Source organism: Sphingomonas sp. 179-I 2A4 NHS, assembly GCF_045369135.1.
In the GTDB taxonomy this organism is placed as follows: Bacteria; Pseudomonadota; Alphaproteobacteria; order Sphingomonadales; family Sphingomonadaceae; genus Sphingomonas.
Genome location: NZ_JBIQFL010000007.1, coordinates 56,398 through 112,339 on the forward strand (window position 1 = coordinate 56,398; position 55,942 = coordinate 112,339).

The 55,942-nt window shown below is 65.1% G+C and carries 55 protein-coding genes and 3 pseudogenes (2 of these 58 running past the window's edge); 29 read left to right on the forward strand and 29 right to left on the reverse strand.

The genetic code is table 11. The annotated features are described in order from the left end of the window. The 12 genes from ACH0CP_RS13205 to ACH0CP_RS13260 form a co-directional block, all read right to left on the reverse strand. Window positions 1-14: the 5' portion of a transposase gene (locus ACH0CP_RS13205; RefSeq protein WP_406889440.1), read on the reverse strand. 310 nt of this gene lie to the left of the window's left edge; the window shows 14 of its 324 coding nt (coding positions 1-14); it begins with the start codon at window positions 12-14; the stop codon falls past the left edge of the window. Further along, window positions 11-1,162: a phosphoadenosine phosphosulfate reductase family protein gene (locus ACH0CP_RS13210; protein WP_406889442.1), complete on the reverse strand. Its 1,152-nt coding sequence runs from the start codon at window positions 1,160-1,162 to the stop codon at window positions 11-13. The genes ACH0CP_RS13205 and ACH0CP_RS13210 overlap by 4 nt, the downstream gene beginning before the upstream one ends. 38 nt (window positions 1,163-1,200) lie before the next feature. Beyond that, window positions 1,201-1,845, reverse strand: a complete 645-nt coding sequence (locus ACH0CP_RS13215) for a hypothetical protein (protein WP_406889443.1) — start codon at window positions 1,843-1,845, stop codon at window positions 1,201-1,203. Window positions 1,846-1,940: 95 nt separating this feature from the next. Next, complete coding sequence (locus ACH0CP_RS13220; protein WP_406889444.1) at window positions 1,941-2,699, reverse strand: PRTRC system ThiF family protein; 759 nt, start codon at window positions 2,697-2,699, stop codon at window positions 1,941-1,943. After that, window positions 2,689-3,348 (reverse strand): PRTRC system protein A, encoded by a 660-nt coding sequence (locus ACH0CP_RS13225; RefSeq protein ID WP_406889446.1) that lies wholly within the window; start codon window positions 3,346-3,348, stop codon window positions 2,689-2,691. Before ACH0CP_RS13225 ends, ACH0CP_RS13220 begins: the two co-directional genes overlap by 11 nt. Next, window positions 3,345-4,133, reverse strand: coding sequence for a PRTRC system protein B (locus ACH0CP_RS13230; RefSeq protein ID WP_406889448.1), 789 nt, complete (start codon window positions 4,131-4,133; stop codon window positions 3,345-3,347). Before ACH0CP_RS13230 ends, ACH0CP_RS13225 begins: the two co-directional genes overlap by 4 nt. A 49-nt stretch (window positions 4,134-4,182) precedes the next feature. Continuing rightward, entirely contained in the window at window positions 4,183-5,025 is an 843-nt protein-coding gene (locus ACH0CP_RS13235) for a hypothetical protein (RefSeq protein ID WP_406889610.1), read from the reverse strand. Between the two features lie 97 nt (window positions 5,026-5,122). Next, window positions 5,123-5,347: a hypothetical protein gene (locus ACH0CP_RS13240; RefSeq protein ID WP_406889450.1), complete on the reverse strand. Its 225-nt coding sequence runs from the start codon at window positions 5,345-5,347 to the stop codon at window positions 5,123-5,125. 2 nt (window positions 5,348-5,349) lie between these two features. Further along, complete coding sequence (locus tag ACH0CP_RS13245; protein ID WP_406889452.1) at window positions 5,350-5,556, reverse strand: PRTRC system protein C; 207 nt, start codon at window positions 5,554-5,556, stop codon at window positions 5,350-5,352. A gap of 44 nt (window positions 5,557-5,600) precedes the next feature. Next, window positions 5,601-6,029: a PRTRC system protein E gene (locus ACH0CP_RS13250; protein WP_406889454.1), complete on the reverse strand. Its 429-nt coding sequence runs from the start codon at window positions 6,027-6,029 to the stop codon at window positions 5,601-5,603. A 35-nt stretch (window positions 6,030-6,064) separates the two neighbouring features. Further along, a complete protein-coding gene (locus ACH0CP_RS13255; protein WP_406889456.1) occupies window positions 6,065-7,660 on the reverse strand; it encodes a PRTRC system ParB family protein in 1,596 nt (531 codons plus the stop codon). A gap of 131 nt (window positions 7,661-7,791) precedes the next feature. Further along, entirely contained in the window at window positions 7,792-8,802 is a 1,011-nt protein-coding gene (locus ACH0CP_RS13260; RefSeq protein WP_406889457.1) for a hypothetical protein, read from the reverse strand. Window positions 8,803-8,875: 73 nt separating this feature from the next. Between ACH0CP_RS13260 and ACH0CP_RS13265 the strand changes: the two genes are divergently transcribed. Continuing rightward, window positions 8,876-9,364 (forward strand): hypothetical protein, encoded by a 489-nt coding sequence (locus ACH0CP_RS13265; RefSeq protein ID WP_406889459.1) that lies wholly within the window; start codon window positions 8,876-8,878, stop codon window positions 9,362-9,364. Between the two features lie 6 nt (window positions 9,365-9,370). Here ACH0CP_RS13265 and ACH0CP_RS13270 read toward each other — a convergent pair whose 3' ends face one another. From ACH0CP_RS13270 to ACH0CP_RS13305, 8 genes and pseudogenes are all read right to left on the reverse strand, one after another. Beyond that, window positions 9,371-9,877: a thermonuclease family protein gene (locus ACH0CP_RS13270; protein ID WP_406889461.1), complete on the reverse strand. Its 507-nt coding sequence runs from the start codon at window positions 9,875-9,877 to the stop codon at window positions 9,371-9,373. Window positions 9,878-10,116: 239 nt separating this feature from the next. Then, window positions 10,117-10,458 (reverse strand): annotated as a pseudogene (locus ACH0CP_RS13275) (DUF6927 domain-containing protein); the annotation flags it as partial. A 20-nt stretch (window positions 10,459-10,478) separates the two neighbouring features. Next, window positions 10,479-12,401 (reverse strand): reverse transcriptase domain-containing protein, encoded by a 1,923-nt coding sequence (locus ACH0CP_RS13280; RefSeq protein WP_024018999.1) that lies wholly within the window; start codon window positions 12,399-12,401, stop codon window positions 10,479-10,481. 612 nt (window positions 12,402-13,013) lie between these two features. Then, a pseudogene (locus tag ACH0CP_RS13285) lies at window positions 13,014-13,280 on the reverse strand (hypothetical protein); the annotation flags it as partial. A 32-nt stretch (window positions 13,281-13,312) separates the two neighbouring features. Continuing rightward, on the reverse strand, window positions 13,313-14,260 hold the full coding sequence (locus ACH0CP_RS13290; RefSeq protein WP_406889611.1) for an ArdC family protein: 948 nt from the start codon (window positions 14,258-14,260) through the stop codon (window positions 13,313-13,315). A gap of 98 nt (window positions 14,261-14,358) precedes the next feature. Beyond that, window positions 14,359-16,473, reverse strand: a complete 2,115-nt coding sequence (locus tag ACH0CP_RS13295) for a ParB/RepB/Spo0J family partition protein (protein WP_406889462.1) — start codon at window positions 16,471-16,473, stop codon at window positions 14,359-14,361. A 209-nt stretch (window positions 16,474-16,682) separates the two neighbouring features. Further along, window positions 16,683-20,831, reverse strand: a pseudogene (locus tag ACH0CP_RS13300) (strawberry notch-like NTP hydrolase domain-containing protein); the annotation flags it as partial. Window positions 20,832-20,907: 76 nt separating this feature from the next. After that, entirely contained in the window at window positions 20,908-21,762 is an 855-nt protein-coding gene (locus ACH0CP_RS13305) for a toprim domain-containing protein (protein WP_406889464.1), read from the reverse strand. A gap of 537 nt (window positions 21,763-22,299) precedes the next feature. Here ACH0CP_RS13305 and ACH0CP_RS13310 point away from each other — a divergent pair. The 3 genes from ACH0CP_RS13310 (at window position 22,300) to ACH0CP_RS13320 (ending at window position 25,961) form a co-directional block, all read left to right on the forward strand. Then, window positions 22,300-23,523, forward strand: coding sequence for a replication initiation protein (locus ACH0CP_RS13310; protein WP_406889613.1), 1,224 nt, complete (start codon window positions 22,300-22,302; stop codon window positions 23,521-23,523). Window positions 23,524-23,689: 166 nt separating this feature from the next. Then, window positions 23,690-24,889, forward strand: coding sequence for an AAA family ATPase (locus ACH0CP_RS13315; RefSeq protein WP_406889466.1), 1,200 nt, complete (start codon window positions 23,690-23,692; stop codon window positions 24,887-24,889). A gap of 49 nt (window positions 24,890-24,938) precedes the next feature. Beyond that, entirely contained in the window at window positions 24,939-25,961 is a 1,023-nt protein-coding gene (locus ACH0CP_RS13320) for a ParB/RepB/Spo0J family partition protein (protein WP_406889467.1), read from the forward strand. 16 nt (window positions 25,962-25,977) lie between these two features. On the opposite strand, the gene ACH0CP_RS13325 is transcribed toward ACH0CP_RS13320, so the two are convergent. Further along, the gene (locus ACH0CP_RS13325) at window positions 25,978-27,006 is read right to left on the reverse strand and encodes a hypothetical protein (protein WP_406889469.1); all 1,029 of its coding nucleotides are present in this window, start codon (window positions 27,004-27,006) and stop codon (window positions 25,978-25,980) included. Between the two features lie 176 nt (window positions 27,007-27,182). On the opposite strand from ACH0CP_RS13325, the gene ACH0CP_RS13330 reads away from it, so the two are divergent. The 4 genes from ACH0CP_RS13330 to ACH0CP_RS13345 are packed head-to-tail and all read left to right on the forward strand — an operon-like array spanning window position 27,183 to window position 31,175. Beyond that, entirely contained in the window at window positions 27,183-27,710 is a 528-nt protein-coding gene (locus ACH0CP_RS13330) for a hypothetical protein (RefSeq protein ID WP_272695478.1), read from the forward strand. Beyond that, window positions 27,698-28,939, forward strand: coding sequence for a TIR domain-containing protein (locus ACH0CP_RS13335; RefSeq protein WP_406889472.1), 1,242 nt, complete (start codon window positions 27,698-27,700; stop codon window positions 28,937-28,939). Before ACH0CP_RS13330 ends, ACH0CP_RS13335 begins: the two co-directional genes overlap by 13 nt. Further along, window positions 28,932-30,062 (forward strand): tyrosine-type recombinase/integrase, encoded by a 1,131-nt coding sequence (locus ACH0CP_RS13340; RefSeq protein WP_406889474.1) that lies wholly within the window; start codon window positions 28,932-28,934, stop codon window positions 30,060-30,062. Before ACH0CP_RS13335 ends, ACH0CP_RS13340 begins: the two co-directional genes overlap by 8 nt. Before the next feature lie 3 nt (window positions 30,063-30,065). Continuing rightward, window positions 30,066-31,175 (forward strand): helix-turn-helix domain-containing protein, encoded by a 1,110-nt coding sequence (locus ACH0CP_RS13345; protein WP_406889477.1) that lies wholly within the window; start codon window positions 30,066-30,068, stop codon window positions 31,173-31,175. Between the two features lie 72 nt (window positions 31,176-31,247). Here the strand turns inward: ACH0CP_RS13345 and ACH0CP_RS13350 are convergent, their stop codons facing one another. Together ACH0CP_RS13350 and ACH0CP_RS13355 are read right to left on the reverse strand one after the other, a co-directional pair. Continuing rightward, window positions 31,248-31,901 carry a siderophore-interacting protein gene (locus ACH0CP_RS13350; protein ID WP_406889479.1) on the reverse strand — a complete coding sequence of 218 codons (654 nt, stop codon included), beginning with the start codon at window positions 31,899-31,901 and terminating at the stop codon, window positions 31,248-31,250. Window positions 31,902-31,990: 89 nt separating this feature from the next. Next, complete coding sequence (locus ACH0CP_RS13355; protein ID WP_406889481.1) at window positions 31,991-32,686, reverse strand: O-methyltransferase; 696 nt, start codon at window positions 32,684-32,686, stop codon at window positions 31,991-31,993. 135 nt (window positions 32,687-32,821) lie between these two features. Between ACH0CP_RS13355 and ACH0CP_RS13360 the strand changes: the two genes are divergently transcribed. Both ACH0CP_RS13360 and ACH0CP_RS13365 read left to right on the forward strand, forming a co-directional pair. Then, window positions 32,822-33,634: an AraC family transcriptional regulator gene (locus tag ACH0CP_RS13360; RefSeq protein WP_406889483.1), complete on the forward strand. Its 813-nt coding sequence runs from the start codon at window positions 32,822-32,824 to the stop codon at window positions 33,632-33,634. Between the two features lie 203 nt (window positions 33,635-33,837). After that, window positions 33,838-34,224: a hypothetical protein gene (locus ACH0CP_RS13365; RefSeq protein ID WP_406889486.1), complete on the forward strand. Its 387-nt coding sequence runs from the start codon at window positions 33,838-33,840 to the stop codon at window positions 34,222-34,224. A gap of 40 nt (window positions 34,225-34,264) precedes the next feature. On the opposite strand, the gene ACH0CP_RS13370 is transcribed toward ACH0CP_RS13365, so the two are convergent. Continuing rightward, entirely contained in the window at window positions 34,265-35,461 is a 1,197-nt protein-coding gene (locus ACH0CP_RS13370; protein ID WP_406889488.1) for a TCR/Tet family MFS transporter, read from the reverse strand. Next, complete coding sequence (locus ACH0CP_RS13375; protein WP_406889615.1) at window positions 35,458-36,219, reverse strand: SDR family NAD(P)-dependent oxidoreductase; 762 nt, start codon at window positions 36,217-36,219, stop codon at window positions 35,458-35,460. The genes ACH0CP_RS13370 and ACH0CP_RS13375 overlap by 4 nt, the downstream gene beginning before the upstream one ends. Here ACH0CP_RS13375 and ACH0CP_RS13380 point away from each other — a divergent pair. From ACH0CP_RS13380 to ACH0CP_RS13420, 9 genes are all read left to right on the forward strand, one after another. Continuing rightward, entirely contained in the window at window positions 36,218-36,478 is a 261-nt protein-coding gene (locus tag ACH0CP_RS13380) for a hypothetical protein (protein ID WP_406889622.1), read from the forward strand. The two genes, ACH0CP_RS13375 and ACH0CP_RS13380, sit on opposite strands and share 2 nt — an antisense overlap. Before the next feature lie 95 nt (window positions 36,479-36,573). Beyond that, window positions 36,574-37,230 carry an HdeD family acid-resistance protein gene (locus ACH0CP_RS13385; RefSeq protein WP_406889490.1) on the forward strand — a complete coding sequence of 219 codons (657 nt, stop codon included), beginning with the start codon at window positions 36,574-36,576 and terminating at the stop codon, window positions 37,228-37,230. Between the two features lie 94 nt (window positions 37,231-37,324). Beyond that, on the forward strand, window positions 37,325-37,831 hold the full coding sequence (locus tag ACH0CP_RS13390; RefSeq protein WP_406889492.1) for an Hsp20 family protein: 507 nt from the start codon (window positions 37,325-37,327) through the stop codon (window positions 37,829-37,831). Between the two features lie 68 nt (window positions 37,832-37,899). Beyond that, a complete protein-coding gene (locus tag ACH0CP_RS13395) occupies window positions 37,900-38,409 on the forward strand; it encodes an Hsp20/alpha crystallin family protein (RefSeq protein WP_406889494.1) in 510 nt (169 codons plus the stop codon). A 134-nt stretch (window positions 38,410-38,543) separates the two neighbouring features. Further along, entirely contained in the window at window positions 38,544-39,344 is an 801-nt protein-coding gene (locus tag ACH0CP_RS13400) for a trypsin-like peptidase domain-containing protein (RefSeq protein WP_406889495.1), read from the forward strand. Between the two features lie 173 nt (window positions 39,345-39,517). Beyond that, window positions 39,518-40,297 (forward strand): Hachiman antiphage defense system protein HamA, encoded by a 780-nt coding sequence (locus tag ACH0CP_RS13405; RefSeq protein ID WP_272695468.1) that lies wholly within the window; start codon window positions 39,518-39,520, stop codon window positions 40,295-40,297. Further along, window positions 40,281-43,805 (forward strand): DEAD/DEAH box helicase, encoded by a 3,525-nt coding sequence (locus ACH0CP_RS13410; protein ID WP_406889497.1) that lies wholly within the window; start codon window positions 40,281-40,283, stop codon window positions 43,803-43,805. The genes ACH0CP_RS13405 and ACH0CP_RS13410 overlap by 17 nt, the downstream gene beginning before the upstream one ends. 132 nt (window positions 43,806-43,937) lie before the next feature. Beyond that, on the forward strand, window positions 43,938-44,438 hold the full coding sequence (locus tag ACH0CP_RS13415) for a hypothetical protein (RefSeq protein ID WP_406889499.1): 501 nt from the start codon (window positions 43,938-43,940) through the stop codon (window positions 44,436-44,438). A 111-nt stretch (window positions 44,439-44,549) separates the two neighbouring features. After that, entirely contained in the window at window positions 44,550-45,182 is a 633-nt protein-coding gene (locus ACH0CP_RS13420) for a Fic family protein (protein ID WP_406889616.1), read from the forward strand. 78 nt (window positions 45,183-45,260) lie between these two features. On the opposite strand, the gene ACH0CP_RS13425 is transcribed toward ACH0CP_RS13420, so the two are convergent. Next, window positions 45,261-45,665, reverse strand: coding sequence for a hypothetical protein (locus tag ACH0CP_RS13425; RefSeq protein WP_406889501.1), 405 nt, complete (start codon window positions 45,663-45,665; stop codon window positions 45,261-45,263). Between the two features lie 799 nt (window positions 45,666-46,464). Here ACH0CP_RS13425 and ACH0CP_RS13430 point away from each other — a divergent pair. After that, window positions 46,465-46,734, forward strand: coding sequence for a hypothetical protein (locus ACH0CP_RS13430; RefSeq protein WP_406889502.1), 270 nt, complete (start codon window positions 46,465-46,467; stop codon window positions 46,732-46,734). Between the two features lie 17 nt (window positions 46,735-46,751). Here ACH0CP_RS13430 and ACH0CP_RS13435 read toward each other — a convergent pair whose 3' ends face one another. Continuing rightward, a complete protein-coding gene (locus tag ACH0CP_RS13435; protein WP_406889503.1) occupies window positions 46,752-48,041 on the reverse strand; it encodes a hypothetical protein in 1,290 nt (429 codons plus the stop codon). Window positions 48,042-48,151: 110 nt separating this feature from the next. Here ACH0CP_RS13435 and ACH0CP_RS13440 point away from each other — a divergent pair, with 110 nt between their 5' ends. Next, window positions 48,152-49,120, forward strand: a complete 969-nt coding sequence (locus tag ACH0CP_RS13440; RefSeq protein WP_406889505.1) for a lytic transglycosylase domain-containing protein — start codon at window positions 48,152-48,154, stop codon at window positions 49,118-49,120. Window positions 49,121-49,175: 55 nt separating this feature from the next. Here ACH0CP_RS13440 and ACH0CP_RS13445 read toward each other — a convergent pair whose 3' ends face one another. Further along, window positions 49,176-49,703, reverse strand: a complete 528-nt coding sequence (locus ACH0CP_RS13445; RefSeq protein WP_406889508.1) for an XRE family transcriptional regulator — start codon at window positions 49,701-49,703, stop codon at window positions 49,176-49,178. A gap of 101 nt (window positions 49,704-49,804) precedes the next feature. Next, window positions 49,805-50,260 (reverse strand): hypothetical protein, encoded by a 456-nt coding sequence (locus ACH0CP_RS13450; protein ID WP_406889511.1) that lies wholly within the window; start codon window positions 50,258-50,260, stop codon window positions 49,805-49,807. A 380-nt stretch (window positions 50,261-50,640) separates the two neighbouring features. On the opposite strand from ACH0CP_RS13450, the gene ACH0CP_RS13455 reads away from it, so the two are divergent. The 8 genes from ACH0CP_RS13455 to traC form a co-directional block, all read left to right on the forward strand. Further along, on the forward strand, window positions 50,641-50,961 hold the full coding sequence (locus ACH0CP_RS13455) for a hypothetical protein (RefSeq protein WP_210359033.1): 321 nt from the start codon (window positions 50,641-50,643) through the stop codon (window positions 50,959-50,961). A gap of 61 nt (window positions 50,962-51,022) precedes the next feature. After that, a complete protein-coding gene (traL, locus tag ACH0CP_RS13460) occupies window positions 51,023-51,313 on the forward strand; it encodes a type IV conjugative transfer system protein TraL (RefSeq protein WP_007406717.1) in 291 nt (96 codons plus the stop codon). A gap of 1 nt (window position 51,314) precedes the next feature. Further along, window positions 51,315-51,881 carry a type IV conjugative transfer system protein TraE gene (locus ACH0CP_RS13465; protein WP_272695458.1) on the forward strand — a complete coding sequence of 189 codons (567 nt, stop codon included), beginning with the start codon at window positions 51,315-51,317 and terminating at the stop codon, window positions 51,879-51,881. Next, window positions 51,878-52,681: a type-F conjugative transfer system secretin TraK gene (locus ACH0CP_RS13470; RefSeq protein WP_406889513.1), complete on the forward strand. Its 804-nt coding sequence runs from the start codon at window positions 51,878-51,880 to the stop codon at window positions 52,679-52,681. The genes ACH0CP_RS13465 and ACH0CP_RS13470 overlap by 4 nt, the downstream gene beginning before the upstream one ends. 3 nt (window positions 52,682-52,684) lie before the next feature. After that, window positions 52,685-54,013, forward strand: coding sequence for a TrbI/VirB10 family protein (locus ACH0CP_RS13475; protein ID WP_406889515.1), 1,329 nt, complete (start codon window positions 52,685-52,687; stop codon window positions 54,011-54,013). After that, window positions 54,000-54,878: a DsbC family protein gene (locus tag ACH0CP_RS13480; protein WP_406889517.1), complete on the forward strand. Its 879-nt coding sequence runs from the start codon at window positions 54,000-54,002 to the stop codon at window positions 54,876-54,878. Before ACH0CP_RS13475 ends, ACH0CP_RS13480 begins: the two co-directional genes overlap by 14 nt. Then, window positions 54,875-55,915 (forward strand): TraV family lipoprotein, encoded by a 1,041-nt coding sequence (locus ACH0CP_RS13485; protein ID WP_406889519.1) that lies wholly within the window; start codon window positions 54,875-54,877, stop codon window positions 55,913-55,915. The genes ACH0CP_RS13480 and ACH0CP_RS13485 overlap by 4 nt, the downstream gene beginning before the upstream one ends. A gap of 1 nt (window position 55,916) precedes the next feature. Continuing rightward, on the forward strand, window positions 55,917-55,942 hold the 5' end (the start) of the coding sequence (gene traC, locus ACH0CP_RS13490) for a type IV secretion system protein TraC (RefSeq protein ID WP_406889521.1). 2,566 nt of this gene lie beyond the right edge of the window; 26 of the gene's 2,592 nt are visible here — the first part of the coding sequence; it begins with the start codon at window positions 55,917-55,919; its stop codon lies off the right edge, out of view.

Sequence of the window (55,942 nt, forward strand, 5' to 3'; positions counted from 1 at the left end):
TCGATCGCCGTCATCGCGCGGCCTTCCGCGCGGCGATCGCGAGAAGCTCGGCAAACCGTTCGATGACGGAGGACGCCGTGGGAAAGCGTTCGGCAAGAGAATGACGGGCGAGGATCACACGCCGGGCCGCAGCGATGTCCTCGGCCTCGGACTGACTGGGCAGCCGAAGCGGCCAGCCTTTGACGTATCGAAGCCCTGGCGGCATCGACGCCTCCAGGCGGCGTCGCTCATCCCGGTCGGCCTTGGCCCGCGCGACATCCGACCTAAGCCCAGCGCTCAGCAGCCGGGGCGAGACATCGGCGAGCCACCGGGTCGGCTGGAAGGGAAAGGTCGAGCGGGCTTCGATCCCGACCAGCTCGCGATAGACCTCGGCGTTCGCCGGCGCGGAGGCGGATGCCTCGAGGTCCTGCAGCGAGGCGAAGATGCAATAGCGGCAGGAAAGGCGGCTTGAGCCCCAGGTCGTGTAAGCTTCATGCAGCAGGATGCCGAGCAGGCGGTGGGCACGGAAGACATCGTCGCTGGTCCAGTCGGCGAGCGGATTCCAGATCATCATCCGGGTCCCGTGCCGGTTCCCGGCCTTGGCATAACGCTCGTCGACCCTGGCGATCGGGATCGAAGCGCGGTTGTGGCTTTCGTCGCGGCGCAGCCCGAGGATCGATATGACCTGGGCGCCCTGGTGCATCCGGGCGACGGCCGGGCCGATCACGGCCGCCTTCATTTCCGATTGGCAGAAGCGAAGCGACGCCGACGACCATGGCCCGATCAGATTATAGGTCTCGAGCGCCTCGTAGCGCCGCTTGCCGCTTTCGAATCGCTGGACCCAGCGATCGACCAGATCGCCGGCGGGCCTCCGGACGACAGTGAGCGGAATGCCCGCCTCCGCGGCAACGCGCTCGACCGTCTCGGGCGTCGATGCCCATTCGGCGCGGCCGAGATCGGCATGGATCGCCATGCGCCGCGCGCGTGGATGCCCGAGCAGATCGAGGAAGAGATTGACCGCGGCCATCGCCGCGCTCGAGTCCTTGCCCCCCGACAGATTGAAGACGATCCACGCGCCGTCGCGAATGGCGCGGATGATCTCTGGCGTAAGGGCGAGGCCAGGAAGCTCCGGGACAATGGTGGGCGATGTCGCCGAAGCGGCGAGCCGAGCGTGATGGGTCATGAGCTGCTCCAGCGGCGACGAGCCGCAGGTGAGATCGGTCAGGCGAACAGCCGCTCCGGCTGCGCGATCGGGGGCGAGAGCTGGAGGTCGCGCCGGAGCTGCTGTGCGAAGCGGTCGGGCGCGAGCAGCGCCGTGACCGGCGCGAAGTGGTTGCGCTGGCCGCAGTAATCGGCGCGGCCGTTGACGCGCCGGTAGAGCACTTCGCGATCCCGGCCCAGCCCGCCCAGCGAGAGCTGGACATAGACCTCGTCGCCATGAAGCGTGATTTCGCCTGAGACGGCGGGACCGCCTTTGTTGGAGCGCACCGAGTAGCTTTCGGCCTCGAGTCCCATCGCGTCGGCGAGCCGGCGCATCGCTGTTCGGCCTTCGGCGTGGAAGGCGCGCTTTGCGGCCTCGTCATAGGCAACGCCGCGGTAGGCGAGCGTGCGAAGCACGGGGTGCCGGCGGATCTCGGCGATCTGGTCCATGCAGGCGCGGCGCAGCACGATGCTGTCAGGGCAACGCTCGGTCACCGACGCGAGATGCCTGACGAGCAGGATGACGGCGGCGTCGGTTTCGACATCCTTGCCGGCGTTGCGGCAGTCGGTGATCGCGGCGCCGATCGCGTGCAATGCTGCGGCGATGGTGGTCAGCGCGCTGGGATCGAGCGCCTGCTGGTGGCGCATCGCGACATCGTAGTTCATCGGCGGGGTACTCCGGTCTCAAGCGCAAATCCGCTCGACCAGCCCCTCCCCTCTCTCCTCTATCGGCAGCGTGGGCGCCCTCGGCCCCGAGGTGATCAGGCGGCCACCGGCAGAGGGATCGGGGCGCAGTGCCCGCTCCCGAGATTAATGAAGGCCCCCGCGTGGCCGATCGACCCGCGGCCGAGCAGGTCGAAGAGCAGAGCGAGGGCGTGGCTCGCCACGATGCGGTTTACGAAGAGGGACTGGCGCTCCAGGGCCTCGGCGACCGAGCAGGATGGCGCATCGTCATCGGGCAGATTCTCGTCCGCGAGTTCCGGGAAATATTCGAGCACGGTCGGAAGGCGGTGCTTGCTCCGGCGATTGGGCGAGTCCGGACAGCCGATGATAAATTGACCGTCCGCGGCACGGTTGCCGAGATCCATCCAGTAGGTGGGCGCCTTGGATCCCTTGCCGAGTTCAGCGCCAAGTTCCCGGCGAGCGGAGGCCGTATCGACGCAGGTGATGAGGATGTCGGCACCCGTAACGTCGATCGCCCCCGGCGCACGGCCATGAACAGCCCGCCAGGCGAGGCCATGGGCAATATTGATCCGCTCCGTCAGCGTGTGCGCTTTGGAGTTCCCGATATCGCAACGGTAGAAGGGCTGCCGAGCAAGGTTGGCCTCGGCGACGACATCATCGTCGATGACGGTCACGTGGAGCGACCGTGAGGAAATGGCGCGCAGCGCCGTGTCGAGCGACGCGAGGCCCATCAGCATCTGGGCGCCGCTGCCGCCGCACCCGACCAGCGCGACGCTCAGCGCGCGATGTTCGAGGCCTGGCGCAAGGAAGTGGCGATGGGGCGTGTCAGGGGTCATTGCCATCTCCTTCGAAGGGGCTGCGCGGCAGCGGCAGGAACATTCCGCCGGCGCAGAGCCGCGAGGCAAGGTCGGGACCCTCGGAGTGTCCGAGGCGGCCGACGACGAGCGCGATCTTGGTCGCGTGGCCATCGTCGGTATCGTCCGTTGCGCTGAAGAAGGCCCGCCCGTAGCCGTGGCTGTGGATGTCGCAGATGACGTGTCGGTTCGGCGGAAGGACCGGCGTGCGATAGATGAGACGGGACGGGGTCGCCTCGTCGATGTGCGGGAAGTCCAGAGAGAACTGGCGGTCCTCCTCATCCCAAACGACGAAGCCGGCCGCTTCGTTGGGCAGAGCAGCGCGGAAATGGTCGATGGCCTGGTTCAGGAGTTCCCGCGGTATGAGTCCGCAACGAAGGTCGGCTCTCGGTGCGCCGACGCTGCCGTAAGGGAGGTAGGCAGCGATCGGAGGGGTGACGGGTGCGTCGAGCTCGAGCCAGGGGCGCCGCACGATGAGGAACACGCCGTCCCGCCCGATCGCGAGGCAATGGCCGGCGCGCGACGCGCGTACGGCCTCGAGGCCAGGCGAGCTGCCGCTCGGCGGCGCCGGGAAGCATGGTACCGCCGCCAGCAGCGCGGCGGCGGTCGGATCATCGGCGAGGATGTTCATCGTGTCGTGCTCTCGATGAGTCGCCCGAGCGTCAGCGGAGCGACCGCTTTTCGGGAGGATGGTGCCACTGGCGGACGCCGCTTCGCGCCAAACGCCTTGAGGCGCCTCACTGGAAAGCGAGTGGCGCGGCGCGCGGCGAGGTCGTCCCAGAGGGCGACGAGGCCACCCTTGCCCGAGACGGTCTGGTCCTGGCCGTGATTGGGGTGGGTCGACCAAGACTCGAACAATGCCCGCTCGAACTGCGGGATCGCGGAGACAGCCAGGCTTCCGGGCCTCGGGATAGTGCCCCAGCAGAGCGTACCGTCGGCATAGACATTCAGGATGGGCGAGTGGAACAGGGCTGTGTCGGCTGTCGGACGCTCGTCGTCGCGAAGCGCGAAAACGCGGAGAGCCCGCCTGGTGGCGACGAGCAAGTGGGCCGGATAAGGGACCGGCACAACCGTTCGCACGAAAAGAGCCTTCAGATGTGCGGGTCGTGTGCTCAGATCGAAATAGGCCGGGCGAACCTGAGCGGGAACCCACCAGGCCAGGAGGTCCTGATGCGCGACGAGCACGTTGGGCGGAAGAAGCTCGGGCGGCGCCGCGCGATCCAGGGCTTCGGACCATTGGCGCAGGTGCGCCCGCGTCAGCGGTGTGCCGGCCGCGATCCTCGGCCCGGCCTCATCATCATGTTCGACCTGATGAAGGCTCGCGAACGCCCGCCCGTCCTGTCGGGTAGCGCCATAGGCGGTGCCGCCTCTCTGAGCCTCGGTTCGATAGAGCAGAATAGCATTGGTCAGCACCATCCCGCCGACGGTGGCTTCGAATTGGGTGGAATGCTTTGACATGGCTGCCTCACATGCTGTCGGGATCGAGCAGGATGAGATTCTGGGCGGCGAGCAGGAAGCGGACGCCCGCCTCGAACGAGGCGAACCAGTCGGTGACACGATTGGAATTCGGCAGCGGGCAGAGCCCGGCGATGTCCATGAAGCCGTATTCCATGCCGTGACGCGCGACGTCGTCGACCTCGCGCGCGAACTCCTCGACGGGCACGAGCGTCAGCGGCGGCAATGTCGAGCAGTCTTCCAGGTCCGGCAGATATTCGTGGATGGTCGGGCCATCGAAGTGCCAGGCGTTGTGCTTGTCCAGGGAACGGCGGAGCAGCTTGTGCGTGCTGCGCAGATCGCGGAGCGCCTTTTGCAGGCGGGGCGGTAGCGACCGGAGCGGCCCTGCGTTTTGCGCGACCATCCACTCGGGCCGGCGGCCGTTCATGTCCGACGGAAGGATGGTGTCTTCGAGATCCTCCGGGTCAGCGCCATGGTAGGCGACGAGCGAGTTCCGCGCGCCTTCATCGTCGGTCTCGCCATCCCAATAGTACATCGAGATCTCTTCGAAGAGATCCTCGTATGAGAAGACCGGAAGCGCGGCGCTCAAGGTCTGTGCGAGCGCGGCATAGGCGGCTGCACGCCATTCGATTGGAGCGTCGCTCGTCTCGATCCATCCGAGATCCAGCTGACCCATGCTATCGCAGACGATGGCGATCGCCGGCGCGTCCATGTCCTCGCTGTTGAGGACGACCACCCGCAACTCGGCGAGCTCAATCGGTCGTAGAACGTTCAGGACTGCCGCTTCGAAGGCGCGCTCGATGCGGCGTCTGGCCTCGGCGCGCGTGTACCGCCGAGCGGTCTGCTCGCGCATGGCCACCCACTGACCAATCAGCTTGTGGTGGCGCGCCAGCGGCTGATCGAAGCTGGTCGGGATCGCGGGCGAAAGGCAGACCGCACGGCCGGCTAGGTCAGCCGAGCGGGGGCAATCGCAAGCCGGCTGGAGGTTGGAGGGGTTCGACCGGCTCTCCTTGCTGCGAGCCCGGTTCGAGGAGGATCTTGATGTGAAGGGCCTGGGCCTGCGCGTCGCAGGCCGGTCCGGGAGAGCGGGAAGTGTCGCCATCGTCGAACTCGATCCATTCGAGGAGTGTCTTGCGGGGTGCGGCGGGCACGACCGCTTCGGCTTTGCGCGACACGGCTAACCCTTGGTGCCGACGGCACGGCGATATTCGGTGACGTGGACTCCGGCCGTAACGCCGGCATCGACCAGCTCGGCGTTCAGGATCGCCGGGTACAGGGTGGCGTGGTAGGCACGCAGACCCTGCAGGTCGTCGGCGAGATGCGGCGGGACCGGAAGGTCGATCCCGTCATATCGATAAACGCGCTCGAGATGATTGATCTGCATGGAGCTTCTCCTGGGAGATGGAACGGGAGCTAGAGCGGCTGGGGTCACCACAGGCTCGCCGGCTCGTTCGACTTGGCCTCGGCTGGGAGCGCGGCCGGAGACGGCGCTGGCAGCGCCGAGGGGGCCACCGTCCTCGCCGGCGCCGATGTCGCCTTTGCCTTGGCGGCCTCGGCGGACGCGGCCTTGGCGGCCTCTGCGGCTTCGCGTTGGTCCGCAATCTGGTCAGCAAGCGTCTTGCGCGTGGCGATCAACTCGCCGAGCGCACCGTCGGGACCACGCGCGAGCTCCGCGTCGATCTCGGCCGCGCTCGCCGTGATCGAGATCGGGCGTGTTTCGCCGGCTTCGAGGGTGTTGGCCTTGCCCTCGATCTTCCTGGGAATGACGGTGAGGGTCACGGTGTCATCCGGACCCGCGACAAGGTCGAACCCCAGAGAGTAACGGTGCAGGAGCGGAAGCAGGTTTGCGATCAGCATGATCGTTCGTCCTTGTTGGGATGGAAAGAGATGGATCAGGCGGCGAGCGCTTCTTCGCGGGGGGCGGCGGCCCTTTCGGCCGCCGGCGGCGCGCCATAATTCCCGTCGAGCGTCATCGCGCTGGGGAGGCGGCCCGCCCAATCGAAGCCGCCGACGTTGAGCATGCCGGTGACGAGATCGGCCTTTTTCGAGCCGAGAAGCTTGGCGAACGCCTTTTCGCCCATGTGCGGGATCAGTCCGCATTCCCGGGCGATGAATTTGAGCTCGTCCTTGGTGTAGCGCTCGAGAAAGGCGCGATCGACCTGCCAGACCGGGCGGATGTCGACTTCGAACGCCCGGGCGAGATCAGCGACCTGGCCGAAGGTCTGCACGTCACGCGCGTAAGCGGCGCCGATCGCCGATAGGGCCGTCGCCGCCTGGGAGTCGGACAGCTCACGGATCTCTTCGATCTTGCCCTTGAAGGTCAGGTCCGGGAACGATGGGTTCACTAGAAGCGCAGCCCGCGCCGTCAGCGTGCTGGACTTGATCTGGGAAAGCGTGCCGCTGAGCGCTGCCACAAGGATGGCGACCCGAGCGTGGTCGGCATTGTCCGCCAGCCCGCGCGCAAGCGCGGTCCGCCAGGTTGCTTCGCGCAGGTCGCTGGTCCGACTGGCAATCGACTTGGCGGAGACGCTGGGGCCGACCGCGCTGCCCCCGGACTTTCCAGGCGCGCGAGCCGGCGGAGCGCCGGGCGCCAGTGCGGCACGCCGTGCAATGGCCTCGACCCCGCCGACCGGCTCTTCCGCGTGAGGATCGGTGTCGCCTGTCTCGTCCGCAGGATCATGCCGGTCCTCGATGTCCTCGTCCGCATCATCGTCAGCGGCTGCCGCGCGCTCCTGCTCCTGCAGGCGCGCGCTTTCGACCGCTTCGGTCTTGAGCTGAAAGCATTCAGCGTTGGTGCAATGGCCGTCCTCGACGTGCGTCTCGAAGAGGGCGCGCTGGGTCCCCGAGTTGAACGGACAGGTCGTGCATTCGGACTTGTCGAAGCAGGCCTCGGCGAGGGTCTGGGTGACCCGCATGAGGAGATCACGCGTCTTCGCGATGTCGAGCCCGGCGCCAAGGATCGTCTCAAGCGCCTTGTCCTGCTTGTCAGCGGGCACGGCGGCGAGCAGCTCGGCATGCCCCACCTTGATGCGGCGTTCGTCGAGGGCGAGCTTCACCGCCTCCGAAAGGTTGGCGAGCGCGAGGCGACGATCGAGCTTTCCGCGGGACCATCCAAGGCGCCGGCCGGCCTCGGCGCGGTCGTTTTGGCAGGCGGCGAGGACACGAACCGCGGCATCGGCCTGCTCGGTCTCGGAGGCATCGGCGCGAATGTCGTTTTCATCGATCGCCGCCTCGAGCGCCTCCTGGTCAGTCATCTCGCGGATGATGACCGGAACTTCACCGTCGGCTCCAAAAGCCTCGACCGCGGCTCGATAGCGGCGCCCGCCCGCGACGATGGTATAATGATCGTCGCCATCGGCCGCCGGTCGCACCAGAATGGGCTGAAGCATGCCGCGTAGCCGAAGCGATGCGACAAGTTCCTCGTGCTTCTGCCTATCGAAGTAGCGGCGCGGATTGTAGCCAATGGCTATCCGGGCGAGTGGGACCATGCTGGTCCCCGTGGATCGGGGTGTGGTCAAGGCCTGTCTCCTTGCAGGAATGGCGGGGCAGCTCCGTCGCGGACGCGTGCCTCCCTCTGGCGAGCCTCATGCTCACCCCTTCCTGCCCCCCTCCTCTCTCCTCAGCCGGCGAGCCGCTCCCGGTAGATGTCGGCTGCCCATGTCTCGACCCACGGTGCCGTGACCTCGTCATGATCCAGATCGCCGCTTTCGATGAGGTCGCGGATTTCGGCGCGAGCCTGCGTGATCGCAGCCTCCCAGGGGTCGTCGGGAGTCGGATCGGGTTCTATCGGCTTATGGTGCGGCAGCCGCAGAGGCGGGCTGGCGAGACGTCCATGCTGGGCGACCACCCACCGCGCCAGATGGCTGGCTACGAACCGGTCGCTCTTGGCGACGCCGAGGCGGCGCGCGTCTTGCCGGGCACTGACGCCGTAGGCCTGGCTGTCGATCGACGCGATGCGGTGCCCGAAGGGAAGCAGGAAGGGCAGCGCCGTCCCCTTCACGCCAAACGCGTGCAGCCGCACGCCCAAGGGCAGGATCTGATCCAGATGGTCGATGACGGCGATCAGCCCCTCCGGCCCGTGGATATCTCTTCGGCACATGCTACCGACACCGATCAGCGATCCGGGCGTCAGGGAGTCCCAAAGCGCATCGATGCAGCGCTCGTAGTCGGTCGGTCTGCGACCCTGGATGACGGGCATGAGCGTGTCGGCGATGCCGTGATCCTGGGCGAGGCGCCGACATTCGCGATTGGCGCGTATGGTACGTGCGAGACGGTCGATGACCTCCTCGCGGTCTTGGGCGACCTCGGCCTCCACGCAGTAATCGGCGCTCGCCCACCATCGGAAGGGATATGCCGCCGCCAGCGCGACATAGTCGGCCAAGGACCAGGGAAAGCCGCCGTATCGGGCGGCCGCCACGAAGCCTGCGGAGTCGAGGCAGAGAGCCGATAAGCCCGTGGCATTGCGGAGCTGGGAAAACCGCCACCCTACCCACTCGCGCCAGCCACGCCGATCCGACCAGCGCGATAGCGCGTTTGCGGAGATGAGGGCGGGCAGCTGCAGTGCGCGAGCCTGGCCCAGGATCGGGCCTTCGCTGAGATGCGGCAGGCCGACGATGATCTCGATCGACATGTCTGACTCCCCCTCGGGTTGATGTTGACGGGGAGATTTGTTCACGATACGTTCTGGCGGCAGGAGATTTGCCGTGACGACTTCGCCATTTCGCGACCGCTTCGACTTCGACATCACGCTGCGCGATGCAGCACTGGACGCGGAGAACCGCCCTACCCGCCGCATCATCGCCAACGCTTCGATCGGCTTGCACGTCGAAGACGCCTATTATTCGGTGCGCGAGCTTCGGGAGGCCGTGAGTTGGGTCCACGAGGGCATTCCTGCCGGCAAGGGGAAGCTATCCGAGATCCTCGCCAACGACGGCGCCGACGATTTTCAGCGATGCATCTATTTCTGCCTCGCCGGTCGCGGCGTCGTGGCGATGCTCGATGATCTAGAGTGGCTTGAGGATCTTCTCGAGCGGCGCGGCCGGGTAGCGGGGGAGCAGAAGCGGCTGAAGGCGACGGCTATGCCGCTCACGAACCCTTATGTCGCCGATGCCCCGGACGGTCCGATGGTCAAGCTGGACGCCGCCTTCGAGCAGGGCCCGTCATGGTGGGCCGATCCGAGTTTGACCGTCTAGGCGGAGTCAGCGCTCACACTTGAGGCGCTGGCCATGCCGCCAGCGGGAAGGCTGCAGCCAGGAGCCGGCGAACGCCCCTGCCCTTCTCGCTTTGGCTTGCGCGAAGGCCGATGCGTAGCGTCGGACCCGGGCGGCATCATCGCGGAGATATTGCAGCTCAGGCACGGCCAGCCCGGCGCGGATCATCCGTTCGCCGAGGTCCTGCCCGTCGACTACGACTGTCGCCACGGGTCGTCCGTAGGAGCTGCCCGACCTGAGGCTGATCGTCGCTGCCTTGGATCGCAGCGCGGTGGCGGCGAAATCCTGTGCGGCCTTCCCACACGCCCAGCATCCAGAAGCGCTCTGGCAGAGTTGTCGCCGCTCAAACGCATCGACGCCCAGCAGGCGAAAGTCCACGGCGACCGTGTCGCCATCGAGAGCGCGCGCCTTGGCATCGAAGGTTTGCGGGGCGGCGGCCGCGGAAGCGGCGAACGACAGTGCCGCCGCGCCGGCAAGGGCCAGGCCGCGCTTCAAGACACCATCTCGACTTCGACGCGTTCGCCGCAAGCTGGTAAGGTGCAGACACGAAAGGGCTGCATCGGGTTGGTCGTTCGCACGATGCTGATGCGCCCTGGCCGCTCGTCGAAAAGTCGGGAGGCGACGCGGTTCGCGTTTTCGCCACTGCAAAGAAGCAGCCGCTTGGGTGAAAGACCGGGGCTGAAGGAAGGCATAGCGGATCCTCTTCGGGGCGAGCATGATACCGGCTGAGCGGTTCAGGCAAAGATCGTCTTGTGGACCTTGGTGATCGGCACGACCTGCCACTGCCGCTCCATGAACCGGCTGATCCGGTAGCGGCCGCGGGTCTCCGGATCGCGGAGCGTCATTCGGCGGCCCCGCTTTTCGATGATGAATTCCTGCCCCACATGGCCATCGGAGAAGGTGATCGGCTCCTCGAGGCGGATCCGGTCGCCGTCCTCCAGCTTGCGGGAGCGGCGTTTCAGGTTCTCCGCGCAACGGCGGCGCCAATCGAGGGCGTGCTCCTTGTCGGTCGGCGTCAGGAGGTCGAGGATGTGCTGCGGGCAATTGTCCTCGCACGGACCCATCGCTTCCGTCAGTCGGGTAGGATTGGTGCTGCTCATGGAGTCAGCCCTGATCCCCCCGCCGAACCGCACGTGCAGCTTTCACCGCATGCGGCTCTCCACTGTGACGAACCATCACTTTGCCGTAGATCGGGCAGGCGGCCTCTGTGAGTATCCCAGTGGCATTGCTCGCACAGGACCACCGTCCTGCGGGCGCGTGCCACCTTCATTCTCACGACAAAACCGCGGTGCGAAACATCGGCCATCCCCCGGATATGGTGCACCTGACACGGAACATCGGATCGACCGCAAGCCTCGCATTGCTTGGCATTCTGACGATCAACCCAGTCCGTACGTGAGTGGGTGAACACCTGCGTCCAAGGCTGGATATCAATCCTGGACGAGGTGGCCGGATCACGTTTCAGATGAGCCAGTTTCCAGACTTTGACCGATCGGGGCTGGCCATCGACGTCGTAGCCGATGGTGAATTCCTGCCCCGTCCTCATGCGGGCCACGACCGCTCGCACATTGGTTTTGTGCTTGCTGGCCAAGGTCTTGAACAAGCTCCACCGCTGGAGAAACTCAAGCCTGTTCAGCTTGAAGCTCACATCCTTGGCGAGAGCATAGTAGTTCGCAAAACCCCGCAATTCGGCGTTGTAAGCTAGGACGATCTCAACGTCGCTGCAGCTGAGCAGCAGGCTACGATGACGCGGCTTCAACACCGACAGATCACCATAACCTTTTGCAGAAGCGAACGCGTGGACCTTCTCCCAAGGGACATGCAGCTGCATCACTTCCGACGGCGGCCTACGAAGGAAGCTGACGGAACCTTGTCGGCTCCGGACAACCCGTTGGCGTGTCGTATATGTGCGGACCTCATATCCAAGGAAGGCGGCTCCATCGCTCGCCTTGCGGATACCGCTTTTCTCCTCGGACACCGTGAGCGCCAGCGCCTCGGTCAGGAATGCCCTGACTTCGGCGAACACGCTTCGTGCATCCTCCTTGCTACCGATAACCCCAATCATGAAGTCGTCCGCGTAGCGACAGTAACGAAGTCGGCGATAACCGGGGTCCATCGCGTCTCTCGACGGGATGGACCGCTTTTGCGGCAGTAAGGTTTGGATTTTGGCCAAGGAGGCCGCAACCTTCACCTCGTCGACATTGTCTTTGGCCCGCAGCATGGTGACGCGCTTCCGTTGTTTCTGGATGCGCCCAGCCAGTCGCCCATATTCCGGGTTCGTGGCACGGACCTTCCCCCTCTCGAAAGCCGCGATCCGTTCCGCCATGAACATATCGAGTTCATGGAGGTAGATGTTGGCCAAGATTGGAGAGACGATACCGCCCTGCGGAGTGCCGCTGTAGGTCCGGGTGTGAACCCGGTCTTCCATAACACCCGCCTTAAGCATGCTGCCGATCAAGCCGATGAATTTCTCGTCATCGATCCTTTTCCGCAACAGCCGCAGGAGGATGTCGTGGTCGATGTTCTCGAAGAACCCCGCGACATCCACATCTACGAGCCATTTCACCCCCGTCCATACGGCTTTGACGTGTTCAAGCGCCGTATGACACGACCGGCCCGGCCGGAATCCATGGGAGGCGTTCGAGAACACCGGTTCATAGATCCGTTCGAGCAGTTGCCGCGCCACTTCCTGAACGAGGCGGTCGTCGCGCGTGGGAATGCCCAGCGGACGCCGTTTGCCCTTGCCTTTCGGGATAAACACCCGACGCACTGGTTTGGGATCATAGGTCCCTGCCGTCACGCTGGCGATAATCGGGTCGAGGTCTTCCGGTCCGAAGTCCGCGAAGGTCTCGCCGTCAATACCCGGCGTCATCGCACCCTTGTTGGATCCGATCTTCTGGAGCCCCTCCTCCCAAAGGAGGCGAGACCCCATCAGACGATAGAGTCCATTCACCCTTTTGCCCGACGCAACGAGCGCCGGAATGGCCTCCAACCGGCCTTTCACAGTTTCTGGCAGCATCAGCACACCCCATGATCGGTGGTTGAAGAATCACAGCTGCCGCCCTTCCCCCGGTCTTCCCCGCTTCCGGCCCGATCGCTCGAGACCTTATACAGTTGCACCGCCGCCTCCGAAGAGGTCGATGTCCCGGGCATTACCCCGGGCATTTGAGTAATATGGCGGCTCCGTACCCATGCAGGCCGGCAGAAGCCGCCTGTTTAGGGCATCCCGTAGTTACGCTGAATGGAGATGCGGCGCGGTTAGGTGTCCCGTTCGTCCACTAAACCCCTCGACGAGAGGCGCACCGGATGGGCTGAGAAACAGGCGGCCAAGACATGAGACCGCTGTCATCATCCGGACCTGGCGTGACAGTCGCTTTCGCCAGTATCGCTATATAGATTGCTGCAGACTGGGATTTAAGCAGTGTAGCCTTCACCATACGCACCTTGCCCTGACCGTCATCGCCTCCATTTGCGACTAAGACGCATCTGGCCTTTTCCGAACATGCTATTGTTCCCCGTCCCTTTCGGGATTTCAGACCTTGTGAGGCCCGAGGTTAGTCCGGCGAGCAGAGGCATTCTCAACTTACCTCATCATCACTGATACTCCATTTCAGCGCCGCAACGGCGCACTGTCCTTGTAGCCGAACTGCTCGCGGGTCTTGCTGCCGGGATTCCAGAGAACCTTGCAGATGATCGCGAAAACCTCGCCGCCAACTCCATTGGTCATCACCTGCGCGGCCGCATAATAGGTACGGTTCTGCGGACAGGACGAGGCAAGAACCCTGAGGCCCGAGGTGCCGTCATCGACGGTGCGAGTATAGGTGAACTGGTCGTCGAGATACGCCTTCGCCGAGGCGTGACCCCCCATCGACGTGAAGGGCATGGTAAGCCACCCCATAGGGAACATCCTTTCGAAATCGGCGGAAAAGGTCAGGCCGCCGCGGCCAACGTCGCGACGGGGGCGGAGGCCGGTGTGGCCTGCGCCCGCTGATCGGAGCGTAAAGCAAGCAGGTAGTTGAACGCCTGCTCCGCTTTGGCCGCCGCGTGGATGATCGCGGTCTTGTCGGCGCGAAGAATGCCGAGCCAGTGAGCGACATAACTCGCGTGATTGTCGTGCAGTGCGTTGGGAAGCGTGAGCTGCGCGCAGACGAGGCCGCTGCCGATCTCGGCGACCAGCTCCTCGAATGCGTAAGCTTGATCACCGAACCGCTTGCCGAACGTGCGCGCAAGGCGGGTGGTGCCGCCCGACCAGTGCGTCGTCTCGTGCGCGCGCACCGACGCATAGTGATCCATCGACTTGAAGGAGCGCGGATGCGGAATCTGGATATAGTCGAGGGTCGGGTGGAAGAAGGCGCGATTGCCGCCGTGGCGTACGTCCGCGGGTATTGCGCCAAAGAAAGCGTCGATCGCGCTTTGTCGCGCCGACGGGTCCACAGGATCGTCATCCTCAGCGCCGGGATAAAAATAGGCCGGCAAGCCATCTATTTGATCGGCGTTGAAGACTACATAGTGCCGCAGGAACCGGATGTTCTTCTCTCTCTCGGCACCCGTGAGTGGGTTGGCCTCAGTCTTCTTGAAGCTGGAATAATAGACCGAGAGCGAGCCGCTTTCACCGCGGCGAACATTTGCGCCGAGGGCCTCGGCCTGGCGGTAGGTCATCCAGTAGCGCGATCGATAGCCGTTCGCATCGGCGATCGCCCACAAATAGACAGTGTTAATGCCGGTGTAGGGCGTGCCGCAGTGACGCAGCGGGCGGCCACCTGCACCGGTCACGCGCCAGGGTCTACTCCATGGAGCGACACCTTCCTCCAGTTTACGGATGATCAGGTTGGTGATCTCCGCCGCGACGTCCCGGCTCGATTTCGGTTTTGCGCGCATGGCGATGTGCTCCAGTCGCGTGGAAGGGATGGCCGCCAGCGCAGGCGCGCCGGCGGCCACTCCTGGATGATGTGGGTCAGCGTGACTTGTCCGGCCGGTCAGGCCGCGACGGGCTCGGGAACGTCGCCGCTCTCGGCTGTGGGCAGGGCCCCGACATCGTCGGGCAGGTCTTCGCCCCCGGCATCGTCGAAGGGATCGACCGCGGCCGCGCCCTCCACGTCGAGGAATCGCATTGCGTTAGGCACCCAGGCGAGCGCAGCCTCCTTGACCTCAGGTTCGACGATCAACTCGCCGGCGAACAGCTTCTGGCAGCTCTCGGAGATCTCCGTCTTCTTGAGCGAGGCGTGACGCGCGGTGAGCGCCGGCCCGCCGATATCGTGAAGGAGGCTGAGTATGGTGCCCTTGTTCACGCGGTCGAAGAAGTTCTCCGAGGTTGGCCGCCACCAACTCGCGACATCGATCTCGAGGATCGTAGCCAGTCTGTTGTGGAGCGGGATCTGCACGTTGGAGAGGCCAGGCTTCGCCGCAAGCGACAGCGCGACGATATAGGCGAGCCAGTTGGCCTTGCTGTCGTCGTCGAGGGTGCGGAATGCCTCGAAGCGCTCGACCTCGCTGTCGTGCTCGGTCCAGGCGGCGTCGAGACCATCATGAGCCTCGGCCAGGTACGAGCGCGCACGCGAGCTCGGCATGTCGCCAACGAGTGGATCCTGCGGGGCCATCGCCTGGATCGTTGTGCCATACCGAACCGCACTGTCCGAGGCCCCACCAGCCGAGCACATCCGGGCATCGATCATCACAAACAGCGCAAAGTCGAGCGCCAGAGCGGGCTCGGCGAGAAGGGACGACGCGAGGATGTCGCGCCGCTGAATGGACAGCTCGTCATACAGCCGCCCGCTGAGCAGCTTCCCACCGGGTGCCACCGCTTCGGGCCGATGGGCCACCGGGGAGGAGCCTCGCTCGACGACGCGGAAGCTCCCCGTGGTCAATTCCTCGTCGCGGCGCTCGCCGTCACGAGCCGGATCACTCTCGTCCCTGATGGGTTCGGTCGGCTTCTCGATGATGATCGGCTGCTCGCTGTAGAACTGTGGATCGAGCCGCATCTCGCCCTGTGGTGTCAGGACCAGGAACGCGCCGACATGCGCCTTCAGCTCGTCAGGCAGGATCGGGGCACGGTTCTCGATCGCCTCGGCCTCGGCGATGAGCCGATCGTCTTCCTGATCAAGCGCCTTGAACTCGTCCTCCGGGAGTCCGGCAGCCTGCAGCTCCATCTCGAGCACATTGCGGCGCTCTGTGATCTCGGCGAGCCGCGCAGTCTGGGCGTCGGTCAGCTCGGGCGGCTGGAGAATGACCCGATAGAGGCCGTGGGCCGCATTGTGCGTGTAGTTGCTGGCAATCGGCCGGATCCACGCGAGCCCCGTCTCCTCGCCGATACGGCGCGCTTCGTTCTCCATGATCTCGCCGGCCAGTCGGTGGGCGATCTCCGGATTGACCCAGCGATCATTGCCGTCGGTGAAGAGGTCGCCATCGATCTTGCCGCCGGCCGCTCGGTAGCGTGGCTCCCCGACCAGCATGGCGATGGGATCACTGGCCTTCAGGGTTTCGTTCTCGATGACGCGCCGGATCGTGTCGGCGGTCACCTCGCTCTGCTTGTAGGTGTTCCAGACGAGCAGCTGCTTTTCGCGATTCTCGGTGGAGGCATATGCTTTTGCGATGTCCAGCGTGATCTCGCCCTTGCTCAGCGCCTCGAAGATGGGCTCGGCGAGCGCGGCGAGCCGCAGGCGACCCTCGACGAAGCGGCGGGTCACGCCGAACCGCTTGGCCACCGCGTCAATATCACCGCTCTTGCCGATGAAGTGCTGAAAGGCGCGGCACTCCTCCGCCGGCGTCATCTTGAGCTGATGGAAGTTGGTGGCGGTCGAGGTCTCCGAGAGCTCGGCATCCTCCCCCGTCAGCACCATGACCGGCACATCGTAGTCGGCTTCGGAGATCGTGCCGCGCTCCGCCAGGAGACGAAGCGCGCGCCAGCGCCGGCCCCCGTCGAACACCTCGAAGGTACCGCGCGGCTTCTTCGCTGGAGTGACGAGAAGGTTTTGCAGGACACCCTTGGCCTCGATGCTCGCGGCCATGGGTCCGATCTGTAGCTGCTCGTCGGGCGCCGTGCGGACATTGATGGGCGAAAGACGCAGCTTGTTGAGTTTGACGGTCTGGATCACGGGGAATTCTCCTGCTGGCGCCCGGCAAGTCCCGGACACCATCCCCGACCCCCCTCCCCTCTCTCCCAGGCCAGAGTTGTCCGATCCTGGAAGCTGTCAGGCAGGAAAGCCCCTAATCAGTCGCACGGCGGCTCGCCCTACCCTGCTGCAACGATGCGGCCGAGTGTCTCGTCCGCGGCATGCAACGGAAGAAAGACGCGCGTGCGTTACTGGATCACCTCGGTGAAGCATCCCAAAGTTTTCAGCCATGCGAGTTGCTGCGGTGGTGCGCCGACCAGCTCGATCCGCTTGGAGCCGTTCACCAGCGATCGCTTGATGGTCATCTGGAACGGTCGGCTGAGATCGACGCTGCGGCCAGACAACACGGATTTGACGACGTCTGCAGTCGGCATGTTTTCGGCACGGTCGATGCCGAGCTTCGTGAAAAGTTGCACCACGTGCTCGTCGAAGACGAGACGTCCGAGCCAGGAGTTGCCGCCCTTGTCGGCGATGCGGTTGACCACGAGGTGATCGCTCGGCAGCGCGGACCAGATCGGGAGCAGCAAGCCGGTCGCAAGCCGAACGGTCTCCATATCAACCTTGTTCGCCGCCACCTCGGCTTCCTCGAGCCACTTCTCGCAAAACGCGTCGCGGTCGATCGACGTCCACGCGCTCTCGGACATTTCCTGTTCCCGCATATACTCACGTCGCGTCGGTCGCAGGAGTTCGAAGCGCGGGATCGGGGTTCCCTCCTTCTCCTCCATGAGGGCGCGGGCGCGGGTCTGAAGCGCGACCATGCCGGACTTGGCATTCACCAGGAACTCGGCCGTTGCGTCGCCGTCAGCGATATGGAGGATGCGGTCGAGACTGACCGGGGTTCGGCGATGCGCGATTTCGATGGTCAGAAGGTGCGAGGTCGCCCCGCTGACAGGGTCGATCCTCAACACCGTGTCGTCAATTAGCGTCGCGCTATCAACGAGGATCGTCTCGACGCCCACGTCGAGCCGGCCTGCGTCCCGAGCGGCCGAGACACGGGTCTCCACCAGCGAAAGAAATTCGTCAAAGATCTTGTTCTGAAGGGCGATCGGAAGCGCGAGAATTCGGTTGAGCCAACGCTGGATGGGTGGAAGCTCATCCTTCATCACCCCGTCCTTGTCGCAAAGCTCAAGTCCCGTCCGTCGTTCGAACTCATTGTGGGAGATGCTGGCCAACTTTCCGCCGACGAGCAGATGGAACCAGCTGACCAGTGCCGCGCAGGCATATTCGCTTTCAAGGTTGTCGGCCGGGTCGAAGAGGTTCTGCCCGCCGGTCTGACGCTGCCCGCGCGTGAGGGCACCAAGGCTGTCGAGGCGGCGCGCGATCGTGCTCGTGAAGCGAAGCTCGCCTTTGCAGTCGGTCGTGACCGGCCGAAAAAGCGGCGTGCTGGCCTGATGCGTCCGATGCGTGCGACCCAGACCCTGGATGGCCCGATCGGCGCGCCAGCCGGGCTCGAGCAGGAGATGGACGCGCTGCTCCTGGTTCGCGACGTCACGCGACGCATGATAGGACCGGCCCGTTCCGCCGGCGTCCGAGAAGATCAGGATCCGCTTGCGGCCCTGCATGAACGCGGCGGCTTCGGCCTGGCTGGTCCGGGCCGACCGGGACTCCAGCTTCTGCCGACCATCGCCGGACGAGACGAGCCGCTTGGTCCGCCCCGTCACCTCGGCGACATTTTCGTGGCCGAACTGCTCCAGGAGGCCATCGAGCGCGGAGGTGATCGGTGGCAGCGCACAAAGGTCTTCGATGAGCTGCGCTCGCGCGGCTTCAGCCTCTGGGTTGTAGACCGGGTTCCCCGCCTCATCCTCCATGGGCATCGAACGCTGCGTGCCCGTATCGTCGGTGAACACCCGCATCTGCCGCGTCGGGAAGGCGCGCTCGAGATAGTCGATCACATATTCACGGGGTGACAGGTCGATTTCGAGATCGGCTCGCTCGTCAGGGCTCAGCGCGTCGAGACGGCGGTCGAGGATCGATTCAGCGGTGGTCACGAGTTGGAGCACGACTGACTGGCCGTTTGCGAGATGGCCACGTACCGCCGCGATCACCGTCGGGAGCTTCATCGATAGGAGGACCTGGCCGAAGAAGCGTTGCTTGGTCGACTCGAAGCGCGAGCGGGCCGCCGCCTTGGCGCCGCTGTTCAGGGTCACGTTCTCCATCCCGTCGACGATGCCGGTGAGCTCGAGAGCCCGTTCCATGTTCTGATGGATGATCGACCAGGCATCGGCATAGGTATCATAGATCTCGATCTGCGCGGCGGTCAGCTCGTGGCGGAGGATCTCGTACTCGACGCCGGCGAAGCTCAATGCGCGCGCCATGTAGAGACCGGTCGCCTTGAGATCGCGCGCGACCAGCTCCATCGCCGCAATGCCGCCCTTTCGGATGCCGCTGATGAATTGCTCGCGATCCGCAAAGGCCGTTTCGGGCCCCCAGAGACCCAGGCGCACGGCGTAGGCAAGATTGTTGACGTCCGAGGCGCCGGTCGCGGAGGCGTAGAGCACGCGCGCGCCAGGAAGCTGGTTCTGGAGAAGAACGCCGCAGATGCCCTGCTGGGAACCTTCCTTGGCGCCCAGCGCACCCTCCCCGCCCGCGACGCCGCCCATTTCATGAGCCTCGTCGAACGCCAGCACACCTTGGAAGTCGGCGCCGGCCCAGTCGACGATCTGCTTCAGCCGGCTATGGTCGCCGCGCATCGAGCGCAGCGTCGGATAGGTGACGAGAAGGACACCCTGATCGAGCCGGATAGGCTCGTCGATCTTCCAGTTGGAGATCGGCTGAATGTCGCCGCTAAGACCGCCGAGCGCGGTCCAGTCCCGGCGCGCATCTTCAAGAAGAGGGGCGTTCTTGGTGACCCAGATGTTGCGGCGGCGGCCCTGGAGCCAGTTGTCGAGAATACAGGCCGCTATCTGCCGGCCCTTCCCGGCACCCGTGCCATCTCCAAGGAAGAAGCCCTTCCGATAGGCCTCGCCGTCCTCGGCAAGTGTCAGGCCGACACCTTCCTTGTTCGGCTTGAACCTGCCCGGGATCGTCTGCGACCAGGCATGTCCTGCATAGACGACGGTTTCGAGCTGGGCGGCGGACAGCAGCCGCTCGGCCACGGTCCGCTCGGGGAGCGAGGGGACATAGTCGGGCACCGGCGCCGGGATCGATCCCATCGCCACGGACTCGACGAGCGGGGTCGGATGCTCGCCGGCGACGTCAAAGGTGATGGGACTTGGGCGATAGGGAAGGTAGACACCGGTCTGCTCAAGCAACGGAGCCGCGGTTGCCAGCTTCTCATACTTGACGGGAAGGACGTCGTTTCGCACCGGCGCGTGATAGGGTCGAGGTTCGGGCCGGCTGCTCTTGACCGCACGAAACAGCGAGACGCCGCCCGATCGCTTGGGCGCAGGCGCCGCTTCCTCCCTTGAAACCATCGATCTTTCAGGAACACACAGCGCGTCGAGCAATTCCTCGACCGAGGATCGCTGGATGACGGCGGGCGGCGTCCTGCCCGGCAGCTTGTCGATAACGAATAGCCGGACAGCGATCGACGTGCCGTGTTTCAAGTAGCATTTCTCGAGCCGTACCGACGTCTGAACGGTGACATTGCGCAGCACGGTCTCGTACTGGTCGCGCATCCTCGCACTCGGCCCGAACCAGTCCGGCATGATCGCAACCAACCGGCCGCCCGGTCGCAAACGGCGCAAAGCGGCCTGGAGATGACGGACAGCCGCATAGTCGTCGGCGCCGCGCCCGAGCGATCGTGAGAATGGCGGGTTCATCAGGATGAGCGATGGCTGGTCTGCCGCAGCCAGAGTCGAATTGATGGTGGCCCCGTCCTCGCCGGAGACCTCGGCATCGGGAAAGAGCTGGGGCAGCCGGCCACGGCGGGCGGGATCGAGTTCATTCAGGTGGAGAGATCTATGCTGACCGATCGAGGCGACAAGCAGTCCGTTGCCCGCGCTCGGCTCGAGGACGATGTCGTCAGGCTGAACGTCGGCAAGCAGGATGGCGACGCCGGCTATGTCGACCGGTGTGGAAAACTGCTGCCATTCGAGCTGCTCCTCGCTTCGCACCGTCTGGGTGGGGAGCCTGTCCAAAAGCGCGATCAGGGCGCGGACGTCATCAAACGAGGACAGGACTGGACCGCGCGCGCGAAGGTGAAGAGCGAGCGCGTATTCGAGAACTTCGAAGCTTCTCCGCTGTGTCCACTGACCGTCGGCATCGGAGCCACCAAAGGCGGCGGCCATGACTTCATTCAGGAGGCGACGGGTGACGGCGCATTCGGAAGCGAGATGCGGAAGAAGCAGACGCGCAGCATCATGCTCGGCGCGATCGGCCGCGTGGAAGAGATCGGTCATCTGGGGTCTCCGGCGTGGCTGCACCCTTCGGCAGCATCACGCGCTCGACCCCCTCCCCTCGTCCGGCGCGACGCGCCTAGACGCCAGCCCGTTGGACGTGCGCGTCGAGCGCATCTGCCCAGTCCTTGAATCCAGCCGGTGGCGGCGCGCGATGGATGGCGCGTCCTGGTTGCCCATAGCGACCCTCTGCCCGGTCTGCAGCGCGATGGCCTTCAGGGTCGTTGTCCTCCGCGATGAGCAGGCAGTCGATCGTGATCGGAAGGGCGAGCTGATCCAGCCGCCGTGCGCCAAGCGAAGCCCAGCAGGGAATGCCGTTCAGGCGTGCGAAGGCTCCCGCGGTTTCGAACCCCTCGGCGATTGCCAGGACGGTACCTCCCTCCCCGCCACGCCATGCTCCACCTCCCGGTGTGCCAAGCATCACCTTGCGCGTGGAGCCGCCGGTTGCCGGATCGAGGAAAATCCTTTGGACGGCGACCAAGCGGCGGCCTTCGCGAACGGCGACGAGAAGGGCTGGTTCAAACACGGTACTAGGCCTGGGCATATACGGGCAGCGGGGGTGGAAGCGGATGTCGGACGGGGGCGGCATGAGGTTGCGCCGGCGGAGGTATCGCTCGGCGAGTGTCCCGCGGACCTCGAACGCCTGATCCCAGATGCGACAGACATTAGCGGTACGGGGCATGCCGGTCGCCACCGGGGAGGGATGCTCGCGATCTGGGCGGACGCGTCGTAGCTCGCGTAGAATGTCGTCTCTTGAGCAACCGGCAAAGCAGGTGACCAGGATGTCGCGATCGCCTTGCCGGATGGAGAGGCTTGGTTCGGTGTCGTTATGGGCGGGGCATCGGCACATCGCAACATAGCCGTGCCAGGTGCCGCCAAGGCTACCGACCAGGTCGACGAGGTGCTGCGTTGGTTTCCTGGCGGTGAGAGGCATGAGTTTTCTCCGGGCTCAGACGCTCGGTCCCCCTCCCCTCCTCATCTTCTCCAAAATATCTCTCAAAACCACCGCTGCGCCAGCAGCGGAGCGATTCACTGATTCCAGTGATTCTGATTCAGCGGAGGATTTGCCTCTACAATCATGGACTTATTCACGTCATCCTGACCGGATGGGGGAGGTTACCTGACCGGGTGGGGGCTTATGCCTGCCGAATCGGGGGACCTGTCCTGACCGCTTGGGGTGACCCTGTCTTCTTGGGGGCCCTACTTTTCCGCTGTTTTCCAGCGCGTTCAACCCACCCGGTCCTCGATGGCGTGAATTGTGGCGCGACTCGTGGAGTTCTGCGCTTTGAACTCCACGGATCGGCCGTTTTCATCCTGACCGCTTGGGGGCGCACCGGCACGCTCTTTCCTGTCCTGTCTTGACGTTGCAGGTCAGGTCAGGCAGCCAAGCGCTCGGAGCCTGTTTATGGATGATTCGCCGACAAAGGATGTCGAGCTAGACGACGAAGATCAAGAGCGAGCCGGCCGTGCGATGCGGGTTGCGCATGCGCTCGCTTCCAAGCAGACCGCGGAATTCGCTAAGCCCGGAAAGCTCGTCGAGGTCCGGTTTGTCAAGGGCCAGTCGCTCAGCCTGACCGCTTCACGCCTTCTCGCGTTGATGATCCTGACGGCCGGCGGCGATGCCTGGCGCGACGTGCCGCACCGGATGCGCAAGGCGGATATTCGCCGCGGCCACAAGGGCAATGAGCGCATCTCCGATATGCTGGAGGAACTGCATCGCACCTTGTTCGCAGAAGACGACAGAAGCTGGCGTGGACGAAAGGCCACGCGGCGTTTCTCACTCATCCAGATGTCGAAGGAGGAGGCCGAGGACGAGGATGGCGGCGAGAGCGGCTGGATCGAATGGGAGTTCACCCCGGACGCTCGCAAGCTAATTCAGGAATCGGAAACATACGCGGTCCTGAATAGACAGGCCGTCCTCGGCTTCCGATCGAGCTATGCGCTCAAGCTTTACGAGATCGGTGCGCTTCGCATTCACCGCCGCCAGCCGACCTGGCGCTGCGACATCACGGCTTTGCGAGCGGCGCTGGGCATAGCTCCTGACGTATATAAGGATTTCGCACAGCTGCGGCGCAAGGTCCTGCAAACCGCAAAGAGCGAGATCGATCAGCTCGCGCACTTCCGCGTGGAGTGGAAGGAAACGCGGCAGGGCAGGGCGGTGGCGGAGGTGGAATTCCGCTTTGAGGCAAAGGATGCGCCGGCGCAGATCGGCACCGTGGACGAACTGGAACGTCATTCAGCCGGGCGCCGAGCCCGTCGCGAGGGCACCGTGGAGTCCGCTCGCGCTGTTGGTGAGCTTGCAGGTGAGAAGCAGAAGGTACGGCTTCCGGTGGTCGTCACGTCCAAGGAAGCCGTGGATCAGGCCGGGGCCGTCGGTGAGGCTCCATCAGCGGAGCGAGCCTCGGCTGTGTCGAACATCGTCCGACAGGCTGCGGGGCGGATGAGGTCGGCCGACGCCGAGCGTCCGCGGGTCAAGTTCGCAAGCTTTCCTTCAGGCTCGCTGCGATGGTCGGGCGCCGAGGAGTTTCTGTCGATCGGGCGTTCCCATGGCGGGGGCTGGGACGTGGATCTGATCGCCGAAGCTTACCGGGGTCATATGGGCGATCGACTGGTGAAGCTGAGTGGGGTCAAGCTGCAGCGCTCGTGGCAGGGCTTTTGCGAGAGTTACGTCACGCGGAAGGGTCGGCCGAGCTGAAAATTGCACCGGTGCAATTTTCGCCGTGCCCTCGCTAAATCGCCCCCAGGCGGACAGGATGCCGCCACTCCTGGCCTACGCGGCTTGCGGCTTTCGAAAAACAGAGTGGCGTTGACGGAAAAGCGCAAACTGGGCATGTAATGGCTGTCTAGCGAAAGGATGGCCTATGGCGACCGCAATTGCGCGGGTTCGACCGGATCGATCCCGAATCAGCGCCCTTGCCGAGCGTTGCTCCAACATCCTCGAGAAACTTCGGGACGGGGCGCAGAGCAAGCGCGCTGACGAGCGGCGGGAACCGATCTTCACGATAGGAAAGGCGGCCGACTTGGTCGGCCGCACGCCCGCAGCCATTCGTGAGGCGGAGAAGGACGGCCGACTGCCTGAACCGGGTCGCACCGAAACCAATCGCCGTGTCGGCTACACGCTCGGGCAACTGAACGACATGCGTGGCGTGTTCGGGACCCGGCCCTGGCGGTCGGCGGACGATCCCTGTGCGGTCGTGGCCGTCCAGAATTTCAAAGGCGGAGTGGGGAAGTCCACCATCTCGGTGCATCTGGCGCAGTTCCTGGCGATCAGGGGTTATCGCGTCCTGCTCATCGACTGCGACAGCCAGGCGTCGGCGACAACCTTGTTTGGCTATGTGCCCGATCTCGATCTTCAGGAGGAGGATACGCTCTACCCGTTCCTCCGCCAGGACGAGTTGGTGAGCCTGGAATATGCAATCCGGGCGACCCACTTCGACGGCCTTGATCTCATTCCGGCGAACCTGCGGCTGTTCCAGTCGGAATACGAACTCGCAGCGAGGATGGCGCGAGGGCAGGGGGCCTTGCTCGATCGCTTGCAGCAGGGGATTGCCTCTGTAGCAGACCGCTACGATGTGGTGGTGATCGATCCGCCGCCCGCGCTTGGGGCAATTTCGCTTTCGGTCCTGCGCGCGGCGAATGCACTTGTGGTCCCGGTGCCGCCGACCGTGATGGATTTCTCCTCGACGGCCGCCTACCTCGCGATGCTCGACGAGACGATGCAGGTCCTGCTCGAGCACGGCATGGACACCGACCTTGCCTTTCTCCGCTTCGTTGCCTCGAAGGTCGATGAGAACAAGTCGATGCAGCGTGAGCTGATGGGGCTGATGGGTCAGCTTTACGGCAACGCGCTGGTCCGGACCCCGCTCAAGGACTCTGCCGAGATCGACAATGCGAGCGCGCGTCTGATGACCGTTTATGAGCTCGATGGTCCCACCACGAGCCGATCTGTGCGCGACCGGTGCCTGACCTATTTGGACGGGGTTAATTCGGAGATCGAGACGGATATCCGTTCGATGTGGCCAAGCCATGAGAGCCGCCTGAGACGAGAGGGGTTGGCATGAGGGAGGATCAAAATTGCACCGGTGCAATTTCGGATAAAGGAGAGGCGCCATGAGCGCGAAAAACCGCACGTTCGCTGCCGATCTTGCCGGCGCAATCGAGGCTCCGGCGGACCCACCGGCGCGACCTTCGCGGTTGGGGATGGGGGTGCTCGCGGGGCGCAGTACGCGACTGGCGGAGCTGGCGACCGGCTCGCTCGTCAGTCGGGCCACCGAACTCGTCGACCCTGCTCGCTGCCGGATGTGGCACGGCCATAACCGCGATTACGCAGGCCTTTCGGAAGAGCGCTGCCGGGACCTGATCGACAGCCTCAAGGCGCAAGGGAAGCAGGAAGTTCCGGCGCTGGTCCGTCGGATACGTGATGATCCGGACTTCGATTTCGAGGTCATTAGCGGCGCGCGACGGCACTGGTCGGTGAGCTGGCTGCGCAGCCACAATTATCCGGACTTCCGGTTCCTGGTCGAGATCCGGGAGCTCACCGATGAAGAGGCATTCCGGCTTTCCGATATCGAGAACCGCGCGCGCGAGGATATTTCGGACTTCGAACGTGCCCGGGATTATCTCCGGGCGCTCGGCGCCTATTACGGCGGCAAGCAGCAGGACATGGCCGAGCGTATCAACGTCTCGACGAGTTGGCTCAGTCGTTATCTCGATCTGGCGCGACTGCCGGCAGAGGTGACCGGCGCCTTTGCGTCACCGCACGACCTCGGGATCAAGCACGTTACCCAGATCAAGCCGCTGCTCAAGCCCGAGGACCGGCGCGACCGCGTATTCGCCGAAGGGCGCCGCATCGCGGAAGCGCGCAAACGGGGTGATGACGTTGCTCGCGCCCCGGCCGACGTTGTGCGCATGCTGGCGGCTGCTGCCGAGGCCCCCAAGAAGACAGGATCCCCCAAGAAGACAGGAAAGGCTGACACCACGGTCAGGACGGAGGGAGGCGCGGAGGTGCTTCGACTCGATGGCCACGGCCGGACCGGCGTCACGCTGACCCTGTTGCCGGAGGCGGGCGCCACGCGGGCAGACGCCGAGAGGGCGCTCGGTGAGATCCTCGACCGGTTCTGGCCAACGAGCTGATCGGCCGCAGCGAAGGTCAGGCCGGCGTCGGCTCGGTCATCCCGACGCCGAGACGTGCCAGGCGCTCATCGATCGCGCGCATTTCGGCGTCGAAGTCGGCTAGAACGGCGTCAAGCGCGGGACTTGGCCGAGGTGGCGCGATCGGCCGCCCGCGGCGCGCGGGTACGAAGCCGAACGCCTGCGCAAGATCCGGTGGAAGATACGCGCGCCAGCTCTGACGCCCGCTCACCTCGACGAGAAGCCCGGCTCTCGCGGCCCGCGCGAGCAGCTTGCCAGCTCCCGAGATGGTCAGGCCAAGGTGCCCGCCGACGCCGCGCGGGCTGAGCACCGGTTGGACTTGAGAGAGCGCCAGTAGGGGTAGGAGCGCGCCGGGGCGGCGGGCCTGTCCCAGTGCGTGCGCGGAGCGCAGCCTGTCGGCCTCGATCGCCTCGAGCCGCTCGAGGCCCGTTATGGCGGAGCGACGCAGCTGCTTTAGGAAGCGCCGGATGATCGCGTCTGCCGCGTCCGGCTGCAGCCGCAGGGCCTTGTCAGCCCATGCCAGATTGGGAAGCGGGCGATGCGTCACCCCGAGATCGTGGAGTAGCGCCGGGAGCGCCAGCCAAGGCACGCTGGTACGGTCTGCACGCGCATGCCGGGCGATAAGCTCGAGCGCGCGCAGGAGCAGCGGCCGCTGGCCCCAGTCGGCCGGGGGATCGAAGCTGAAGGGGAGGGCCTCGCGCCAGTGCCGCGGACCGCGCCTTGCGAGGCTCTCGTGCCACGCCGCGAGGGCGGCGAGATCGTCGCCGAAGGTCGGCAGGAGTGATCGCGAGGGCAGGGGAAGGCCGCAGGCTTGGCCGAAAATATCGATTTCGTCGATCTCGACCCCTTGCCCCCGCAGCGCCTCACCAAATCCGCTCCACGCAGCGCGTCGGGTCCACGCCGAGGCGCAATGGCTGGCGGAAATCCGTGCATCGAGACGTGCAATGGCGGCCATCGTGGTTTCGAGTTCGTACGCTAGCCCGTGAGTCCAGGCTGGCGCGGAAAGATCGGGATGACGGCGAGCCATGCCTGATAGTATCCGCAAACATTGCCCAGCGTCTAGCGTGGGCGCACACCTGCTGTTGATAATGGACCCTTATCAACACCCTATTGTTGGCGCTTCTATATGAAGGTAAGGAATACGGGCCGGCACACGGTGCGCCGGTGCGCCGCCTGTCGCGGCCAACCGGGACGAAAAGCAGCGTGTACGACCATCTCAGCGATCTCGCCCAGCGGCTCGGCCGCCACATGGCCGAGCATAGCCCCAAGGGCCTGCCGACGCATTTCGGCGATGAGTTGCTTGAGGCGTTCCCGAGCGAGACCCGGAAGACCTTGGGGACGGCGCTGGCGGAACTGGAAGCGGATGGCCTCGTCACGCTCTCGCATGTGCTGGGTCCGCACCTGCCGCGGGTGCGCACCACCGTGGAGCTGTTCATTGCCAGCGACCCGGCGATCACCGGACATGATCCGGTCGAGGACTCGGTCGTGCTCGCGCGGCTGCTGCTGGAGAAGCCGGACTTGGGCGGGAACGCCGCGAAGCTCGAGGAAGCTGCAGGGTGGGAACGTCGCCGCTTCAATCCTGCCTTTGCGCTGCTGATCCCGTGCGTTCACGACGGCCGCGTCCGCAAGTCGCTCCAGGACAACTATCCCACCATGGGGATCCTGCTCGCCGACGAGGATCTGGTCCAGCTGCGCCGCTATGTTCAGTGCAACAGCGGATGGTCAAGTTGACCCACAATGGAAGGCCATTCGACGCCCGCAAGTTCGCGGCGGACATCGAGGCCAAGGCGATCGAGCTTGGGATGCAGGCGCTCGAGGAGAAGGCGAGGGGCGCCGCTGCCTCGATCGTCGATCCCGAGACTGGTAGTCACGCCAATGTGTTCGTCGATCGATTGTCGGGGAACAGGGTTGCAATCCGCACGACCGGGTCGCCCGCCTTCGCGCGTCTTCTCGAAAAGCGTCTGGGTGTCGACCCGGGAGAGGTTCAGGTCATGAATGCCGCCGACGGGGCAAAGCACCCGAAAATCTATCTTGCCCACGCCAGCGAGGACAAGGACCGGGTCCGTCCCGTCGCCGAGTATCTCATGGCCAACGGCGTCGACGTCTGGTTCGACGAGTGGGAGATCGAGCCCGGCGACAGCCTGCGGCAGAAGATGGAGGAGGGCCTCGGCGCGATGACCCACTTCGTCGTGGTGTTGACCGAGACGTCGATCACCAAGCCATGGGTGGCCAAGGAGATCGACGTCGGCCTCGTCCAGCAGGTCGGCGGCAAGAGCCGGTTCGTGCCGCTGGTCGTCGACCTCGATCCCGCGAAGCTCTCGCCCTTCCTCCAAGCGATGCTGTTCCTCAAGATCGATCCCGCCAGTGAGGCGGACCTCAAGGCCCTGGTGGACCGGCTGCATGGTGTGAGCCGCAAGCCCCCACTCGGGGACGCGCCGCGTTACCTGCAGAAGGCTCCGAGCGGGCTGGAAGGCTGGTCGCCCGCCGCGATCGCGATCGGCAAGCACATCGTGGAGACCAGCGCGAATGCGACGGCCGTCGACCCCATCGTGACCCTCGCCGATCTGCCGGCGGCTCTCGGCATCTCAGCGGATGACCTGCGGATCGGGCTGCTCGACCTCAAGGACGCCGGTTACCTGCGCGAGATGAACATAATCGGGCACTATGCCCCGCAACCGGCGCTGTTCGTGGACATCGACGAGGCGTTCATGCCCTTCCGTCCAAGCGAGGACGCGCGCACGCTGGCCAACCGGATGGTGACGGGCGAGGAGCGGGCCGTCGACACGCGGCAGCTCGCCGAAACGCTGGGATGGGAGCCGCGCCGGATGAACAGCGCCATCTGCTATCTCGAGCGGGTCGGTGCCATCAAGGCGCGGCACGCGCTCGCCTCCGCCCCCTGGCGCGCGGTGCAGCTCGTTCGCACCGACGAGACCCTGCGCTTCGCGCGTAGCCATGGCTGAGCCTGGCCTGGTTCGTGCCGAGACGGCGCCGATCAGCGAGATCGTTGCGCAGGTCGAGGCGCTCGCGCCGGCGCGGCGGCTTGCCGACCCCCAGCTGGTCGCAGCCGCCGCCCGGGCCTGGTCGGTCAACACGATCCGCGCCTTCCTGTCGGACCTGAGGATCTGGGATCAGTGGTGCCGGCGGCGTGGCCTGACGACCGCCCGGGCCGACGCCGATGCGGTCGCTGCCTATCTGCGGGCTCTGTCGGGAGTCGAGCAGGATCCGCGCAATCCGCTGAAACGGCGGGCGCCGGCGACGATCGAGCGCTATCTGGTGAATATCGGCTGGGCCTACCGCATGGCCGGGCTCGAGGACCCGACCGCGGCGCCGCTGGTGCGGCTCGAGCTCAAGGGCTTGCGCAAGCTTCTGGGGACGCGACAGCGGCAGGCGCGGGGCATCCGGTTCAAGGGTGAAGTGAGCGACCTCGACGATCCGGCGACCGGAATCTGTCTCACCCATCTGCTCAAGGCCTCCCGGCGCGACATGCTGGGCGCGCGCGATCGCGCGCTCCTGCGCGTGGCGTACGACAGCGGCTGCCGCCGCTCCGAGCTGGTCGCGATCCTGTGCGAGGCGATCGAGGGGCCGGACCCCGATGGATCCGGAACCCTGTTCATAGGCACGAGCAAGACCGACCGCGAACGGGCGGGCGCGCTCGCCTATCTGTCACCGGCGACCATGCAGGCGATCGAGGAGTGGCGGCAGGCAGGAGGGATAAAGACCGGGCCGCTTTTCCGGCGGGTCGAGACGTATTTCGACGGAGGGGTTCGGTCGGTGGGGGAGGGGGCTCTTCACCCGAACACGATCACCCTGATCTACCGCCGCCTCATTCGCGCGGCGTTCGACAAGAAGCTGCTCGGTCCAATGAGCGAAGCCGAGCTGGAGCGCTGGGTGGCGGCTGTCTCCAGCCACTCGATCAGGGTCGGCGTCGCGCAGGACAATTTCGCCGCTGGCGAGAGCCTGCCCGCGATCATGCAAGCCTATCGCTGGCGCGACCCCAAGACCGTCATGCGCTACGGCGCGCGGCTCGCCGCCAAGAGCGGGGCGTCGGCGCGCCTCGCACGTCGCTTTCAGGAGAGCCGTTGAGCGATGGTCAGGATCACCGTGACGGAACCCGCCAAGCCGGAACGGCGTCGTCGCACGCTCGACCCGATAACCGTCTCCGAGATTGCCGAGGGGAGCCTTCAGGAAGGACAGGAGCTCGATTTCAAGCGGGAAGTGAACCTCGACAAGCCGGAGGCGAAGGTCCGGCTGCTCGACGATGTGGTCGCGTTTCTGAACCGAGGCCCTGCCCGGATCATCGTCGGCGTCGAGGAGAAGGGCGGCCGCTTCGAGAGCTTTCGCCCGATTTCGAGCGATCCGGACAAGATGGCGCTGCGCCTCCAGACGGTGATCCAGGATGGTATCACGCCCGTTCCCTTGGACGTGCAGGTCGTGCCAATCCACCTAGAGGAGGGGTTCATCCTCGATATTCAGATCCCGCGGCACGCCGGCGCGCCGTTCATGAACCGGCTTTCTGGCGGCTATCTGATCCGGTCGGGCGCGCGCAATCTGCCGATCGATCCGGGGATGCTGCGCAGCAGGTTTGTCGACGAGACCGCGTGGATGAGCCGGCTCGAGGAACTGACCGCAAGCGAGGATGCCAAGCTTGCCGCCAGCGGTCGCGTGGTCCCACGCCAGGCACTGCGGATCGGGATCCTGCCACAGGAGCACTTTGACCATCAGCGCCGGGCGTTCGAGCAGGGAGACCATGTCCGCTACCCCGGACCCCTATTCCACGAACATTCCGATCCCTGGTTCAAGGCGGCCGAAGATGGCCATGAGCTCTTCGCCAGGGACCTGAGGTCGCAGGGGATCGAACGCTTGTTCATCCGTGATGACTGGTTCGTCCATGCCCAGGCAGCCTTTGCCATCCAGCAGCTGAGCGGGGAGGGGAGGCTGGGGCTGCACGAGTTCAACGAGGCGGCGAAGCGCTATCTGGCAGCGATCGCCGCCTTCCTTGCCGAGCAGGGTATCGTAGGGCCGTTCGCGATCACGCTGTCGCTGCAGGGCCTTGGCGAGAGCGAGCGTTTTGGCGCCTGGTTCCCCAACACCTCCGCAGTCCGGACTCTCCGACCCCGCATCGTTCAGGACGTCGATGATGACCAGCTGATCTCGGATTTCCTCCGCCGTGTGAGGCAGGCAACTGTCTTTGGCTGATCGCGACCGACCGGGGGTGGCCGGCTGTAACCATAGTCCGGAAGAGCCTCTCATCATTCGAGCTGGCCACGCCTAATCGAGGCCTCGCTTTCCGGGGGCCCAATAGGCCTTGGAGAAGATGCGAGTCGACGCCACCCCTTGATCCTTCAATCTGTGGCGGAGGCGCTGGATGGTACCGGCCTGTCCGGTCAGCACAAACGACGCACCGGCGGTGCCAAAGGCATCCAGCGCCTCTCCAAGGGGTTGGAGGTTCCGCGCATCATCGTGCTTGACGACGAGGGTCGCATCATCGAGCCCGAGCCGCTCCAGAACGCGGCGGCCGCTATCGGCATCTTCAACCTCGAAGTAGCAGTGAACCGCCTGGGCCAAGCGCGCTGTGACCACCGCATAAGCGAGCCCTATCGATGTCTCGTCGCCGAACAGCGCAAGCGGAGGAGCGGCGCGATCGGCATCGAGCGAACTGCGCGGACCGAACACCTCGCATCCATCGCCAAGCCCGAGGTTGAGAAGCCATTCGCTCCCGGGCCCGTCGCCGTGGGCAAAACCGAGGAAGCGGGTGCGGCCTGCGACAGGGTCCCAGTCGATAGGGGTGTAGGTCCGCGCCACGAACGGGGAGCCCATCGCGATCTGGAGCTTCTGCCCTGGGGACCAGGTGACACCGCAAAGGGCCGTCCCCTCGAGCGTCACCAACCTGAAGCGAGGCGCAATATCTTCAATGTCGCTCACGTTCGCATGCTTCATGAACAGGCGCGTGATCGCCTTGCCAAGGCGGCCCGGCGATGTGGCGCTGGCGCCGCGTGATCCGGGCGCGTCCGTCATCCGACCCGGACCGCGAACTCGTTCCCACGACCCTCGTCGATCGGCAAGGTCTGCGCGATGTAGCCGTTCGCGGCATCGCGAACATAGTCCAGATAGTCCTCGGCGAAGGCATTTTCGGCGAGGATCACGGCGCCGGCTCGCAGGCGCGGCTCGATGAGCTTTAGCACCGGCAGGTAAAGCGACCACGCGCCGTCGATCAGCGCCAGGTCAATCACGCCGTCGAGATCCCGGAGCGTCTCCAGCGCGTCGCCCTCTCGGATCTCGACCAGGTCGGCGCGCCCCGCCGCCTCGACGTGCGCGCGGGCGCGGGCGACCTTCGCGGGCTCCATTTCGGAGCCGATGAGATGGCCACCACCATTATCCCGGAGCGCGGCCGCCAGATAGATGGTCGAGATGCCCATCGATGTGCCGAACTCCACAATTCGCGTTGCCTTCGTGGCCCGCGCGATCGCGTAGAGGAAGCGGCCGTATCCGGGTGTCACCGACAGGAAGTGTGCGGCATGGTCCCTGTAGGCAGCGCGGTAATCCTGCCGTTCATTTGCGATCATCTGCGCTGCCGCCTGCTCGAGCGAGGCGCCTGACGCTTGGAGCTCACCGCGCACCTTCTCGATATAGGGGGCGTCGGCCGATTCAGCGTCCCGGTGGAGCATGGCCAAGGTTTCGGCAACGCGGCCGCTGGTCAGCAGATTCACGATATCCTCCTGAAAGTCTCGTGGCCGCACACCTCGACGTGCGTCTGGTCTGGAGATAGAGGAAGCAAGTGATGGCGTCATTGCGACGAATCGTCAGTTCGTTATTCAATCTCGCCAAATGTGGGCCGATCCTCCGTGCCGCTGCTGAATGACCTTTCCACCGAAGCTGAGTGGGTCGAACCCGATGACGTGCCGCGGCCTTTGGTCACCTACGGGTTCGCCTCCGAGACGTTTGGCGACTTCGAGCTGGAGCCGCATCACCATGCCAAGAGCCAGCTACTGCTGGTCATGCGCGGTGCCCTGACCTGCGAGGTCGATGGGGGGCTCTGGATCGTTCCGCCGCGCAGCGCGATCTGGATACCCGGCGGCACGCGACATGCCATCAAGGCAACAGGCGCAGTGGAAGGCTATGGCGCCTTCGTCGGACCCAACCTCGACATCCGCCTGTCGGCAAGCTGCTGTGCGGTGGCCGTGACACCGCTGCTGCGCGAGCTGCTCATTCGGGCCGCTCACCTGCCGATCCTCTATGCCGAAGGAGGGGCAGTCTCTCGGATGGTTTCGGTGCTCCTCGACGAACTGGCGGCGGCCAGACCGGAAGACCTGCACCTGCCGATGCCGGCTGACCCGCGCCTGAAGCGGATCGTCGGCGAGATGATGGACGCGCCGTCCGAGCGGGGGACGCTGCAGAGTTGGGCTGCAAGCACAGGCATGAGCGTTCGGACGTTCGAGCGTGTCATCCGGCGGGAGACCGGCATGAGCTTCGGGCGATGGCGCAGGCAGTTCGGTGTGGTTCTGGCGGTGCGATGGCTCGCCGGCGGCGCGTCGATCCAGCAGGTCGCCGCGAATCTCGGATATGAAAGCGTCCCGAGCTTCGTGACGATGTTCCGCAAGGCGCTTGGCAGCTCGCCGGGCCGTTACATGGCGGAGCGCAACTTCGAGCTGCCCTGATCCCGGTATCGGCCCTTTCCAGAAAGCTGGGGCTCACATCCCAATGGCCTCAGGAATCCACACTGTCGGCTTTGCGACGGCGAGAGCCCGCCCTGAATGGCTCATTTGCCTCGCGATGCGCGACTTGCCCCTGTCATGATCGCAAGCTAGTCGTTGCGAACGAGTCGCAATAAGGGAAAGGGGCAGCAACGGAAGGACAGAGGATGACCCGCCATTTCAAGCCACCCGCTGCCACGCCGGCCATTCCGGCGATGCTCGTCGAGGCGGTGCGATGCTGGCGTGAGGCGCGCGACACCGGACAGCCGGTCCAGCCGTGCATCGCTCGGGTGCTCGATGAATATGACTGCGCGGTGTTGGCGCCTGTGTTCGACAGTCTCTGCCTTTTCTTTGAAGGCGCGCTGGGGCGGCCGCTGACCGTAGGCGGGGCGCTAGACCGGTCTGACGACGAGCTTCTGTTGGTCGGCCTGGTCGAAGGGGCGCCGGGTCGCTGCCCGAACTCCTCGGCAGGCCCGGGCACTGGGTTCGATTGCGCGTTGTGCTCGACGCGGATCATGCTCGCGCTGACGTTCGGCCATCTTCCGGTTCATTGAGCCCAGATCCCGGCGCAGCGCCGAGCATCGCGCGCGAACCTCATCGCTCGGTGCCGACATTGACGCGTGGTCGAAATCGCAAGCCCATGACGAGCGGTACGGCGACAGCGTTGACGATCATTGCAGACAGCCAGATCGCGCCCGGCCAACGTTCGCGAACCGCGAAATAGACCGTCGAAAACAGGAGGGGACCGAAGATCGACGCCAAGCTCATCGCTGACGCCAGGACTCCTTGGAATTGGCCCTGTCGATCATCATCGACGAGGCGAGTGGCAAGTGACTGCAACGCCGGCGTCCCGATGCCGGCCAACGCCATCACCGGCATGACCACGAAGACGATCCACCCCTGGGTTGCAAAAGCCAGTACGGCGAGCGCCAGGCAAGCGGCCATGATCCCAGTCAGGATCGCCCCGCGCTCACCAAGGGCGCGCACGGCGGGGCCAGGCAAAAAGGCCTGCGCCAGCGATTGGCACACGCCAAAGGTCCCAAGCGAAAGACCGATCCACAGGCCGTTCCATTGGAACACGTCGTCACCCCATAAGGCCCAGCATACGCCATAGACTTCGCCGCTCGCGCTGAGCACGAAGAAGGTCGCGATGACGGGCAGGAGGGACCGCATCGAAAGCGCCCATCGTAGGGGCCTCAGGGGATTGAGTGCGGCGAGGTCGATCCTGCTAGCGCTTGCCCGGCGAGATTCCGGAAGCACGAACAGAGCAAGCAGGAGGTTGGCAGCGTTCAGTATGGCGGCGGCGATGAAGGGCAGCCGCAGCCAATAATCACCAAGAACGCCGCCGATCACCGGCCCCAGGATGAAGCCGATGCCGAACATCGCGTTGAAAATACCGAAACGCTTGGCCCGCGTTCCCTCCGGAGAGATATCGGTGATGTAGGCGGTCGCGACCGCGATATTGGCGCTGGTGAGCCCGGCGATTGCTCGTCCCAGGATCAGCAGCGCGAGTGAGGGGGCAAGCGCCATCAGCAGGTAATTGAGTGCGGCGCCGCCAAGCGAGATCAGCAGGACCGGCCGGCGGCCCAGCCGGTCGCTCAGCGCTCCCAAGACAGGCGCGAATGCGAACTGCATCGCCGCATACAGAGCGGTGAGGACGCCGAGATAGGATGCCACGTCGCGGGCCTGTGTCACCTCCTCGATCAGGCGAGGCAGGATCGGGAAGATCAGTCCGATGCCGATCGCATCGAGCGCGATAGCGGCGAAGATGACGACCAGCGGCCTGTTCACAGGGTCGGTGCCGGCAGCGGTGCGCCGTCCTGGAAGAAGCCGCCCGTTGGACCGTCAGCGCCGAGCGTCGCGGCCCACACCACACCCGCGGCAGCCTCTGAGGGCGACCGATCGTCCTTGTCGTCACCGCGCTCGGGGTGGCTCGCGACCGATCCCGGATCGACTGCATTCACCAGGATCGGACTGTCGGCCAGCGCCGCCGCGAGCGTCACGGTCAGGGCGTTGAGCGTAAACTTGGCGAGCGAGTAAGCGGGCGAGAACAAGAGGCCGGGTGTCCGCTTGCCGATTTGCCAGGCCGCTGCGCTCGTCACGTTGACGATGCGGGCAGCGGGCGCCTGTCGAAGCAGCGGAAGCAGCGCCAGGGTCAGGCTCCAGCAGCCGAACACATTGGTCTGGAACAGCGTGTGCAGTGAATCCATATCCACGTCCAGCGCCGACCGGGAGGTGAAGTCCGGCATGGCGCTCGCGTTGTTGATGAGCACGTCGAGGTGATCGACCATCCCGGAAAGTTCGACCGACAGCCGCTGCACGCTGGCCTGATCAGCGAGGTCTAGCGCAAACGCGCTTGCGACGAGGCCGTCGCTGCGCAGGGCCTCTGCCAGCTCTTCCCCCTGGGCGACGTTCCGCGCGGCGAGGATGACGTGGTGGTCCCGTTCGGCGAGATGGCGCGCCACGGCGAAGCCCAAGCCGAGTGGGCGACTTGCGCCGGAGATGAGCGCGACGCGAGAGTGAGTGGTGGGCATTGGGAACAGCTCCATGGTCGATGTTCGACCGGAGCGTTCCTCGTTCCGCGAGGCCCGCACGGACGAACAGGCGGACGCCGCGCGGCGTTCGGTGTTCGTCGTGGGGATCTCGGGCACGAAGCCGAAGACCAGAGCTTTCGTTTCCGAAAGGACTTGGGCTGACCAGACCAAGTCTGCCTTTTCCGACAGGAAGGACGATAGCTCGCCGAGGCTCGTGCTGCAACATGTCGACCGCACCAACGCTCGTGAGTGCAGGCAACTATTCAAATCATGAAAGCCGCTCCTATCTTCCCGCACGTTGGTCGCCGGCGCGAGAGTGCCTGATCAGGGCTCCCGCGTTGGCCTCGCTGTCGAACTGGGAGAGATGATATGACCGCAATGTCTGCTACCTCCCCCTTGTCTTTGGGGAGTGCTTACGCCCGAGGTTCTGCGCTGCTCAGGCGGAACTGGGGTTGGTTCGTTTTTCGTGGTGCCCTCGCGCTTCTGCTCGGCGTCGTCACGGTGCTGTTCCCGCTAAATGCTCTGTTCGCCTTCACCCTGGTCTTCGCTGCCTATGCCGGCGCTGACGGCATCCTCTCGCTGATTGCCGGCGTTCGCGGTGCAACGAAGAAGGAGGATCGCTGGTGGGCGCTGGTCCTGCGCGGCGTCATCGGTGTCGCCGCTGCCGTCCTCGTGGCGTTGATGCCGGAGGTGGCCACCGTGAGCTATGCCTTGGTGACCCTGGGCATCCTCATCGGCTGGGCGCTCCTCACCGGCTTCCTCGAGATCGCAGCCGCGGTTCGCCTGCGCAAGGAGATCAAGGGCGAATGGCTGCTCGCAATCTCTGGCGTGCTGTCGGTCCTGCTCGGCCTGTGGGTCTGGGCCATGCTGTGGATCCACCCGATCGCCAGCATCCTGTCGGTCGCCTGGGTCATCGCTGCCTGGGCGTTCTTCGCCGGCTTTACCCTGATCGGTCTCGGTGTGCGCCTGAGGCGACTTCAGAAGGCTGAGAATGGTCTTGAAAGCCGTTCTGACGAAACCAAATAATCTATCGCCGGGTGCCGAAAGGATCCGGCATGGAGAGTGCGTCCGCTCTCTCGGACGCTCTTCATACACTCGTTGCTCAAAGGAGGACTTGTTTATGAGGACCAGCTATGACTTCACGCCGTTCCGGCGCTCGACTGTCGGCTTCGACCGGCTGTTCGATCTTCTCGAGAACGGCCTGACTTCGCAGATCACCGACAACTACCCCCCGTTCGATCTCGTAAGCGAGGGGGAAGACCAGTACCGCATCAACATGGCGGTGGCGGGCTTCCGTCCCGACGAGATCGAAGTTGTCGCGCAGCAGAACCTGCTGGTGGTTACCGGCCGCAAGCAGGAGAACGCCGATAGCCGCTATATTCATCGCGGCATCGCCACGCGCGACTTCGAGCGCCGCTTCGGCCTGGCCGATTATGTCCAGGTGAAGAACGCGGAGCTCAAGGACGGGATGCTCTCGATCGAGTTGGTGCGCGAGATTCCCGAGGCCATGAAGCCGCGGAAGATCAGCATCGGCGCGGCCGGTGACAACGCCCGCCGCATCGAGGACTCGTCCGCGAACAACAATGAACAGACGAACGTAGGCACCAAGCAGCTCGAAGCTGCCTGATGCCGATCGGGCTCGCCGTGCCTCCTCGGGCGGCGAGCCCTCTTCGCCAGCAAACCAGGAGACGAATCATGGCAGTGCGTGATTTGATTCCATGGCGCCGGCAGGAGAACCCGGCGCCTGCGCTTTTCCGGGACGAAGTGCCCAGCCCTTACCTCCAGCTCCGCCGTGAGATGGACCGGCTGTTCGAGGACTTCTTCCGGGCACCGCTCGTGGGCGGCATCGCTCTGTCCAGCAATGCGCCCGGGTGGCCCAGCCTGGAAGTGAAGGAGAGCGGCGATCAGGTGACGGTCACCGCCGAGCTTCCGGGCCTCACGGAAAGCGATATCGAGGTCACGGTCGACGACGGTGTGCTGACCCTCCGGGGCGAGAAGCGGAGCGAGCACGACGAGAAGGATCAGGGCTGGTCGGAGCGCTACTATGGCCGCTTCGAACGGTCTGTCGTGCTGCCGGAAGGCGCCGATGAAGAGAATTGCCGGGCGGAGTTCCGCAATGGCGTGCTGACGGTTCGCATGCCCAAGGCGCAGCGGACCGCCCGCGGTCGCCGCATTCCCGTCGGCAGCGGTGCAACGCAACACTGATCGACTGGCGCGCCGGCTCGAGGGCGGCGCGCTTCAATCTATAAGAGCGGCTTCTAGCCGCCCGATGACCAGACAGGGAGAAAGGCATGGTTCGATCAGGACGGCGGGGTAGGGGAATCTGGGGAGCACTGATCTTGGCGGTCACGTTTGCCGGCGCCACCCTGGGCGGTGCTGCAGTGGAGATGCTGACGAGCAGCGGGATCGCGGACGCCACGGCACCGCGAACGGTTGCGACCGACGCCGTGCCTCTCAACCGGCTGACGCTGGCGCCGCTTGTGGAGCGGGTCGCGCCCGCAGTCGTCAACATAGCGGTTCTGCAGAGCTCGCCCTACGCCCAGAACCCGCTGCTCCGAGATCCCTATTATCGCTTGTTCATGGGGGTTCCAGATGAAGCGCTCGCGCCCCGCATTTCGGCCGGATCAGGCTTTGTCGTCGATGCCGAACGAGGATTGGTCGTCACCAACCAGCATGTCGTCTCCCCCGCGCGTGCGATTGCGGTAGGTATCGGAGACCGGCAGGTGGAGGCCGAGCTGCTCGGAAGCGACCCGGCGACGGATATCGCTGTCCTCAGGATTCCCGCGCAAGGGCTGAAGGCCTTGCCGCTAGGGGTCTCCGCCAAGGCCCATGTCGGGGACTATGTGGTGGCGATCGGCAATCCCTTCGAGGTGGGTCAAACCGTCACCGCCGGCATCATCAGTGCCGTTCGGGCTCCCTCGGCCGGGGGACCGCCCTATGTGCAGACCGATGCCCCAATCAACCCGGGAAACTCGGGTGGGCCATTGATCAACATGCGGGGCGAGGTCATCGGCATCAACAGCGCGATCATCGGACCCAGCGGCGGCAATGTCGGTATCGGGCTCGCGGTGCCATCGGATGTCGCGCGGCGAGTGGTCGAGCGGATTGCCGGCACGCGACTAGCCTCCGTCGAGAGCTGACCCATCCATCATGCCCCAGATTGTGCCGCTGCAGGCCTGTTCGTTAAGCTGGAGCCGATCGCGACTGGCTGGATAAGCGCTGGATGAATTAGAAGGTGGACATGCGCTCGCGTGTAGGACGACATTGCGTATGGGGATAGTCGGGCATTGAGCTGCCCTCTTGGAACGGGTGGATGGTTCAGTTCAACGATTGGTGCGACGCGACCGACACTCCTCTGGGCAATCACCATGTTCGCGTGATGACTGGACGCGCAGCGCACGCTGCGCAAGGCATCCAGCTGACGGCGTCAGCGGTTCCCGCCCACTATGCGGCGGAAGAGCGTCTCGCCGCGGCGCTTGCCCGGCTGGGCAAGCCGGCGGCAGCCAAGTTGGTTACCGATCTTCTTCCGCAAACGCCGCAGATACGCTCCGGTGATCTGGGGGAGATCTACGCGACCGAATGGATCGACGCCCACAGCGGCTACCGGGCTCCCATCAAGCGATTGCGATGGAAGGACCATCGCGACATGGCGATGCGCGGCGACGATGTGATCGGCATGATCCTCGATCCTGCCACCCAGCGCCTAAGGTTTCTCAAGACCGAGGCGAAGAGCCGCATCGACCTGCGGGCGCAGACGCTGCAGGAAGCGCGCGCGGGGCTCGACAAGGATGGCGGCCTTCCGTCGTCGCACGCCCTGTCGTTCATCTCCGCGAGGCTGATGGACCTTGGGACGGACGCGCCACTCGTCGACGCCATCGACGAGGCTCTCTATCGCCACGGCATTCCGGCCGAGCATGTCCGGCATCTTCTCTTCACCTTCTCCGGCAACGCGCCGGAGGCACTGCTGACGCAGGCGCTTCAGGCCTATCCAGGCCCGATCGGGCAGTGGGGAGTAGGGCTGCACGTGGATGGTCACGCCGCCTTTGTCGGAGCGGTCTACGCTCAGGTGATCGCCAATGCCAACCAGCCCTGAGGCGATCGTTGCTGCCATCAGCGATGCCGCTGCGACCGGCTTTCGCGGTCGTCTGATCGCGCGAGGTCAGGCGCGGGCGATGATATGGCGGGAGGGGGTGCTTCCGGCGGGCGCACCCGCTTTTTCTGCGCAACTGAGCTTCGACCTTCACAGCTATGGCTATGGGCTCCTCGGTCTAGGCCTGCGGCTGCTGGAACTCGGTGGCGACCCAGCCCAGGCGCGCGTTGCCTTCGAGCAGGCCGCGACCGCGCTTGAGGCGGTTATGGCGAAGGGCAATCGGGCCAAACCCGACCGCGACTTTCACTTCGTGATGGCAGCTGCGAGCTATCATCTCGCGCATCTCTCTGCCCGTGCCTATTCCCTGCTTGCGGTCGTGGCCGCGGAGGACAACTTCTCGCTCATCGAGCAGGCACTCGCGCTCCTCATGCGGCGGGACATCAACGAGCTGCGTGCCCGAGTCTATGCCTTCCGCCTCGATGGTCGCGGATCGGATGAGGCCATCACCGCGCTTTTCCAGCAGCGTCTTGCCGAGCCGCTTGCCGGCGAAGCGGCCGAGCGTGACGGCCATGATTTCCTATTCGAGGGCATCGACCTTGCCCTGACAGATGCCTTCTTCGGTGCCCTGTCGATGTTCCTGCTCGGGCTGGATCGCGGCGAGCGCGCTCTGGTTGGCCGTGCGATCGCCCAACTGCGCGAGAGCCTTGCCATTTGCGCTGAGCTGAACCTCTTGCCGCAATGGTGGGCGCATCGGGTCGCGATCCATCTGCTTTCCGACCTTTGGTCGAACACGTTCCACGAGAGGGTGCCTCTCATTCCCGCCGGTGGGGAGGCGCCGCCGTGGCAGGGCTTGCGCGAGCTCTTTATCGGGTTGCTCGCCCGTCGGCCGAGGGCAGAAGTTGACTTGTGGCCGTCACAGATCGAGGCCGCCGCGCGCGCGGTCGATCAGGCTGACAATCTGGTGGTCTCGCTACCGACCAGCGCCGGGAAGACGAGGGTTGCCGAACTCTCCATCCTGCGCTGCCTGGCTGCCGGGCGCCGCGTGATGTTCGTGACGCCGCTTCGTGCTCTGTCCGCTCAGACGGAGACGACGCTTCAGCGTACCTTCGGCCCGCTCGGAAAGACCATATCCGCCCTGTACGGCAGTATCGGCGTCTCTGCGTTCGACGAAGATGCGATCCGCGAGCGGGACATTGTCGTTGCAACTCCGGAGAAGCTCGACTTCGCCTTGAGAAACGATCCGTCGCTGCTCGACGACGTCGGTCTGCTCGTCTTCGATGAGGGCCACATGATCGGTCCCGGTGAGCGCGAAGTTCGCTACGAGGTCCAGATCCAGCGCCTGCTCCGCCGGCCCGACGCGGATCAGCGCCGGATCGTCTGCCTGTCGGCAATATTGCCCGATGGCCCGCAACTCGAGGATTTCTCGGCATGGTTGCGTCGCGACCAGCCTGGCGACCCCATCAAGGACGACTGGCGGCCGACGCGCCTGCGGTTTGGCGAGGTGGTCTGGTCATCGCCCCGAGCCCGCCTCAACCTGAGGGTCGGCGAAGAGCAGCCCTTCGTGCCCGGTTTCCTAACCGGCATGGCACCGCCGCTCTTCGTACCGCCGAAGAAGCTGCGGACCCGGCTGTTTCCCGACAACCAGCAGGAGCTCAGCCTTGCCACCGCCTGGCGTCTCGTCGACGATGGACAGACTGTCCTGATCTATTGCCCGGAGCGGCGCAGCGTCGAGCCGTTCGCCAAGGTCATCGTCGATCTCCACACGCGAGGCGCGCTTGCGTCACTGCTTACGGTCGACCCGGCGCGGCTGCAGACCGCGATCGCGCTCGGTGAAGAATGGCTGGGCGCGGACAGCAATATCCTCAAATGCCTGCGCCTGGGCGTGGCGCTCCACCACGGCGCTCTCCCGACCGCCTATCGAAAAGAGGTCGAGCGGCTTCTGCGAGACGGCGTTCTGAAGGTGACGATTTCATCGCCCACTCTCGCGCAGGGGCTCAACCTCTCCGCGACGGCGGTCGTCATGCATTCGCTCTATCGGCATGGCGAGAAGATCAAGGTTTCGGAGTTCAAGAACGTGATTGGACGCGCTGGGCGCGCCTATGTCGACGTCGAAGGCCTGGTGCTATTCCCGATCTTCAGCGACACCCAGAACAAGAAACATGACGAGTGGGTCGGCCTGATTGGGGATCTCGGCGCCCGCGAGATGGAGAGCGGCCTCGTTCAGCTCATCTTTGCGCTCCTGAAGAGGATGCACGCCCGCATCGGCGGCAATCTCGATCAGCTCATCGATTATGTGGTCAACAACGCCGCGGCGTGGACCTTCCCCGAAGTGGCGGGCGAGATCCCCGAAAAGCGCGAACGAGCGCTCAAGCAATGGGAGCGCTCCATGGCGACGCTCGATACCGCGATCCTTAGCCTGATCGGCGAAGCCGATGTTCCCGATGACCAGATCGAAGCCGCGCTTGATACGGTCCTTCAGTCCTCCCTCTGGAACCGCCGCCTGGAGCGCCTCGATGACGGGTCGCGTGCCGCTTATCGTGCGACGCTCGTCACCCGGAGCCGCTTCATCTGGGCCAATTCGACCGCCGTCTCGCGCCGCGGCTATTTTCTTGCGGGGCTGGGTCTCGAAGCGGGTCACGCGCTCGACGCGGTGGCGCCTGAGGCCAACGACCTTCTTGTGCAGGCGAACGCCGCACTTCTGATTGGAGATCACGAGGCTGCCATCGCGGCGATCACCGGCATCGCAGAGCGAGTTTTCTCCTTCTATCCGTTCGAGCCGGACCCATTCCCGGGAAACTGGCGCGACATTCTTCGCTGCTGGTTGCTTGGGCAGCCACTCGCGGCCGCCGTCGCCGGGCAGGAAGGCGATGCGCTGCAGTTCATCGAGGGCGGCCTCGTCTATCGCCTGCCCTGGGCGATGGAGGCTCTTCGCGTGCGTGCGGCCGCCAATGGCGATGTCGTTGGCGTCTTCGGCCTGGCGCTCGCCGATCATGAGCTGGGCCTGGCGGTCCCTGCCGTAGAAACCGGCACGATGAACCGGTCGGCTTCCATTCTCATCCAGGCAGGCTTCAACTCGCGTTTGGCAGCGATCAAGGCCGTCGTGGACACGAACGCGACCTTCACGTCCGGTGCGGAGCTGCGGACCTGGCTGCGCTCACCTGGCCTGGCGGCCTGGTCAGCGCAGCCGGACTGGCCTTCTCCCGAGACGCGAGCAATGTGGCTAGAGTTCGTGCAGGAGGCAGCGCCTCCCGCTAACCGGACGTGGGCACGGCGAGACTATACGGGAAATGTCGAGTGGTTCGCGGCGCCGGCTCCGCCCGGCTCTCCCGTGAGCTTGCATATCTGGAACGGCCAGCCGTTAGTGCTCTCTGCCGATGGGCGTGGCATCGGCCGCCTGCAGCATCCGCTCAACTCTAATCGGCGTGGCCTTCTCCGCGCGACCGTCGCGCTGAACCCTGCGCAACTCGAGCTGAGCTATCTCGGTCCCGATGACCTTTGGGCTGTGGCATAGCCGCGCCCATCTGCCGGGCCACTATATCTCATCTGGGAGATCATGATGACAATTAGGAAGACCGCCGAGGCGCTTCGTGCCTCTTCTGACACGGAGGCACGCCACCAAATGGTCTCCGGGCGGCTCTAGGCAGTGCTTGTCGCTCGCGCCCAGCTCGATTTCATTCGTGACCTTGTCGCCCGCTTTCAGCAGGACGACAACGTGATGCGGCCTGTCGCCGACTTCCAGTCGCAGTATGTCGCGATCGTCGCGCTCCTTCGATCGGTTGGACACGTGTTCGCAAATGTGGACTGTCACGATGCCGCTCGGCGCGAGTGGAGCCACGAGCAATGGCCGATTTGGCGGAGAGATCCGGTCTTCAGCGAGTTCATCGAGCCGGCGCGCAACGCTCTCCTGAAGGAATTCCAAGGTGGCCTCGAACTGCGCAGCGAGGGCTTCGGACCGGTTGCCGTCGTGGTCGATCCGAAGATGCCGGGCGGCGTGGCTCACGTCGCTGCGTTCGACGCGCGCGAGGTGCGCGATCGTCTCGGCCGGCCGGTACTGCCGAACTTTCATGCCGCGATTGCCTTTTGGGACCGCTGCCTCTCTCAGGCAGAGGCTGCGTTCGGAGAGGCGCGCGCGTCCCGCGGCTGACCCGCAGCGATAATCGCGGATTGGCCGAACCCTTTGCTACGGGAGATGATGTAGATGCCCTCTTCGCCGCCGCAGTGGCAGGCGCATGATGCCGCCGGTTTCGACGCAACGATGGACGTGCGATGCGCCGCTCTTCTGTCGGACATCCAGGGCGACCGGCCCCGCCGGCGCGCCATCCTTGCCGATCCCCGAGATTTGCATCGCGAGCTGTTCGCTTCGTTCGCGCCGCCAGCTCACCCGGAATATGCGGGCACCTATCGCGGCACGGCGGGAACGTCTCTCGCCCATCGAACGATATCGGCACCCTGCCAGTTCGAGCCGGGTGCCCATTATGAATTTTGCCCGCCGGAAGAGGTGCTTGCGCGCATGGCCCGGCTGTTGCGCGAAACCGAGGAGCTGCTTCAAGACCCCGAAGCAGATGATTTCGGGAGGCTGATCGCGCTGACCTACACTTTCTGCTGGTTCGGAAAGATCCATCCCTTCCTCGACGGAAACGGCCATGTGCAGCGCGCGATCTTCGCCGCAATGGCGACGGAGTTCGGCTATCCGCTCTCTCCGCGCTTCGCCATCCACCCGCGCCCCTACGACCGGCTATTGGCGACGGCGCTGGAAGTCTTCTCCCGAGCGCCGGTTGGCGAGGAAAATAGCGAGCTGAGCCTGGCGGCGGAATACCTCGCCTTCTTTTTGGATGGTCCTTTCAATGCCGTGCGAAAGCATGTCGGCTCAGCGTCCCCCTATGATTAGGTCGTGCGCGCAGATGACGGAGCATGTGCCGTTCAAGGCGCCCGCTTTCTCATCGCGGATCGATCGGCTGCTCATCGGCTATCTCAACAGTGCGGCGGCCACGTCCATATACTGGTTCGGGTGGATACCGTCGCGGGAGGGGAAGCGACCGAGGTCCAGGGTCTCGTCATCAAAGCGGGCAGCGACGGAGCTTACGGTATAGGCTTGTGGCCGAGCATAGGGCAGCAGCCAGATCACCCTCTTGAAGCAGAACTGCGCACGGATTTCGGAGAGTCGGCCAGCGAGAGCCGGTCCGGCCGCGTCGTTGGAGCCCATCGAGAAGATGCACGTGTCGTAGCGCTTTCCTGGTCGTCGCCAGGAGAGAATCTGGGCGGCGGTGGCTCGCTCCGCGGCCTGAACGTCACACCGGCGCTCGTAGCGGGCGTTGATCGCATGAGCGGTGCCGACACCTGTGCTGTCGCCAAGGATCAGGCACTCGAACATGGTGGCTTCTCTCGTTCTCCGGTCAGCGCCGAGGCCGGGAAAACCAGGTCAATTTGTCGCATCCGGTTGCGGGGCTGGCGCGACATGATCGCGCGCATGCATGAGGCGGTCGAGGTTGGCCCGACCGCCTTGGGTCGGGCCAACGCGTCAATAGCAGCGCCACACGCGCAGATGCGGTGCTTCCCAGCGCCAGCCGCAATGCCGATACCAGCGGCCGTGCCACCGATACCACCCATGGTGGGGGCCCGGAGCGGCATACCAGACGGGGCCTCGCCACCCGGGGTACCCGCGATGGTGGCCGGTCCAGTGATGCCAGCCCGGTCCCCATGCCGGCGGGGGCGCCCAGACTTGCGCCGCGGCAGGCGTCATGGATGTGCCCAGCAGTGCGATCAGTCCAACGATCGCGCCCTTCAGCGCTTTCATCAAGCCCGTCAACCAGCGCCCTTGCACCGCGCCGGAGGGTAGCGCATCGCCGCTCAGGGTGGTCGAGGGACTTCCGCTGGGCCGATCGACTGCTTCTGGCCGGCGCCAGCTGATCAGGTTTCGAATGCTTGTCCTCATATCCAAATCCTCATCATGAGCAATTCGGGCATGGGGAGCGCCGGAGAGAGCCGGCGCCCTCTAGTCCGATCCGAACCCGCGTTGGCGTTCGGCGTCAATCGAGCTAGTATTGTAACCTGCACCGTCAAGAGGTCGGGATGGCACAATCAGCGCGGGCACAGACGTCGCCGATCTGGCCGGGAACCCGGTCTCGGGTAAGCACGTGCGGTCGAAGTCTCGCTGGAACAGGTACGCTCGGATGGCGCAGCTGACCCAAGTTGAGATGGCGAATTGGGCGGCGCTTTACGCCGCGACGACGTTGTGCTGCGCAATCGCGCTCGCCTTGTCCCTCGTGGGGGCTGGCGTGCACCTCTTTCGCACACGTGCCTGGAACGATGTGCGGACGTTTCGCCAGGCGCTGCTTTTCCTGCCCAAGGCGTGGTGGCTTTGGCAGCGGCTCTATCTGCGTTCGTCGCCGGTGATCATCGCGATCGTCGGCTGGTTTGCGTTGACGCTCCGCTGGAGCTGAGTAGGGCGCTCCCTGGTTCAAAGATCCAGAGCTGCGCTGACCTTCCGGCCCACGCGGCCTGCCTCGAGATCGGGTCGAGTGAGGCAGAGAAGCTCGGCGATCTCGCGCATGCGGGAACTAACCCCCATGTCGGACGCCTGGTGGCCGTCCTCATCGGACCTGGCCTCGATCGCCAACCGCTTGATCTCTCCGGTCACACGCGATCGTGCCTCGATCAAAAAGGCTGGTCGACAGGTCCCCAGCGGCGTCAACAGATCGAACACCGGTTTCTCGATGGCCACATCGATGCCCTGACGAAACAGAGCGCGCCGGGCCGAGAGCAGCTCGCGCAATAGGCCGCGTTCGAACTCGGAGTTGACGGGTACGAACCGTTGGCCGGAATAGATAGGCTGAGCATAGGCCCGTAGCGGGGCATAGCCGCGCGCCTCGGGATACTGGCCGGCGACGACAATCACGAGGAACGGTCCGCGGATCGGGTTGCCGCGCACCGATGGGGATTGTACCCGGTTCGCGACCCGGACCGGCTGTGTGTCGGCAGTCTCGATGATGTGACCGGTGACCTGATGGGAGAACAGCGCGAAGAACGCCTGCGGTGCGTGGCCGGACGGCCAAGCGTCTGAAAGCCGCCGCAAGACCGCATAGGCTCGCCTGCTGTGGAGGGCATCGGCATGGGTCCAGAAGGCACGGCTGAGCTCGACGCCGGGCGCTATCTCGATCTTCCCGCCCGCCTTCACGAGCGCGTCGAACTCCCGCTTGATCGAGGGCTCCTCCCCCTCGTCCGACAAGGGCGACACCCGAGTGGTACCCGCGACGTCGAGCAGCCGCCACAGCAGGCGCGCAAGCCGCGGCACCGACGCGTGGCGCGTGCGGTCGTCGCTGGCGTCGCGCTCGGGCCGCTGCGCCAGCTTGCTCGGGGCGGGCCGCAGGACCTCGAAGAAGCCGTCGGGCGGCGAGGCCGGCGTCTCGCGCGTCCGTACCTCTGAGATGCGGTGGGTGACCTGGTCGCGGAAGAAAGGACAGTCGGCGCGATGGTCGGGTCGCTTGCCGCTCGTCAGCCGGCGCAGATAGTAGGTCTCCGCCTCCGAGAGGAAGGCGGGCGTCAGGATTGGCGGCGGTTCGTCGTCAGGCAGGCAGTCGCAGGCGATCCATTTTGCGCCGATCCGCGCATTCTGGACCAGCGTGATCCCCGCCTCCTCGTCGCTTGGCGATCCAGCGCCGACATACCACCGCACCAATGCTTCACGCAGGGGAGGAGGCAGTGCGATCCGCCGGCCGCAGCCATCAGTGTCTCGATCAACCAGCCACATGATCCACGCACATCGAGATCGTCCTAAGCCAGTGTTCGCGCGGGCAGGGGAATTGACAACAAGAATTCCGCTGATCTCAACTTAGCGCAGGAAGGCTCAGGAGGTCCGAAATGCGCAGGTTATTGCTCGCGAGCGCGCTTATCATCCTTGATGCCGGGATTGCGCTCGCGTCGCCGCAGGCCCCGGTGCGGCCCGTGCGGAGCGTTCAGCTGATCAGCATGACAGGCAGCCCGTCGCCCGACCGCGAGGGGCAGGATGCAGCGGCGGTGCCGGGGATGGAAGCGCCGGCGGATCCTGCCGGATCGAGTGCCGAAAGCTTCCGGGTCCATGACCTCAGCCGGCGCTGGGTTGAGTACCAGATGGGCGAGCGCTTCGCGGCACCGGTGCCCAGCGCTAGCGAAGCATCGGACGATCCGTTCGCCCGGGTCGGAGTTGCACAGCCTGGCGTACCTCCGTTCCAAGCCGGCGCCATCGCTCGCGCGTCGTCGATCTCTGTGCCCACCTGGATGCGCGGCGGTCCGGTGTTCGCCGCGGCCGCCACAGCCTTCGCACCCGGATGCGCATCCACGGATTACCGACGTAGCGGCTTTCTTTCCGCCGACGCTGAAGCTCGCCGGCAGGCCTATTTTGCGATGATGAGCGCTGCCGCCTGCGACTATGGCATCCCGGTCGGGCTGTTCGACGCGATGATCATCCGGGAGAGCCGCTATGACGCGTCCGCCCTGTCGCCCAAGAGCGCGTTCGGGCTGACCCAGCTGATGCCTGGGACCGCCGCAGGTCTGGGTGTGAACCGCTACGATGTGGAGCAGAATCTGCGCGGCGGCGCGCGTTACCTGCGGCAGCAGCTCGACCGCTTCGGCGCCTATCACCTCGCCTTGGCTGCCTACAATGCGGGTCCGGGGAGGGTCAGGAACGGGAGCGTGCCGAAGATTGTCGAGACCCAGGACTATGTCTCGAACGTCCTCTTGAACTGGTCCAGGTTGAGCGGGGGCTCGCGCGTTGCAACGATCCAGACGAGCGCATCGCCCGTTCCGCGCCGCCAGCCCTTCGTGCGCGCTGCGGCGGTGTCGAGCTTCTAAGAGGGACTGCTCGCGAGCGGCCCTCTGCACAGCCGGCGGGGCCGCGCGCTGCGGGCTAGAGCAGCGGATCCCGGCCGGAGCCGAACTGCGAGCGACGCTGGAGAATGGCGGTGATTTCGGTCACCATCCGCTTAATGACGGCGGACTGGAAGTAGGTCCCCCATTCGCTGCGGATCTCGCTGCCGTCCATCCCCTCCAGCTCCTGCAGCGCTTCCACCAGCCGGTGCGGGAGGCCCTTGAACAAGGTGCTCAGCATTGCGACCAGGGCCGTGAACCGGTCGTCCTCGACAAGCGCCATCTCACGCGTCATCTCGACGCTGATGACCGCCTGCATGAGGTCGATGTTGAGCGCGCGCAGGATCGCCTGGAACTCGGGCAGGGTCATCGAGGCGCGCTTCGATGGGTCCCGATGGAGGATGGTCCCGAGCCGGCTCTTCTTGATCCCGGCCCGCAGCGCCATGGTGCGGATGCCGATGTGGTTGGCTTCCATCGCGCGCACGATCATCGGCACGTAGTCGGCTGCGGCTTCAGCCTCCGCCTCGCTGGGCGGCTCCTGCTCGATCCGATTCACAAGCGATGACACTTTACGCCCCCGCAGTCCTTTTCGCGGACAGGGAGACACAATCAAACCTTATCCGGCTTGGCAACCCCTTCGCGGCAGATGAGCACCGCCGCTCCGCGATATTATCTAATACGAACAACCTTTTCACCATCGTCACGATCGCGGTTATCCGCGCCTTCTACGAGGTCTGGCGAAGCAATTCCGATCTTGTTCATGAGTTTGGCCGTGCCCTGCTCGACAACATAATCGAACAACAACATCGACAGGGCGTCTCCGACCGTAAGCTCTGATCCCAGATGCTTTTCGAGTCGCCGCGTTGCCTCCGCGAGGCTGTCGGCGCTCGTCTTCGAGATCCTCAAGTAGATGCGGATCGGGCCCTTGGTCGGAACCTTTGCGAGATGCTGGCGCAGCGTTTCGACGTCGTGCTGTTCGATCGCTCCGACAGCACCGGCGGTTGCGCGCGAGGTCACCAGATTGGCGAGGGACTCGTAGCGCTTCGTCTGGTTCGAGTGGATCCGAAGGCTCTCCGTCGTCAGCCGGAACAGATATTCGGATACGTCGAGGGTGTATCCCTGCATTGCTTGGCCACCCATTGCCGCATGTCCTCGCCTGCCTGGCTACGGCTGAAGTTCGCCAGGATGAAGTCGATGCGTCCTATACGACTCGCCCCGGTCGAGCCAAGTCTACGCCTGCTGATGGGTGTCCGCCAAGCGGGACGCCAATCCATGAGCGCGGACGGTGATCACCGCTGTCTGGACAGAGCGTCCCGCGACTCAAGTCCACTGCCCGATCGCGCGGACGCGATCCAGGTCTCCTTTAGCCGATCGCGCGCTCGCCGCCTGATTAATTCACCGGATACAGGCTGGTTCCAAGAAAAGGCGGTTGTGACGCAAGTCATCGCGGATCGAACCTTCCTTTGGGCGCGGAGGTGCCGCGTCTCCATCGAAGGGAAACTCTGATGCAGTCTCTGCTGAAACGAAGCGGGCACATGGAGATGGCGATCCTCGCTATCGCCGTGATGCTGTTCGCGCTGCTGTGGTTTGCCGGGCCGGCTTTCGCCGGTGCCGACACCACGTTCGACACGGCCCTCACCAAGTTCACCGACTTCCTGGAAGGATCGGGCGGCAAGATCATCACCGTGCTGTCGCTCGCCGGAGGGATCGTGGCGCTCGCGTCGGGCCGCTTCTCCATGGGTCAGATCGCCATTCCGGTCGGCGTCGGTGTCGGCGCGGGCACGGGCATTCCGATCGTCACCTCGACGGTAACGGCGACGATCTGACGCAACGAGCCTGGCGACGTCGGGGTGGCAGCCTCGACGCTGCCCGGGGGAGGGTGGTGCAATGGCCGCAGACAAGTACGCGATCCCATCTCATCTGGATGATCCAGAACTGATCGGGCTGTGGACGCTGGATGAGTTCCTGGCGATGGTTACGCCATTCGTCTGGGGGATCATGACCCAGCACATCGTCATCGGAACGGCGTTGGCATTCGCCGGCTGGTGGGGATTGAAAAAGGCAAAGGCGGGTCGTGCCGCGTCTTGGCTGCTTCACCTGGCCTATTGGCATCTTCCGGCCGGCTTCACCGGCCTGAGGGCCACGCCACCCTCTTATCTCCGACTGATGGCAGGCTGAGATGGACCTCGCATTCAGCCACGCAAGCACTCAGCGCGTTCTTCGCCAGCGCAACTTCCTGGTGGTGGTCGCAGGCGCGCTCGCAGCGATAACAGCCTTGCTGCTCGCACTCGGCGTGTCGCGGGACCGCGAGATCGTGCTGCAGCCCGTGCTCCGCTCGCCGGTCACCGTCAGCAGCGCCGGCGTCTCCCGCGAATATCTCGAGATGATCACGCGCGACGTGGTCGTGCTGACGCTCGACCGAAGCCCGCAGAACCTGGAATATTGGATGAACGCGGTGCTCGAGATCACCTCGCCGCGCACCCAGGGCAAGATCAAGGGCGACCTTCTCAAGATCGTCAACGAGCAGCGCGGCTCCTCGATCTCACAGTTCTTCACGATCGAATCGATGGACATCGATCCAAAGAATTTGCGCTCCGAGGTGACCGGGGAGCTCCACACCATCGTCGGCAACAAGGTGATCTCCAGGGAGCGCCGCACCTTCCGCTACGACTGGGAGTATGAGGGCTTGTCGCTCCGCCTGGTCGGCTTCGGGATGGTCCGCACCGGCAAGGAGCAAGACAAATGATGGCCTTCTATGCCTTCGGCAGCGCGGCTGCAGGCACCATCCTCATGTCGCGAATCTACTGCATCCTGAGCAGGGTGGCGGGGGTCTGCCTATTCACGCTGGCGATCATCCTGTTCGCGCAGCCGGCATGGGCGGACCAGACGGTCGTGGCCGCCGACAGCGCCCAGGTCGACTGCCAGGCGTCCGCGAAGGACCTGACCCGCATCAGCCTGGTCGATGACGAGTTCGCGAGCGTGTCGAAGATCTCGACCGGCAATCCCCAGGACGATTTCTCGGTGGTCAACGAGCCGGTCCGGGGCGACATCTACCTCAGCGTGCCCGAGGGTTTCGGCCGTCCGGCGCTTTCGTTCTTCGGCACGAGCAAGCGCGGCTACGTCTACAAGTTCGTCTGCCGGATCGCCGGCGACCAGGCGGCCCAGCTCTTTGTGTCGAACCCGGCGATCGCCCGGGAAAAGGCAGCCGAGGCGTCCCCCCAGCAGGTCGCGGCCGGGCCCCAGGAGGCGGCGGTCGAACTCGTTCAGGCCATGTACGCCAACAACGTCGCCGACGGGTACGAGATGCGCCAGCGCGCGCTGAAGCCGGTCTATGTCGGCAAGCTGAAGGTCCAGATGATCGCGGAATATCGCGGCCAGGACCTGACCGGCAAGGTGCTGCGCATCGAGAACATGGGCGACGCGCCGACCGAGCTGACGGAGCGAACGGTCGCGCCGGCGAGCGCTCTCGCCGTCTCCATCGCCGAGCCCAAGCTCGCCCCGGGGAAGGTCACCACGGCCTACCTCGTCTCCCAGAACGTGAGGTAAGCCATGGCCTTCTCGGACATCTTCAATCGCAAGCGCAGGCCGCTCGACGAGCCGGAAGGCGAGGGGGTCTCGCCCGTAGGGGGCGAACTGGCCGGCAACGAGGCGGTGCGCCGCAAGCAGCGCATGCTGCTCGCCGGGGCGGCCGGGGTCGGTCTGGTCCTGTCCTCGATGTGGATCTTCAGCGGCGACGAGGGAGAGAAGGTTGCCGACGTCGACGGCGCCGAGAAGGTCGAGGTCTCGACCAAGGACCTGGTGAACCGCAACCTCTCGCAGCAGGAGTGGATGGCGCTCTCGGAAAACCGGTTCGAGTCCACCGAGAACCAGCTGAAGTCGGTGAACGGCCAACAGGCGAGGATGGATAATCTCGCCGCACAGATCGAGGCGCTGAAGGGGCAGAACTCCGCGATGCAGGCCGATGGGCAGCGGGTGCTGTCCGCCTACCAGGCGGAGAACGACCAGCTCCGCAAGCAGCTGAACGAGCGGCCATCGGCGCCACCCCCGGCCCCCGGACCGGCTGCCCTGTACGGACGCGGTGGACCGCAAGCCTATCAACGTCCGGACGCGCCGGGCGAGGCGGGCGCCGTGCCTCCGATCGGCCGCGGCGCCGAGGTCAAGATGGTCAGCTTCTCGTCGGCCGAAACGGGAACGGCATCGAAGGTCGCGAAGGGCAGCACGGTCTATACGGACAGTCCGAACTATCTTCCGCCCAACAGCTTCGCCTCCGCCAAGGTCATCGTCGGGGTAGACGCGAGCGCGGGGGTTAACAGCCAGACCGACCCGCTGCCCGTCGTCCTGCGCGTCACCGGTCCGGCGCGATCGGTGCTGCAGAATGGCAAGCTCCTCACGACCAAGATCCAGGGTTGCCTCATCAACGGCGCGGCACGCGGCGACCTCTCCAGCGAGAAGGTCTACGTCAAGCTGCAGAAGATGACGTGCCCGCAGCCCGGCGGCCGCTACGCCGTCTCCGAGGTCAAGGGCTTCATCGCGTTCGGCGGCAAGACCGGCGTGCGAGGCCGGGTCGTGAGCCGCGAGGGCTCGCTTGCCATGCAGGCATTCCTCGCCGGTCTGGTCGGCGGAGCGGGTAACGCGCTCAACACGGCTTTCCAGCAGCCCCTCGCGACGATCAGCAACGATGGCGAGGGAGGCATCAACCGCACCCCCAGCCTCGGCAATGTCGGCCTCAGGGCGCTCGGCGGCGGTGCCGCGGAGTCGGGCAAGGACGTCTCGAAATATCTGATCGAGCGCGCCGAACAATACCAGCCGGTCATCGAGATGCCGACCGGCGTCGATGTCGAAATCGTCTTCCTGGAGGGTGTTTATGTCCGCAATTGATCGCCTGCGCCAAAGCGCGCTCGGGCGCCCATGGAAGCTGCTCACGGGCGTTGCGGCGCTTGGCGTCGCCAGCGTGGCCATCGCGGCCCAGGTCGCGGGTCCGAGCGGGGTCGAGGTCACGAACCTGCTCAAGGCGCGCCTGCCGAAGACGCCTCTCACCCAGGTCAACTGCGAGAAGGTGCGCGGTCTCTGCGAGGTGACTGCGGGATCGAACCTCTTCTACGTCGACGCCGGCGCCCGCTATCTCATCATCGGCCGGGTCTACGACATGGAGACGCGCCAGGATCTCACGGCAGCCCGGCTGCTCGAGATCAACCCCGACATGCTGGTCGGCGGGGCGGCCAAGGCCAATGCTGCGGCCGCGGACGGTGAGGGCGAGGGAATGGCAGCGGCGGCATCGCCGCAGGCCAGGGTCGAGAAGACCGCGCTTCCCGCCCGGCCGGCCAAGCTGCGGCTCGACGGGCTGTCGAGCGACGGCGCGATCGTCTGGGGCAATCCCGGCGGGCAGACGGTCACGGTCTTCACCGACTTCCGGTGCGGCTATTGCCGAGCTCTGACCAACGTGCTGCGCAGCATGAACGTTCGCGTGGTGGAGCGGCCGATTTCGGTCCTCGGTAGCCGCGACATAGCCGACCGCGTGTATTGCGCGAAGAACCGGGAGGAGGCGCTGCATGCCGCCTATGCCGGCGAGCCGCTCAAGAACGGGGCGTCGTGCGACACATCGGGCCTGGATGCGAACGAGGCCTTCGCGCGGCAGCACGGTCTGAGCGGAACGCCGGTGATCGTGCGCAGCGATGGGGCGATGATCGAGGGCTACCGGCCCAAGGCGTTCCTGGAAAGCTGGCTCAAGGAAGTCCGCTCGTGAGCGCGCGGCGCCACGGCCGCCGTGTCGCGCTGGCTGCGGCTGGCTTCGGCACCCTCATGGGGCTGAACGGTTGCACGACCTTCGGCGGCAACGTGAAGGGCAGCTTCACCTGTCAGGCGCCGGACGGGATCTGCGCGCCATCCTCCACGATCGACGATCGGGCGCTGGCGATGATTTCCGGGGATGCCGGCGATGTCATGATCCCTGCGGGCCCCTATCCGTCACCGGCGCCCCAGCCCCGCACGCTTCGTACCGCCGCGGCTTCGACAGCATCGGAGGCGACCGGGCAGGTTGCGCCCCGGACCCGTGAGAAGGTGCTCCGGATCGTCTTTCAGCCTTATGTTGACGATCGGGGACGGTTGCATGAGTCGAGCGCGGTCCATGCGGTCGTGCAGTCCGAATGGCAGGCTCAGGCGCTCGCGAATGCCACGCCCATACCAGACAGCAAGGCGGCAGAAGCACCTGCTCAGCTGAGCCTCGCAGACGCGGTGGAACGCGAGGTTCCCGGCGTGGTGGACGTCGCCGCGTTCGACCCGGCCATGCCGGACCCTGAGGTGGTCGCGGCTGCTCGGGCCAGAAAGCCGGACCCGGTCGCGGCGATCAAAGCAGACGTCGCCAACCGTCTTGCGGCCAAGGGCAAGCGGGCGCCCGGTTCGCCAACGACTGCGGTGCCGGGACGAGCCCAGAAAGCGGCGGCGGCGTCGCCTACGCTAGTACCCGCCAAGCCTGTCGACGCGGCCAAGCTCGAGGCTGGCGCTGGGCAGACTGCCGTGGCGGCAGCGCCGGCCGGCGGCAGAAGTGAGACGACGCGTCAGTCCAGCGATCATTTCGGAGGTGCTTCCGCGACGAGCGCTGGACCTGGTCAGGAGGGCGCGGCGCGCGTGAAGTCGAGCCAGGAGTATCAGGCGGCGCGTGAGCGTGTTGAGGACAGCGCGCGCACCGCAGCCGGCTCGGCTCCTGCGGCCGGCCTCAAGACCCTGACGAGCCCCACTGTCCGCGCCGCGAGCTTCCCCGCGGCGGTGCCGGAGGACAACTGACATGAGCGCGAAGCCCCGCCTTTACGA

Coding starts and splice junctions, on each gene's coding strand:
- ACH0CP_RS13210 (WP_406889442.1), bottom strand. CDS start 1,162: ATGACCCATCACGCTCGGCTCGCCGCTTCGGCGACATCGCCCACCATT.
- ACH0CP_RS13215 (WP_406889443.1), bottom strand. CDS start 1,845: ATGAACTACGATGTCGCGATGCGCCACCAGCAGGCGCTCGATCCCAGC.
- ACH0CP_RS13220 (WP_406889444.1), bottom strand. CDS start 2,699: ATGACCCCTGACACGCCCCATCGCCACTTCCTTGCGCCAGGCCTCGAA.
- ACH0CP_RS13225 (WP_406889446.1), bottom strand. CDS start 3,348: ATGAACATCCTCGCCGATGATCCGACCGCCGCCGCGCTGCTGGCGGCG.
- ACH0CP_RS13230 (WP_406889448.1), bottom strand. CDS start 4,133: ATGGTGCTGACCAATGCTATTCTGCTCTATCGAACCGAGGCTCAGAGA.
- ACH0CP_RS13235 (WP_406889610.1), bottom strand. CDS start 5,025: ATGCGCGAGCAGACCGCTCGGCGGTACACGCGCGCCGAGGCCAGACGC.
- ACH0CP_RS13245 (WP_406889452.1), bottom strand. CDS start 5,556: ATGCAGATCAATCATCTCGAGCGCGTTTATCGATATGACGGGATCGAC.
- ACH0CP_RS13250 (WP_406889454.1), bottom strand. CDS start 6,029: ATGCTGATCGCAAACCTGCTTCCGCTCCTGCACCGTTACTCTCTGGGG.
- ACH0CP_RS13255 (WP_406889456.1), bottom strand. CDS start 7,660: ATGGTCCCACTCGCCCGGATAGCCATTGGCTACAATCCGCGCCGCTAC.
- ACH0CP_RS13260 (WP_406889457.1), bottom strand. CDS start 8,802: ATGTCGATCGAGATCATCGTCGGCCTGCCGCATCTCAGCGAAGGCCCG.
- ACH0CP_RS13280 (WP_024018999.1), bottom strand. CDS start 12,401: ATGCTGCCAGAAACTGTGAAAGGCCGGTTGGAGGCCATTCCGGCGCTC.
- ACH0CP_RS13290 (WP_406889611.1), bottom strand. CDS start 14,260: ATGCGCGCAAAACCGAAATCGAGCCGGGACGTCGCGGCGGAGATCACC.
- ACH0CP_RS13305 (WP_406889464.1), bottom strand. CDS start 21,762: ATGCCTCTCACCGCCAGGAAACCAACGCAGCACCTCGTCGACCTGGTC.
- ACH0CP_RS13310 (WP_406889613.1), top strand. CDS start 22,300: ATGCGGGTTGCGCATGCGCTCGCTTCCAAGCAGACCGCGGAATTCGCT.
- ACH0CP_RS13315 (WP_406889466.1), top strand. CDS start 23,690: ATGGCGACCGCAATTGCGCGGGTTCGACCGGATCGATCCCGAATCAGC.
- ACH0CP_RS13320 (WP_406889467.1), top strand. CDS start 24,939: ATGAGCGCGAAAAACCGCACGTTCGCTGCCGATCTTGCCGGCGCAATC.
- ACH0CP_RS13325 (WP_406889469.1), bottom strand. CDS start 27,006: ATGGCTCGCCGTCATCCCGATCTTTCCGCGCCAGCCTGGACTCACGGG.
- ACH0CP_RS13335 (WP_406889472.1), top strand. CDS start 27,698: ATGGTCAAGTTGACCCACAATGGAAGGCCATTCGACGCCCGCAAGTTC.
- ACH0CP_RS13340 (WP_406889474.1), top strand. CDS start 28,932: ATGGCTGAGCCTGGCCTGGTTCGTGCCGAGACGGCGCCGATCAGCGAG.
- ACH0CP_RS13345 (WP_406889477.1), top strand. CDS start 30,066: ATGGTCAGGATCACCGTGACGGAACCCGCCAAGCCGGAACGGCGTCGT.
- ACH0CP_RS13365 (WP_406889486.1), top strand. CDS start 33,838: ATGACCCGCCATTTCAAGCCACCCGCTGCCACGCCGGCCATTCCGGCG.
- ACH0CP_RS13380 (WP_406889622.1), top strand. CDS start 36,218: ATGGTCGATGTTCGACCGGAGCGTTCCTCGTTCCGCGAGGCCCGCACG.
- ACH0CP_RS13375 (WP_406889615.1), bottom strand. CDS start 36,219: ATGGAGCTGTTCCCAATGCCCACCACTCACTCTCGCGTCGCGCTCATC.
- ACH0CP_RS13385 (WP_406889490.1), top strand. CDS start 36,574: ATGACCGCAATGTCTGCTACCTCCCCCTTGTCTTTGGGGAGTGCTTAC.
- ACH0CP_RS13390 (WP_406889492.1), top strand. CDS start 37,325: ATGAGGACCAGCTATGACTTCACGCCGTTCCGGCGCTCGACTGTCGGC.
- ACH0CP_RS13395 (WP_406889494.1), top strand. CDS start 37,900: ATGGCAGTGCGTGATTTGATTCCATGGCGCCGGCAGGAGAACCCGGCG.
- ACH0CP_RS13405 (WP_272695468.1), top strand. CDS start 39,518: ATGGTTCAGTTCAACGATTGGTGCGACGCGACCGACACTCCTCTGGGC.
- ACH0CP_RS13410 (WP_406889497.1), top strand. CDS start 40,281: ATGCCAACCAGCCCTGAGGCGATCGTTGCTGCCATCAGCGATGCCGCT.
- ACH0CP_RS13420 (WP_406889616.1), top strand. CDS start 44,550: ATGGACGTGCGATGCGCCGCTCTTCTGTCGGACATCCAGGGCGACCGG.
- ACH0CP_RS13425 (WP_406889501.1), bottom strand. CDS start 45,665: ATGTTCGAGTGCCTGATCCTTGGCGACAGCACAGGTGTCGGCACCGCT.
- ACH0CP_RS13430 (WP_406889502.1), top strand. CDS start 46,465: ATGGCGCAGCTGACCCAAGTTGAGATGGCGAATTGGGCGGCGCTTTAC.
- ACH0CP_RS13435 (WP_406889503.1), bottom strand. CDS start 48,041: ATGTGGCTGGTTGATCGAGACACTGATGGCTGCGGCCGGCGGATCGCA.
- ACH0CP_RS13440 (WP_406889505.1), top strand. CDS start 48,152: ATGCGCAGGTTATTGCTCGCGAGCGCGCTTATCATCCTTGATGCCGGG.
- ACH0CP_RS13450 (WP_406889511.1), bottom strand. CDS start 50,260: ATGCAGGGATACACCCTCGACGTATCCGAATATCTGTTCCGGCTGACG.
- ACH0CP_RS13455 (WP_210359033.1), top strand. CDS start 50,641: ATGCAGTCTCTGCTGAAACGAAGCGGGCACATGGAGATGGCGATCCTC.
- traL (WP_007406717.1), top strand. CDS start 51,023: ATGGCCGCAGACAAGTACGCGATCCCATCTCATCTGGATGATCCAGAA.
- ACH0CP_RS13465 (WP_272695458.1), top strand. CDS start 51,315: ATGGACCTCGCATTCAGCCACGCAAGCACTCAGCGCGTTCTTCGCCAG.
- ACH0CP_RS13470 (WP_406889513.1), top strand. CDS start 51,878: ATGATGGCCTTCTATGCCTTCGGCAGCGCGGCTGCAGGCACCATCCTC.
- ACH0CP_RS13475 (WP_406889515.1), top strand. CDS start 52,685: ATGGCCTTCTCGGACATCTTCAATCGCAAGCGCAGGCCGCTCGACGAG.
- ACH0CP_RS13480 (WP_406889517.1), top strand. CDS start 54,000: ATGTCCGCAATTGATCGCCTGCGCCAAAGCGCGCTCGGGCGCCCATGG.